The sequence below is a fragment of the Streptomyces javensis genome (assembly GCF_039525925.1).
GTDB lineage: Bacteria > Actinomycetota > Actinomycetes > Streptomycetales > Streptomycetaceae > Streptomyces > Streptomyces asiaticus.
In genome coordinates, this window is sequence record NZ_BAAAIF010000081.1 from 1 (window position 1) to 43,620 (window position 43,620).

The window sequence follows — 43,620 nt, forward strand, 5'->3', positions numbered from 1 at the left end:
GCGGCCGGACGAACTCCCACTCGGCATCCGACAGTTCATGGCGACGTATCACCCGACCATGATCCCCGACCGAAGATCATTTGACGACAGACCCTAGCCCTGCGACCCTCTGCAGCACCACCGCGGGGTAGGGCTCAGTGGGAGCGGGGTTTGGCCTTGGTGGCGTGGCGGGCGGCCTTGTAGGTCTCGGACAGAAAGCGGTGCTCGATGGCGGTGCGCTTGGTGGCGGCGTCGCCGCCGACAATCTCGGCGCGTCCGTTCATCAGGGCGAGGAAGCCCTGGTGGGCGACGTCCTTGCGGCTGTTCTTCTTCATGCCGGGGCCGAAGGCGGTGTTGTTCATGCCGGCGCGGGCGTGGAAGTTGCTGTCGGTGGCGCCGGGCATGAGGCAGGTGACGGTGACGCCGTGTTCCTTGAGTTCCTCGCGCAGCCCGAGGGCGAACATGCGGGTAAAGGCGCGGGAAGGCCCGTAGACGGTCTCGTAGGGGGTGGGCAGGGTCGCCGACAGCGATGAGGTGATCAGGATGCGGCCGCGGCCGTTGCCGGCCATGTGCCGGGCGACGTGCTTGGCCAGGTGGACGACGGACGCCACGTTCAGCTGGATGAGGGAGAGTTCCTCGTCGAGATCGGTGTCGAGGAAGGCACCGCCGATGCTGCGGCCGGCGTTGAGGACCGCGGCGTCAAGCGGCCGCCCGGTCTCCTCCACCGCCCGCCACACCGTCTCGACGCCCTCGCGCTGGGAGAGATCCGCGCGCACGGGCGTGACGTCGACACCGTGCCGCGCGAGGTCGGCCGCGGCCTGGTCGGTGTGCTCGCTGCGGCCGGTGGCGATCAGGTCGAAGCCGTTGATGACGAACAGCTTCGCGAGTTCGTAGCCGATGCCTGCGGAGGCCCCGGTCACCAGGGCGAGCGGACGGGGGGAGGCGGTGCTGCTCATAAGAGGTGCTCCGTTTCCGTGTTTGGGTGGAGGTTCGGTGCTGCCGGTGGCCGACCGCCGTGGTACTCCGCGCGGCGTTGCTCCAGGGGCTGAGGGTGGGACTACCAGTTCTGGCGGGTGGGGTGGATGACGATGTCGTTGACGGTGACGTCGGCGGGCTGGTTCAGGGCGTAGACGACGGCGTCGGCCACCCGGTCGGGGTGGATGGCACCCTCGTTGAGCTGCTGGGCGATCTGTTTGCCCTCGGTGTTGGAGACTTTGTCGGCCCAGCCGGTGTCGATGACGCCGGGGCTGATCATGGAGACCTGGATCCCGTGGGCGATGCCGACTTCCTGGCGGAGGCTGTCGGTGATGCCGCGGATGAAGAACTTGCTGGCGCTGTAGACGCCGCTGGCGTCCCCGACGCGGATGCCGGCCAGAGCTGAGGTTGAGGATGTGGCCGGACTGACGGTCGATCATGCCGGGCAGGACGGCGCTGATGGCGTGCAGGTAGCCGCGGAGGTTGGTGTCGATCATCTTGTCCCAGTCGTCGACGGCGCGGTCGGACCACTTGGAGAAGAGCATCAGGCCGGCGTTGTTGACCAGGTGCTCGACGGGGCCGTACTCGCTGGCGGCGAAGTCCATCAGGCCCTCGACGTCGTCCCTGCGGGTGACGTCGGTGATGCGGGCAGTCACGGTGCCGCCGGCATCGCGGATCTCGGTGACCAGGGTGTTGAGCTTGTCGGCGTTGCGTGCGGCGAGGACGACGCGGGCGCCGCGCGCGGCCAGGGCCCGGGCGGTGGCCGCGCCGATTCCGGAGGACGCGCCGGTGATGACGCTGACGCGGCCCTGGAGGTGGGTGTCGCGATTGTCGGACATGGTGGCTCTCTCCTTCTGCGAAGCGGCGTTCAGTCGGTGCGTGCGCGGTTGTCGAAATCGAGGAACATGCGCAGGAAGCCCTCGGGGTTCTCCTCGGGCACCCAGTGGCCGGCGCCCTCGACGAGGTGGCCGGTGACGTGGTCGGCGATCTCCTCGCACATGGCCTTGTAGTTGGCGGCCAGTGCTTGGGTGGCGCCGCCGGAGGCGAGCACGGGAACGGTGAGCCTGCCGCTGGAGGCGATGGCGTCGCGGTGGATCTGGGCGTCGTGGTCCAGTTCCCGGTAGATCTCGCACAGGGCGCGCATGGCGCCGGGAGCCTGGAAGGCGCGGGTGTAGACGTCCACATCGGCGTCTGTGATGGCGTCGGGCTGGTAGGTCAGGTCGTCGAAGAACCGGGTGATGTACCAGGGTTCCCGGCCGTGGGTGAGGTAGACGGCGATGTCCGGGTGAGCGTGGAAGTCGAAGTGCCAGGCGCTCTTGGCGACCTTGCGCTGCTCGTAGTAGTCCGTGCCGGGCAGCGGGGCTTCCATGGCGGTGAGGCTGACGACGTCGTCGCGATAGCGCAGGGCGTATCCGAACGCCAGCATGGAGCCGAGGTCGTGTCCGACCAGGGAGATTGGCCCCGGGATGTTGAGGTGGTCGTGGACGAGGGCGTGCAGGTCTGCGGCCATCGTCCACTTGTCGTAGCCGTCGAGGGGCTTGGTCGAGGCGCCGGCGCCGCGGTAGTCGGGGGCGACGACGCGGTAGCCGGCCTGTGCGAGTGGGGTGACGACCTTGCGCCAGGCATGCCGGGTCTGCGGGGCGCCGTGGATGAGCACCACGGTCTTCGGCGCCTCGCCCTCGGGCAGCGGGGACGGTTCGGCGAGGGTGTAGCCGATGCGGACTCCGGCGTCCTGGTCGATACAGGCGCGTCCGTGGCTGATCTGGACATTGCCGTGGTCGGTGCCGGTGGCCGCTGTGCGGTGCGCGTTCATCCTGGAGCCTTTCGTCGTACGGGTGCGGGTGGTGCAAGGTCCGGCCGCGGGGTCGCCGGCGGCTGGGGGCCGACCGCTACGGGTGGGCAGCTCGGGGCGGGCGATTCGAGAGTCCGGCGCCGGTCGCGGTGCGTCGGCGTGGGGGCCGTGAGTTTCGCTTCCATCTCCTTCACGGCCGTGTGCAAGGGCCGGGAGTGCTGGAGAAGGTGCTGCGGGTCTGTCGCTTCGGCCAGGGTGGTGATCACCGTGCGGGCGGCGGCCTGCAGGCTCTCCCGGTTGGGGGTGGTGTGCGTGCTCATCGGTTCGGCTTCCGTGCGGCGTACGGGCAGGCAGCGCAGCTGTCCGGGTGCCGCCGGCCGGTGACAGGCCGGAGTACGGCGTCGTCACCGGCCGACGGAGCCTGGCATCAGGTCAGGCGGCCGGGGATTCGAAGTCGGCGGACAGGGTCAGCGCCTCGTTCGCGCGGATCTCGGCGAGCATCGACTCCAGCTGATCGATCGCCATGCTGTAGGCCGGGGCGCCCAGCAGCAGGCGCTGGGGGTGGGTGTCGGCCGCGAGGGCGGTGATGATCGCCCGGGCGGCGGAGTGGGGGTCGCCGGGCTCCTTGCCGGTGTCCGCCCGGAATGCGGCACGCTGCGCGCCGACCGTCTCGGCGTAGTCGGCGATCTCCCGCTCGGGCAGCGTTTCATTGGCGGACCGGCCGGCCCAGTCGGTGCGGAACGGGCCGGGCTCGACGAGCAGCGTGGTGATCCCCAGCGGGGCGACCTCCTGGCGCAGGGCGTCGGTCAGGCCCTCGACGGCGAACTTGGTGGCGGCGTAGTAGCCGACGGCCGGGAAGGCACGCAGTCCTCCGATGGAGGAGAAGTTCACGATCGTTCCCGAGCGGCGCGCGCGCATGCCCGGCAGGACGGCGCGGATGAGGTCGGACAGGCCGAAAACGTTGATGTCGAAGATCCGGCGGATCTCCTCGTCAGTGCTCTCCTCCACGGCGGCGAAGTAGCCGATGCCGGCGTTGTTGACCAGCACATCAATGCCGCCGAAGTGCGTTTCAGCAGCCTCGACGGCCTCCCTGACCTGTGCGGCGTCGGTGACGTCGAGGGGCAGGGCGATCGCCTGGTCGTTTCCCTCGACAAGATCCTTGACCTGAGCGACGTTGCGGGCGGTGACGACCGCCTTGTGACCGGCGGCGAGTACCTCCTGGGCCAGGGCGCGGCCGAAGCCGGTCGAGCAGCCGGTGATGAACCAGACCTTCTGCTGGGCAATCACGATGCGGATCTTCCTCAGAACGAGCGCACCTCTCCCGCCACGATCACAACGGGTGACGGTGAGGGGATGCTGTGTACAGGGTGAAGCGGCGCCCGTCCGGCCTGTGCCACACGCACGGCGGGCGGGTTGCGGACCCTTGGGGGTCGTCGCTGCGATGGCCGCCCCACCATTCATGCACGCCGTAAAGCAGCAGGCCAAGCCATGAACGGGGGCCATTGCTGCCGGGGAAAAACCCTCCCCCCACGCAGGTGGATCCCCGCCGCGGGCCGGGGAACACTGGCAGACATGGCGAACAATGCCGAGGAGATCAAGAAGTTCCTGCGTACCCGGCGTGACGCGGTCCGCCCCTCCCAGGTCGGCCTCGCGAACTACCCGGGCCGGCGGGTACCCGGCCTGCGCCGCGAGGAGGTCGCGCAGCTCGCCGGGGTCAGCGTGGACTACTACACCCGCCTGGAACAAGGACGCCTCACCAGCGCCTCCGAAGGCGTCATCCTCTCCATCGCCGAGGCCCTGCACCTCACCCAGGCCGAGACCCAGTACCTGCGCGACCTGTTGCGCCCTCAGCCCCGTCGCGGCACGCAGCAGGCGCCGCCCCAACGTGTACGCCCCGACCTGCTGCGCATGTTGAACGGGCTGCACGACCAGCCCGCCTTCGTCCTCGGCCGCCGCAACGAGGTCCTGGCCTCCAACGACCTCCTCGACGCTCTGCTCACCCCCTTCAACCACCGCCCGCCCGGCGAGCGCAACCTGCTGCGCTGGATGCTCCTCGATCCCGCCGCCCGCTCCCTCTACCTCGACTGGGCGCAGATCACCTCGGAGGTCGTCGGCGTGCTGCGCGCCGAGGCAGGCCGCAACCCCGACGACCCCCAGATCGCCGCATTTGTCGCCGAACTACGCGCGGTGTCCGCCGAGTTCCGCACCTGGTGGGCCGAGCGGACCGTCGTCGAACGCACCTGGGGCACCAAACGGTTCAACCACCCCGTCGTCGGCCGCCTCGACATCACCTACGAGGCCCTCTCCCTGCCCGGCGACCCCGACCAGATCCTCTTCGTCTACGCCGGCAAAACCGACGACGACCTCGAAAAACTGCGCATCCTGGCCAGCTGGTACGCCCAGTCCACCCCCCATCCCGCCGTCGCGGGCAAGGACACTGCCCGGCCGCAACGGCGCGGGACGGGCGAACAAGATCCCCGCCACGCGTAGGCCCGCCGCGGCATCCCGTCCGGCCCGGCGGCCCCGCCGCCTGCCCTTCCAGCTCAGAGACAAGGAATGATCATGTCAGCCACGCCTGCGAACCGGCCCCTCGCCATCGTCACCGGCGCCTCCAACGGCATCGGCACCGAGATCGCCCGCCAACTCGCCTCCCGCGGCTACGACATCATCGGCACCGGCCGCAGCGACTCCATCGACACCGTCGCCGAGCGCCTGCGCGCCCAGGGCGCCACCGTCTACCCGCTCCATGCCGACCTTGCCACCTACGACAGCGTCGAAGACCTGTGGAAGCAGGTGCAGGAGATCGGCCGCCCCCTCGACGTCGCCGTCCTCAATGCCGGCCGGAGCATCGGCGGTGCCTTCGCCACCGACACCGACCTCGGAGACGAACTCAAGCTGATCGCCCTCAACGTCAACGCGGTCGTCCACCTCGCCAAGCGAGTCGTGCCCGGCATGCTGGCCCGCGGCAGGGGACGCATCCAAAAGTCGCACCTGCGGGCCAACAGCACCACACAGAAGGGCCAACTACACCGCTCACGGGTAGTTGGGTGACACTTGGTCGACCGCGGCCATCCAGTTCGGCAACTGCGCCTGGGAGGGGCCGACGGGCGCCGGCGCCCCTGCCGGGCGCCGAACATGACCAGGAGCAGGCCGAAGGCGAGTTTCAAGGCTCCTACCCAGGTGGCCGACTGCTTGTGGGCGTAGGCGCCGCCTGAGCCTCCCGCCCTTGCCCACCAGGCGGTAGACCATGGTGCAGGCTTGTCACGGTGTCGGCTGGGCAGTGGACCGACGGCGAGCCGGTCACGGTGTCGCTACACGCCCTTGAGCACTCCGTCCGCGAGAGTGCCGACCGTCTCGGCATCGCGCCGACGGGTGCCTGGGGGCATGCCGGGTCGCAGAGGGCGAGTGCCGGCGCAGCCGGTGCCCGTCAGCCTTGGCCGACGTCCTTGGATGCCGCCCGGGCGATGGTGTCCGCCACCGTTGTGCATGCGAGTCGGGCCACGGAGCGCAGTTCGGCGTCCGAGGTGCCGGCACGGCTCAGTACGGCCAGCGACTGGTTGACGGCGACGACGAACGTGGCGAGCTCGTCGAGCGTCCGGCTGTCGGCCGAGGAGTCCGCCAGTGCCGCACGTACCCGTTGGCGCTGTACGTCGAGCAGGCCACGCACCTGCATGCCGTTCTCCTCCTTCAGCGTCAGTGACTGCGCTGCGGACTGGGCGATGAGGCACCCCACGGGGACCGACGGGTCGGCGATACGGCTGAGGACGACGTCGAAGAATGCCTCGACGGCCCGCACCGGGTCACCGGGGTGTGCCGCGAGCGCCTGCTCATACTGCGCGCCGTAGATCGACGCGTAGCGGTCCAGGCACTTGCCGAACAGGGTCTCCTTGTTGCCGAAGGTGCCGTAGAGGGAGCCGCGGCCGAGGCCGGTGGCCGAAGCGAGGGCATCGAGTGAGGCGTCTGGGTACCCGCGTTGCCAGAAGACCCGCATGGCCTGATCCAGGGCCGCGCTGATGTCGAACTGCTTCCGGCCGGACACAGCGGCCACCTCCTTCTGTGCATCCCTGCTGTGATCCTACTCGAATCTTGGATCGATCGGTCCAGCTATCTTTGACCGATCGATCCAAGATGGTTAGCGTGAGGGTCCCGGTTGTCGCACTCGAAAGGCCGCACCATGACCGACCACATCGCGTCAGACGTCCGCGTACGGACTGTTCCGCCTGGCGGCGGGCGCCGATCGCGCGCCGGGTTCTGGCTCGTGGCCGCTGTGTACACCGTGGTCATGCTGGGCGGGACGCTGCCGATTCCGCTGTATGTGTTCTGGGCGCCGCAGATGGGCTTCGGGCCCTTCACCACCACGCTGGTCTTCGCCGTCTACGCCCTGGGGACCGTGCTGGCGCTGATGGTGTTCGCGTCGCTGTCCGACCGTGTGGGCCGCCGTCCCCTCCTGGCCGCCGCCGTACTCGCCGCGGCCACGAGCACAGCGCTGTTCCTCCTGGCCCACGATGTCGGAACCCTGCTGGCAGCACGGTTCCTGTGCGGCCTGAGCACCGGTGTCTTCACCGCCACAGGGACCGCGGCACTGGGTGAGCTCGCCGGAGCCGAGCGCACCCGGCTGGCGTCGACCGTCTCCACGGCGGCGAACATGGGCGGACTGGGGCTGGGCACCATTGTCGCCGGCCTGTTCGCGCAATACGAGGCGAACCCCACGCACCTGGTGTTCTGGGTCTACCTCGCCAGCCTGGTCCCCGCGTTCCTGGCCGTCGTCGTCACCCCGGAGACCGTCACGTCCCGGCAGCGCCCTGCGATGTCCGTGCGCCGCCCGGCCTTTCCCGACCGGCGGCCAGCCCGGACCGAGTTCCTGAGGGTGGCCACGGCTGTCCTCGCCGCGTTCGCGGTCAGCGGACTGTTCTCGTCGCTGGTGCCCTCCTTTCTCCGTGAACAGTTGCACGTCCACAACGTCGCAGCCGTCGGCGCAGAGGTCGGTCTGCTGTTCATCGTCGCCCTGATCGCGCAGGTGGCCGCCCCGGAGCGGTGGACCTCCGGGCGCTGGCCGACGCCGGCGTTCCTCGTGGCGGGTGTCGCGGTGTTCGAGGCCGGGCTGTTGGCGCGGTCACTGCCCGTGTTCGCCGCCGGAACGCTCCTGGCGGGCACGGGCATCGGCCTGGCCTTCCGTCGCGGCGTCGCGACCACCCAGCGGCTCGCCGACCCGCGGCGCAGGGCGGACCTGCTTTCCACGTACTTCCTGTTCGCCTACACCGGCACGATCGTTCCCACGCTGGCTCTGGGACTCCTCGACCAGACCATCAACCAGGACGTCGCCACCCTGATCCTCGCCGTCGCCGTCATTGCGACGACCCTCGCGAGCGCACTCAGCCGCCCAGCCACCACCGTGGCCTGAGCGGCCGCCGCACCGAGTGGCTCCGTGTCCCGCGCTCTCAATGACGGGCTCCGAATGGATACCCAGAGCAAGCCAATAATGGCGCTAAATGCCATAAATATGCGATTTGCCCGGAACTCGTGCACACGGGCGCCGCTCTCGTCGTGTCCACCGCGCTCGCGGGCCCCGCCACGGCCGGCATACCGAACCAGCACACCGACATCGATGGAGGAAAACCATGACCGATCCGGCAACCACCACCCACGTCCCCGACAACCCGGTCCGCGACCTGCCCTTGCACGACCTGGCCGGCTTCACCCACCGCTGGGTCGACGCGGACGGTGTCCGGCTTCATGCGGTCGAGGGCGGTCAGCCGACCGGCCCAGCCGTCGTGCTGCTCGCTGGATTCCCGCAGACCTGGTGGGCATGGCTCAAGGTGATGCCCGGCCTGGCCGACCGGTGCCACGTCATCGCGATCGACCTGCCGGGCCAGGGCCACTCCGAACGCCCGGACGGCAGCTACGACACGCACACGGTCGCCGCGTACGTCCACGCCGCGGTGCAAGCGCTCGGAGTGTCGACATACTGGCTGGCCGCCCACGACATCGGTGCCTGGGTCGCCTTCTCCCTCGCCCTGAAGTACGAGAGCCGGTTGCATGGCCTCGCACTGCTCGACGCCGGTATCCCGGGCATCACCCTCCCCGACACCATCCCGACCGACCCCGAGGGGGCGTGGAAGACCTGGCACTTCGCATTCCATCTCGTGCCCGACCTGCCCGAAACACTGCTCACAGGCCGTGAACGCGAGTACGTCGGCTGGTTCCTGAAGGCCAAGACCCTCGCCTCCGACACCTTCGACGACGCCGAGATCGAGCAGTACGCCGCGGCCATCACCGCTGACGGCGGACTCCGCGCTTCCCTGGCCTACTACCGGGACGCCACTGAATCGGCGCGGAAGAACCACGAGGCCCTTGAACAGCACCACCTGACGCTGCCGGTCCTCGGGATTTCCAGCAGCCACGGTTCCATCCCCGACATGGCAGCTTCCCTCAGGCCGTGGGCCGACAACACCACCGGGACCGTCGTGCCGGACGCAGGCCACTTCATCCCGGACGAACAACCCGACGCCGTCGCTGCCGCTCTGGCCGGCTTCATCGCTGAAAGCGAATGACCCCGGCCACACCCGCCCGCCAGGCGACCGGCTTGTGCCGGCTCACAGCGTTGTTCCGGGCTCACCGCGAACTCGCCGAACGCACCTCGCTCCCGAGGGCGACGACGCATCCGGCGCCGGCAAAGGCTGCGGCTGAAAAACGCTCGGCGCCGACGGCCCCTGCCTGCGGCCCGTTCGGGACCTGGACCGCACCGAGCTGGTCGCCGTGGTGGCAGGGCGGCAGGCGCCGCGCGGCTTGGCGCCTGCCACGGTATGCACGGTCTGGCGTGCCCGTCTGTCCGATCCTCTACGGGATCATCGGGCGGCGACGTTCTCGGTGACCTCTGCTTCGTCCGCGGCCACAGGGGCAGCTTTCTTCGGTCCGCGCAGGGCGATGTAGACAAACAGGGCGCCCATGACGACGGTGCCCACCCACATGGCCTGCTGCCATCCGTCGACAAAGGACTGCTGGGCGGCGTGGACCAAGGTCCTGCGCGCGCGGGCCTGCGGTGGGTGCGGCTTCCAGGGCGTTGGCGATGCCGTCGCGCGCGGTGTCCGCGGTGCCCTGGGGGATGCCCTGAAGCTTGCCGTCGATGGAGCTGCGGTAGCCGGACGACAGCAGCGCGCCCAGCAGCGCGACGCCCAGTGCGGTGCCGAACTCGCGGGTGACGTCGTTGAGGGCGGAGGCCACGCCCTGCTTCTCGCGCGGCAGTGAGCTGGTGATGGCCTCCGTGGACGGCGTCATCGCCAGCCCCGAGCCGAAACCCAGGGCGAGCAAGCCGGCCAGGACGGAGAGATAGCCGCCGTCGACGGAGACGAACAGCGCCATCAGAGCCAGGCCGACACCGGCCAACGCGATGCCGATGACCAGGGTCCGGCGGACGCCGATCTGTGCAGCCAATCTGGGGGCCACGCCGGAAGCCACAATCAGCGCCACGGCCATGGGCAGCATCGCCACCGAGGACAGCAGCGCCGACCAGCCCAGCACGGCCTGGAAGAAGGGCAGGAGGACCACGGTGATACCCGCCTGGACACCGGAGGTCACCAGCAGGGTGACCGAACCGCCGGCCAGGCCGCGCTCACGGAAGAGCCGCACGTCCAGCAGCGAGGCGTCCCGGCGGCGCAGCTCCCAGACCACGAAACCGACGGTGGCAACGAGACCGACAGCGAGGCTGATCAGGGTCACCGGGGCGGTCCAGCCACGCTCTGGCCCCTCCTGCAGGACGAAGATGAGGCCGACCACCGCGACGGTGGACACCAGCGCGCCGATGGTGTCGAACGAATGGCGGGACCGCTCGAAGGAGTTGGGAACCGGCTTCAGCGTCATGGCCAGGGCCACGACGACCAGGACCACCGGCAGGGCGAACAGCCATCGCCAGTCGGCGGCGTCGACCAGGAACGCCGACAGGAACAAGCCCACGACGCCGCCGCCTCCGCCCACCCCGGTCCACACCCCGATAGCCTTCCCACGCTGCTCCTCGGGGAAGGTGGAAGTGATGACGGCAAGGGTGATGGGCATGATCATCGCCGCTCCGACACCGGCGCCCATCCGCGCGGCGATCATCACCTCCGCGTTCGGGGCCACGGCGCCCGCGACACTCGCGACGCCGAAGACAGCCAGCCCCGCAACCAGCATGGACTTGCGCCCCAGACGGTCACCGATGGCGCCGAGCGGCAGCAGCAGGGCGGCCAGGGCGAGGGTGTAGATGTTGATGATCCACAGGACGGTGCTCTGCGAGGCCTCGAAATCGACGGCCAGGTCGGTCTGGGCCACGTTCAGCCCCGACACCGACGCGATGACGGCCATCAACGCGACCGAGACGGCGATCAGGACCGTCCGCAGCTGACGCGCATCCGGCGCACTCCCGCCGCTCGCGGCAGCGGCTGCCGCCTGGGGAGGCTGGTTCGGGGTCATGGGCACCTCTCAGAAAAGGGCACGGGAAGTCAGCGCCGGCGCGCGGCCGGTCGCCGAGTCGAGGGTTGGGGCCCGGCCACGGCGGCACCCTCGGGGGCGCTCGCGCGAGTCCGGGATTCGAGCGGTGGCGGTCGCGTGCCGCGGCGACTGTCGCGCCAGCGGTGACCTCCAGGGCGTGAGCGAAAGAGATCTTCCTGCTCACTTATCCACCGTAGCGCCGTAAACGGGCGACACCTTCCACTTACATTAAAGTGGGAGACATGCCTGCTCAGAGCTCTCGGAAACCAGGCCGACCATTACCGGCTTGCACCGACAGACCCCCGCCGCCCGCCGCGGCCACCGGGCTGCGCGCCGACGCCCGGCGCAACCGCGACCGCATCCTTGAAGCCGCCCGCGAGGCATTCACGATCCAGGGAATCGACGTACCCATAACGACGATCGCCCGCCGCGCAGGGGTCGGAGCAGCCACCCTCTATCGGCACTTCCCCACCCGAGCTTCGCTCGTCACCGAAGCTTTCGCCGCACAGATGGCCAGCTGCGCCGCCGTCCTCGACGACGCGCTGGCCGACCCCGATCCCTGGCGCGGGTTCTGCTGTGTGATCGAGAAGGTGTGCGCCATGCAGCCACCGACCGAGGCTTCACGGCCGCCTTCCTCTCCCAGTTCCCCGACGCCGTCGACTACGAGCGCGACCGCACCCGCGCGGAGAGGGGCCTCGCCCAACTGGTGCAGCGGGCCAAAGACGCGGGGCAACTGCGGGCCGACTTCCACCCCGCCGACGTCACTCTCCTGCTCCTGGCCAACAGCGGCGTCGTCGGAGAGTCCCAGCAGGTCTCGCTGGCCGCGTCCCGACGCCTGGCCGGCTATCTTCTCCAGTCCTTCCGGTCCGGCCGTACCGAGCCCCTGCCTCCGCCTGCACCGCTGGGACTCCAGCGCATCCACCAGCCTCCGTCCACCCGCTAGCGGGTGGGCGATGGGCCCAGGAAGTCGCCCCAACGGCTGACCGGGGCCAGGTATCGGAGCAGCCGAGCACGATCCGGACCAGGATGCCGCCGCCGAACCGCACTGCCGAACCATCAAAATCATCCCGTGGCGGCTTTTGGGCTCATTGGGATGTCGCGCGAGATCGGTGAGCAGTTCGGTGACCTCACCGGCTGTTCGTAAAGGTAACGCTCCGAATGATTGACATGGTCGTCGACCCGGCCGAAGGCAACAGCGGGGATCTCATGCCGCTCCTCGGAAGTCCGTCTGGGTGTGTGCGCTGATGCAGAGTTACTGTTAGCCCTCATGCCGCGCTCCACACCCACGACCACCGTTGATCTGTTCAGTGACGACGTTCTTGACGATCCCTATCCCGTGTACGCGGATCTGCGTGCGCAGGGTTCGGCTGTGTGCTTGGAGCGGCATGGTGTTTGGGCGCTGCCCCGGTATGCCGATATCCGCCGCGCGCTGCTCAACTGGGAGGTTTTCTCTTCAGCGAGCGGGGTCGCGCTCGACGACCCGATGAACGCTGCTCTGCAGGGCACGGTACTTGCGGCTGACCCGCCGGAACACCGCAGGCTGCGTGGCGTGTTGTCGGAACGACTCGCTCCTCGCCAGCTGCGCGCCACCTGCGTGAAGGTATCCAGCTCCAGGCCCGCGAACTGGTCGACATACTGGTCGAGAAGGGCAGTTTCGACGCGGTGCGGGACCTGGCCAGGGCCTTCCCGGTGTCCGTCGTCGCGGATCTGATCGGGATCCCCGGCTCAGTGCGGGACGAGGTGGCGGTCTGGGCGGACGCGTCGTGCGCACCCCTGCTCTCGGCGTACACCACCGCCGGTATCGACACCACGGTCAACGCACTGTCCAACGCCGTGCTGTGCTTCGCCCGTGAGCCCGAGCAGTGGGACGCGGTCCGTCGAGGTGGGCCCGAGGGTATCAACGACGCCTTCAACGAGGTGCTGCGCTACGACTCCCCAGTGCAGGCCTTCACCCGCGTTGTAACCGCCGAGGTCGAGGTCGGCCACGTCCGCATCCGGGAGGGGGAACGCATCGTTGTCCTGTATGGCTCCGGCAACCGGGACGACCGGCACTACAGCGACCCCGACCGGTTCGACGTCTCCCGCCGACCGGGCGACCACCTGTCCTTCGGTTACGGTGTCCACGCCTGCGCCGGACAGGGGCTGGCCCGTATGGAAGGCGAGGCGCTCCTGTCGGCCCTGGCCGCCAGGGTGAAGCGGTTCCGTATCGGCACGCCGGTCCGCCACCTGAACAACGTCGTACGGGGGCTGGAGAGCCTTCCGGTCGAGGGTGTGGAGGTCGGCTGACGACAGTCGCTGTGGACACCGTGTGACAAGTGAACAGCCCGGACTCAGTATGCGCGACGAGCTCCCCATCGCCGACGAGCGTGCCGCCTTGACGGATGTGCAGGGACCAGCCCGGCGCGGGCACATGCTCGACGCCCGTCTCGCTGTCGGCTGCACCGTCTCGTCGTCCGGCTTTGGTGACGGGTGGCCACCTGGGCGTTCGGAGTGGCCCTGGCCCGGCAGGTCGATCGCGATGACGTGGCACCGGTCGGCCAAGCCGGGCATCACCTTGCGCCATGCCCGGCGCTTCGCCCGAGGGTTGGGCCCACGGGCGCGGTGCAGACGACGCGGTCAGCGTGGTGCTCGAAATCCGGGCCCTACTGCGATCGATGAGGTGGGCGGGCCATGGCGGCTGGGTTGGCGATGCGGTCGAAGTCCTCGGCGCTGATGGAGCCGGAGTCCAGTGCGGCCTCACGCAGGGTGGTGCCCTCCTCGTCGGCCTTGTGCGCGATGGCCGAGGCCTTGTCGTAGCCGATGACTGGGGAGAGGGCGGTGACCAGCATGAGGGACCGGTCGACATAGGAGTCGATTTGGTCGCGGTGGAGCTGGGCGCCCTCGATGCAGTACTGGCGCAGGTTGGCGCAGGCGTCGGTGAGGATGGTGGCCGCGTGCAGGAAGTTGTTGATGATGACCGGGCGCATCGCGTTGAGCTCGAAGTTGCCCTGCGAGGCGGCGGAGGCGACGGCAGCGTCCTCGGAGAGGACCTGGAGGCAGACCATGACCATCGCCTCGCACTGGGTCGGATTGACCTTGCCCGGCATGATCGAGGATCCCGGCTCGTTGGCGGGGAGGATCAGTTCGCCCAGGCCGCAGCGGGGTCCTGAGGCCAGCCACCGGATGTCGTTGGCGATCTTCATCAGCGGCACGGCGAGGGCACGCAGGCCGGAGGAGGCGCCGGCCATGGCGTCCAGGCCGCCCTGGGCGGCGAACTTGTTCTCCGCGGTGCGGAAGGGGTAGCCGGTTGCGGCGGCGATCTCGCCGGCGATCTGCTCGCCGAAGCCGGGTGGGGCGTTCAGCCCGGTGCCGACTGCGGTGCCGCCCGCGGCGAGCTCGTACAGGCTCTCGGCGGAGGCGGTGGTTCGGTCGACGGCTTGTGTCAGTTGGTGGGCGTAGCCGGACCACTCCTGTCCGACGGTGAGCGGGACCGCATCCTCCAGATGGGTGCGGCCGATCTTCACCACGTCGCGCCACTGCTCCGCCTTGGCCTCGATCGCCCGCTGAAGCGCCTGCACGCTGGGCAGCAGGTGCTCGTGGACCGCCGTGACCGCGGCGACGTGCATGGCGGTGGGGAAGGTGTCGTTGGAGGACTGCCCCATGTTGACGTGGTCGTTGGGGTGGATCGGGGACTTGCTGCCCAGCTCGCCGCCGACCAGCTGGATCGCTCGGTTGCTGATCACCTCGTTGGTGTTCATGTTGGACTGCGTCCCGGACCCGGTCTGCCACACATACAGCGGGAAGTGGTCGTCGAGCTTGCCCGCGATGACCTCGTCGGCGACCTTTTCGATCAGGTCGGCCTTCCAGGCAGGCAGCCGCCCGGCCCGCCCGTTGAGGATCGCGGCCGCCTTCTTGACGTGGCCGTAGGCGTGGTAGACCGCCTTGGGCATCCGGTCGTCCCCGATGGCGAAGTGGATCAGGGACCGCTGTGTCTGGGCACCCCAGTACCGGTCCGCCGGTACGTCGATCGCGCCCATCGAGTCCGTCTCCCGCCGGGTTCCGGTCGCGTCGAGACCGATGGGCACGTCGAGAATCTCCGGGGTGTCCTCGTCCTTGCCCGGACCCGGCTGCCGCGCGGTCATGCCGTCCCTCCGTTGCCGTAGACGGGCTCCCACATGGCTTGGCGGACGGCTTGGCCGGGATCGGCCGGCGCGCTGGTGGCGACGCTGTCGCTGACCGCTGCTTCGACCACCGCCGTTGCGGTGATCGCGGAGGACTTGTGCAGGTTCTCCACGGGTGGCAGCAGGGAGGCGCCCGGTGCGCTGACGTCGACCTGGTCGGCCACCGCCCGGGCAGCTGCGAGCAGCATCCCATCGGTCACCTTCGATGCGCCGGAAACGACCGTGCCCAGGCCCAGACCGGGATACAGCAGCGCGTTGTTGGCCTGCGCGATCTCGTGGGTCACCCCGTCGTGCTCGACGGGTGGGACGGGGATTCCGGTGGCGACCAGGGCCTTGCCCTTCGACCAGGCGATGACGTCGGCCGGCATGGCCTCGATGCGCGAGGTCGGGTTGGAAAGCGGGAGGATGATCGGACGCTCGGTACCCTCGGCCATGGCCTCGACGACCTCGCGGGTGAACGCCCCGTGCACGGTGGAGGTGCCCAGCAGGATCGTCGGCTTGACCTGCTTGACGGTTTCCAGCAGGGAGATCCCGCCGTCGTCCTTCGGCCAGTCGGCGACCTCCGACGGATCGCGCGCGTAGGGCTGCTGGAAGTCACGCAGGTCACTTGTGTCGCGGGTGAGCAGGCCCGGCTTGTCGATCAGCCAGACCTGGGTCGTGGCCTGCTGGCGGCTCGCACCGTCACGAACCATGGCATCGCGCAGCTGGTCGGCGATGCCCACCCCGGCGGTGCCCGCGCCGAAGACCACCACCTTCTGCTCTCGCATCGGCACATCGCTGACCTTGATGGCCGACAGGACTGCGGCCAGGGTGATCGCACCGGTGCCCTGCATGTCGTCGTTGAAGATTCGGTAGCCGCCGTAGGTCTCCAGGATCCGCCGGGCGTTGCTGGGGCCGAAGTCCTCGAAGTGCAGCAGCGCACGCGGGAACATCGCCGAGACCGTCCGCAGGTACGTCTCGATGAACGCGTCGTAGTCGGCGCCGCGGACCCTGGGGTGCCGGTTGCCCAGGTACAGCGGGTCCTTCAGCAGCGCCTCGCGGTCCGTTCCCACATCCAGTGACACGGGGATGACGCGGGCCGGGTCGATGCCGGCTGCCGCGGAGTAGACCGCCAGCTTGCCGACCGCGATCTGAATGCCGCCCACGCCCCAGTCGCCGATGCCCAGGATCTGCTCCGCGTCGCTGCACACGATCAGGTCCACGACCTCGGGCCCGAGTTGGAGCGTGGCGAAGGCCTTCTCGATGTCGTCGGGCCGGTCGATGGACAAGAAGACGCCGCGCGGGCGGCGGTACTCATGGGAGTAGTTCTCTATCGCCTCGCCCACCGTGGGGTCGTACACGACCGGCAACAACTCCACCAGGTGATCGGTGAGCACCTTGTAGTACAGAGTCTCGTTCCGGTCGTGCAGCTGCTCCAGATACACGTTCTTGGCCAGGTCACCGTCCTGAGCCTGCAGCTGCTGGTATGCGCGCTGCGCCTGCTGCTCCAGCGTCAGTACCGCGGACGGCAGGCGCCCGGTCAGGCCCAGCTCGTCCCGCTCCGCTTGCGTGAACCCCACGCCGTGGTTGCGGAGTGGATCAGTCAGGACGCCTGGAGTAGCCGGAGTCCGCGCGGTGTGCTTGGTCATCATTGCCCTTCCTAGGGGCGCGTGCAGATACCGCCCCGCGGGCCTGGACCGGGGAACGTCACCCAGGTCCGTCACTACCGTACGCGAGGCACCTGTCCCTGCCGCTCATTGATATTGCGCCGGTTCGCCGGGTCACCCGGGATTGCCGTCGCGGCCGGGACAATTGCGCGGGTAACCCCGCCGAGCCTGCTTACACATCCTTGGCCTCAGGACTATCGGGCATCGTTCAGCGCCCACGACAAGGATCGCGTGGAGAATTACCTGCACCGTGCCGTCTGTGCAGGGGCGATGTCTTCGGGCAGCTCAGGTCGCCATCGCGACGAACTGGGTGAAGGCGTACTGCGAAAGCGAAGCTCGGGGAATGTCCGGCTCGCATTCAGTCGCAGCAGCACGTGCGAGGGTTGTGCTCAGCAGAAGGCCTCGCCCAGCCACTCAGTGACGACTGCCGGACGAGGAGGACGAGCAGCACGACTGCAGGCCGGGAGGTGATCCGCGATGAGCACCAGCACAGCGGACGGGCCAGCCGAGTTCCTCCTGCCCGGCGCACCGCCAGTGCGGGAGACGGTCGCCGGCTGGGAGCGCTGGCGCATTACCCGGCACGCTTTCGAGCCCGCTCCGCAGCTGAGCCTGGCCGAGTGGCGGCAGTTGAGCCCGCGGCAGAAGATGCTGCACGATCTGCACCGGACTGCCACGCACGCCAACCTGCCCCTGTTGCAGACCCCGATGACGAAGGCCGTCACGAAGCTGCTGCACGGACGAGTTATGACCAACGCGCTGAAGCACCGGCCGACCACCCGGGCTGGCGTCATGGTCACCGGTGGGGGCTATCAGGGCAAGACCGAGATGGTTTGTGAGATCCTCGCGCCCTTCCACACCACCTGGCTGGATCTGCACCAGCAACTCAATCCCGGCGCCGTCCCCGGCACCCGTGACCTGCATGCTCCCGTCGCCTACGTCCAGACCCCGGTGACGGCAAAACCGAAAAGCTTGTGCAAGGCCATTCTCAGTTTCTACGGCGCTCCCGTGCACCCGCGCATCGACTTGCCCGGCCTCGTCCGACAGGTCGCCGCCTCTCTACACGATCACGGAACCAAAGCGCTCATCCTGGACGACATCACCCGCATTCGCATGCACCGGGCCGATGATCAGGACACCCTCGATCTGATCCGAGCCTTCATGAGCATGCACGTCACTCTCATCCTCGTCGGCGTCGACATTCCCGCCTCCGGACTGCTCCAGGAAGGGCGGGCGGATCCCGCGACCGGGCAACTGATCTTTCCTGCCGGACAGCGCCCACGCGTCTACGGCCTGGAAGCGACCCAGACTCAGCGACGCTTCGACCTCGTCACCCTCGACCGCTTCCGCTACGACACCGCCGAGCAGATCGCCGCCTGGGTCGACCACCTGGCCGGAATCGAAGGGCAGTTGCGGCTACTCAAGGCCCCTGTCGGCATGCTCACCGAGGGGCCCATGCCCGAGTACCTCTTCGACCGCACCAACGGCGTGGTCGGACTGCTGGAGCGCCTGATCGAGGATGGCTGCCAGGAGGCCATCGCCTCTGGCGAGGAACAGCTCACCGAAACGCTTCTGGACGACAGGTGCTGGTGGGCGTCGCCCACGCCCCGTTACGCCAAAGTCCGCTACGACACCGCGGACCGTCTGCCCCCAGACGCACCGGCCAGCGCGGCCTTCCTGGACGCAGCCGACAGGCTCCTGAGAGCCGACGATCTACAAGACCGCCTCGCCGACCTCCTGCATGCGGCCTTCGGAAGCGAGACTGGCTCGACAAACTGGACCCGCGCCTACCACAAACGCCGCACGACCCTCTCGTCCCGGTTGCGCTCCGCCGCCGACCCCCTTATCCAGTCGGCACGACGCTCAAACCGGTCTCCACAACAGCGTGCTGTCCGGCGAACCACGACGTTGACCAGCACTGGCGCCACGTCCTACGGCCCGCACCACATTCCGGCCTCCCTCCGTGTACCAGTGGATCACCGACGAGTTCCGGCAGCTGACCGCACCGCAGATCAGCCTCCGGCTTCTTCGGCGCACCGCCGCGGCCAGACTGGTACAGCTGTCCGCCAGCTGCAGCCTATGGGAAGCCGCCCGCTGGCTGGGCATTCGACCACGGGCCATCCAGATCACGACAGCAGACGACACCCCCCACTGGCAGCGCAGTCATCCGCAGTACGCCCACGCTTTCACCGCTGCCGTCGACCACCTGGTGCACCACCTCAACACGTCCAGCGAACGGATCGACTACCGGCACCGCCGCGAAACACTCCGCGACTGGTGGATCCCAGCCTCGACCTGGGAAGAGCTCACCGCGCAGATGCCCCGTCGAGGCGCCCCCGACCTGGGACGACTCAAATGCCAGACGGCCTCCGTCTTCGTCTGGACCACAATCACCCAGGGTGACGTCCTACTCGCCCCTCGTCCCCTGGACGCGGACGTCAGCCGCCCGAGGCCTGTTGGCTGGTCGAACCAGCGAAACCAGCTCTGGCACCGCCTCGCGCACTCCAAGCGCCTGAAGCACTACGTCGATCTCCGCCAGGCCCTCACCAATTACGCAGCGCACCTCGCCCAGGAGATCGACTCCAGATCCACGGCCTAGCAGAACAGCAGCAGGCCAACAGCACCGCTCAGACGGGCCAACCACAGCGCTCACGGGCCAGGTGAAGCGCTCAGTCTCACCAGTTCACCGCTGCGCTTCTCCCACATCCGCACGAACAGCGAGGCCCGACCGGTGTGCACGGGGCCGCCGACGGCCTCCCGCTCGGCGATCATGCGGGTGAGGTTGCCGTAGAGGCGCTGCAGCGGGCCAGCCTCGGTGGGCAGCGGCACTGCCGCACGGATGCTTCTGGGCGGGTTTGCGTGTCGGCGGCGTGCAGGCCGCCGTAGCGGTCCTTCCACACCCACACCGTGATCGTGTTGGTCTGCTCTGCTGTTCCGGTGCCCGCGTTCGCGCGCGGCTTCGACGACACCGGGTCCTTCCCCACGGTCCGTGCAGGAGCCGTCGGGGCGGGCGCGCCAGCCTGTGCGCGTTCTGCACGCTTTACCCAGCGGTCGATCTCCTGGTACTGGGAGGCGGTGACGTACTTGCCCGCCTTGGCCGCCTCTTCGACGAGCAACTGCACCTGGCTGTACAGCGTCGCTTTCGACATGTGGCGCCGCGGACGGTGTCGCAGATCTCTTCAGAAGAGCACCGTCGTGATGCCGGTCAGGCAGCCGAGGAGGAGAGTGGAGAACGAGGTCAGCACTGGTCCGACGCTAGAGACCACCAGGCGTGGCGGGCAATCGACGGACTGCCATATTCCTACGCGCAGCGGACAGGGGCGATCGGTCCCGCGTAGCCTCGCGGTATGCGCAACATCCGGGTCGCGGAGGTGGACAACCTCGATCGTGCGGTGCTGGCCATCGGCACCGACTACCCCCAGGGCCATCTGCTCGTCTGGCATGAGCACCGCCGCGCCCAGGTGCTGTACGCGGCCACCGGGGTGGTGCGGGTCGAGACGGCGGATGGAAGCTGGACGATACCCGCCGCCCGCGCCGTGCTGATCCCGCCCACGACCGGGCATCAGGTCACGATGATGGGTGTCAGCACCCGCAGCCTCTCCATCGAGCCCGCCGCCGTGCCGTGGTTGCCCGCGCGCTGCCAGGCCGTCGACGTCTCCATGCTGCTGCGGGCGCTGATCCCGGAGGCCGTGGAGATGGAGCCGCGCTACCCGGAGCACAGCCGCGACGCGGCGGTGGCGGCCCTCATCCTCCACGAGCTCAAGATCCTCACCCCGCTGCCGCTCGATGTGCCGCTGCCCTCCGATCCACGGCTGCGCGGCCTGTGCGAGGCGTTCCTGCGGAAGCCGGATATCCATGATCCGCCCGCCCGTTGGTGCGCTGCCCTCAGCATCGGCGAACGCACCCTCGCCCGCCTGTTCCAGCGCGGCACCGGCCTGAGCTTCTCGCAATGGCGGCAACGCGCCTGCGTCCTGCACTCCCTTCAGCACCTCACCGCGGGCATGCCCATCACCCGCACGCGGCCCAGCTCGGCTACGACAACCCCGCCGCCTTCACGGCCGCGTTCAAGAAGCTCCTGGGCCAACCGCCGACGGCGTACCGGAGCCCCGACGCCACGAGCAGCCGCGACCGGGGCTGACGCCAGGCGCGGCCGCAGGCGCATCAGCGACCGCCGCGAAACCTCCCGGTGTCCTCGGTGGCGAGTGGGCGGAGCAGGTCGGTGGCCTCGACGGCACGCTGTGCGCCCCGGGTGTGGTCGGGCTTGCCCCACAGCGCCTGGGCCAGATTGACCAGCGTCCCCGCCGTTGGTGCACCTCTCCGATCTCGCTGCCGAACCGGACACGGCGGGGACGATCATGTAGTGCCCCCTGAGCGCGGAGCCGCTGTGGCGCCGGTCGGGCTACACCTGGGCGAGGATGCCTCCGTCGACACGGAACTGCGATCCGGTGAGCCAGCGCGCCCGCTCCGACACCAGGAACGCGACCAACTCGGCGGCGTCCTCAGGGGTTCCGGGGCGGTTCATCGGCACGTTCAGCCGCGCCGCGAGGCCGCGCTGCGCCTCCTCCAGCGAAACCCCCTGACTGTCGGCGATCTTCCGATGGTGCGCGATCGCCCCCGGGGTGGCGATGAAGCCCGGCAGCACGCACACCACCCGCACCCCGGCCGGGCCGACCTCGGCCGCGAGCGAGCGGCTGTAGCTGTTCAGCGCGGCCTTGGCCGCGGCGTAGGCGGCCTGCCCCGGCTGCGGCAGATGGCTCGCGATGGACGAGACATGCACCACAACCCCCGAGCCGCGCTCCACCATGCCCGGGACCAGTTCCTGGTCCAGCCGGACCGCGGACAGCAGATTGCTCTCGAGGTCCGACTGCCAGGTTGCCGGCGGCCGGGTCAGCGTGTCCTCCGGGGCGCTGCCGGCACCGGCGTTGTCGACGAGGATGTCCACCCCGCCTGCGGCCTCGCGCACCCGCTCCGCCAACTGCCCTGCTCCGTCGGGGTCCGCGAGGTCCGCGGTGAAGAACCGCGCCGGCAGCGAACCCTCGGGCGGCACCGATCTGGCCGCCGCGAACACCGTCGCGCCCGCCGCGGCGAGTCGCCGCACGATCGCCGCGCCAAGCCCGCGGCTCCCGCCCGTGACCAGCGCGCGCCGCCCCGCAAGCCCTTCGTCGAGGATCGGCGAGGAGGCGTCGATTCCGCTCCCACCAGCAGGTATGTTGCTCTCTGTGCCATTCATGCGTTCAGAATACCTGACTTACAAGTAAGGCAGTTTAAGATGCCGGAGCAAGCCGATCGAAGGCGTACCGACACCCGTCGGCGCGTGCGGGCCATCGCGCTGAAGATGTTCACCGAGCAGGGCTATGAGCTGACCTCGTTGACTCAGGTCGCCAAGCAGGCGGGGGTCACCAGGCAGGCCGTCCTGCACCACTTCGCGAACAAGGAGGAGCTGCTCACCAGTTCCTACGAGGAACTGCTCCCGGCACTCGACGCCGTCATCGAATCCGCACGTGCCCATCCGCCGTCCGCCGCGACCCGCATCCGAACCGTTGAGGAGTTCGACGCCCTGGTCCGCGGCGAGCACGGCGCCTCGCTGGTGTGCGCCCAGGTCAACGAGCACGCCCTGCGGGGCCTGGCCGCCGCACGCACGCTCCAGCAGCGGCTGGGCGACCTGATCCGCGCACTGGCCACCGGCGAAGGGCCCGAGGGCGTGATGCGCGGACGGCTGGCCCTGTCCGCCGTGGTCATGGCCTCGGCACGCGGCCGCGAACTGGGCGGCCGGCAAGCGGAACGCCACGCGGCGGCGCTCGCGGTGGCCCGCTCACTGATCGCACCCGAGACCGCGTCCTAGGGTCTGTGTGAGGTTGTGATCATTCTCGGTTTTGGTCCGTGCGGGGGTGGGACCTGGCAGGACGCTGGGTTGCAACTGCGGGCGAGCCTCGGTGAGTTCGTTGCCGAGGTGTTCGGGTCGTTGAAGCGCAAAGACCAGCGCGGGTGGGGTGACCGCTACCCGCGCGGGCTGACGTTGGACGGGCGACGCAAGTCGATCCAGCCGATGGCCGAGCGACCGCCGGACGGCGACATGCAGGCGTTGCAGCAGTTCGTCAGCCAGTCTTGGTGGGATCACACTCCGGTGCTGCGGGCGGTCGCGTCGAAGGCGTGTGCGGCGATCGCCCCGGAGGCGTGGGTGATCGACGACACCTCCTTTCCCAAGGCGGGTAATCAGTCGGTTGGGGCGGCCCGGAAGCGGTGCGGGGCGCTGGGCAAGAAGTCGCTGTGCCAGGTGGCGTGAGTCTGCATGCGGTCACCGATGCCGCTTCCATCCCTGTGACCTGGAGGTTGTTTCTGCCCGCCGAGTGGGCGGATCCGTTCGACGGGCGCCGGTCGAAGGCCGGGGCGCCCCAGGATGTGGGGCACCGGGAGAAGTGGCGCCTGGCCCTGGACGCGATCGACGAGGCCCGGGGACGGGGGCTGGACGGCCGCGTTGTCGTGGCCGACGCCGGATACGGCCAGATACACTCCTTCCCCTCCGGACTGGCGGAGCGCGGCCTGGACTACGTGACCGCCGTGCGCGGTGACACCAGCGCCCACCCCGGCGACGCCGTCCCGACCGCCCCGGAGCGGGAGGGGCGGATGGGCACCCCGCGGCTGCCCCGCTATCGGGAGCCGGCCCGGTCACTGAAGGACCTGGTGATGACAGCCGGACGGCGCCGACTGCGGCGGATCACCTGGCGGCAAGGCGGGACCGCCTGGGACGGAGCTCTGCCGGTCGAGACCCTGATCGCCGAGAGGCCACCCGGCCAAAGCGAGCCCACAGACAACTGGCTGACCAGTCCGCCCGCAGACACCGCACTGCGTCACTTGGCACGGATGACGAAGATCCGCCGCCGCATCAAGCACGACCACCGCGAACTCAAGCACAGCCCGGGGGCCGGACCACTTCGAGAGCCGTACCTGACGCGGATGACATCACCACATCACCCCCCTCACCGCCACCCACACCTTCCTCACCCCCCGGACACTGAGCCCAAAAGCCCAAACGCCGACCTGACCATCTACCAAGTCCACCACCCCATGCAGCAACTACTGCTGTGCTGGGCCGGCGCCTGCCCTACCCGCCACCGCAACCCACCGATTCCACCCGGAACAAATCCTCCGCCCAGCACAACCCAACGAAGTACTACTAGGGGGCTTGCGGAGGCCGTGGGCACCAGCGTCCAAGCGACCAGTGCCGTCAAGGCACCGGAGTGGTAGGCCGTGGCGGACGAAGTCGATGAGCACCTACGTGTGGGTCACCCGCCGCAGTGCCGTCCGCAGCCGGTCACCGGCGCCCAGCAGGTGGCTGCTGAGGAGGCTGGTGGCCTCCGCGACGTCGCGGGAGCGGATGGCGCGCAGCAGGTCGGCGTGGGCTTCCGCGGCGGGGTGGAGGTCGCGGTCCTGGGTGTTGGTGACGTCCAGGATGACCCCGAACACCGGGCGGTACTGCTCCCAGACGGCAGCCAGGCGCCGGTGTCCGGCCAGGGAGTAGAACGCGGAGTGAAACGCCAGGTCGGCCTGGGCGAAGGCGGCCGGGTCCCCCCTGTCGGCCGCCTCCCTCATGGCAGTGACCAGCGAGTCCAGTGCGTCGGTGTCACGTTTCCCGGCGCGCTCGACGGCGCGGGTGAGGGCCAGCGTCTCCAGGGACTCGCGCAGCGTGAACAGCTCGTCGACATCGTCCTCGCTGAGCCCGGTGACATAGACACCGCGACGCCGGGATTCCACCAACCCTTCGGCCTCCAGCAGCCGCAGGGCGTCGCGGATCGGGCCACGGCTGACGTCGAACCGGCCCGCCAGGGCCCCCTCCACCAGATGCGTTCCCGGCTCCAGCTGCCCGGTGACGATCAACACCCGCAGCTGGTGTGCCACGCGCTCCCCCAGCGGCAGCTGCCGCACCTGCCTCACGGCCAGCTGGTCCATGCCGACCCCTCCCCGGTTCTTCGCACATGCCGTCAACGGTTGACGGGTGACTACTATCCCATCGTGCCCGACGGCCCACGGTCCAGGCGCAGCGGCTCGACCTTCGGCAGGAGGAAGGCGTACGTCGCCGCGCCGAGCAGCGCCACACAGCCGGCAGTGACGAGCGGGACGACGAAGGATCCGGAGCTGCCCATCAGCACGCCGAGGAGCAGCGGGGAGACGATCCCGGCGATATTGCCGGCGGTGTTCTGGATGCCGGCGATCGAGCCGACGTGTCCGGGCGTGGGCGCGATATCGCCGGGCAGCGCCCAGACGCTGGCGGCCGCGAAGGTGGAGCAGAAGTACGACGCGGACAGGGCCGTCAGCGCCATGCCGACGCTGGGCGACACGACGGCGAGCGCGATGACGGACGTCCCCAGCAGTCCTCCGACGAGGCAGAGCTTGCGGGCCTTGGTGATCGGGGTGCCACGCCGGACGAGCCAGTCGGAGACCAGGCCGCCGCACCAGCCGCCCACCATGGACGCGAGCCCCGGCACCATGCCCAGGAAGCCGAACTTCATCGTCGACAGGTGGTACGTCTCTACCAGGTACGACGGGAACCACGTAATGAAGAAGTAGGCAACAAAGTTGACGCAGAAGAAGCCGAGCATCATCGCCCACATCAGCCGGAACCGGAACAGGTCGCGCCAGCGGACCGCGGTCTGCTCGGGTGCGTCCGCGCGGTTCTGGCCGGCCTTGATGTACTCCATCTCCGGCTTCTTCAGTTGCCCGTGGTGCTCCGGGTCGCGGTAGTACAGCCACCAGCCGAACGCCCACAACACGCCCAGCCCGCCGGCCGCGGCGAAGGCGCCCCGCCAGCCGACCGCGGCGACGACCAGCGCGACGAGGGGGACGGACAGCGCGCCGCCGACGGCGTTGCCGTTGTTGAAGGTCGCCGAAGCGAAGCTGCGCTCGGTCTTCGGGAACCACCGTGCGACGACCTTGGCGCTGGCCGGGAAGGACGGGGCCTCGCCCAGGCCGAGCACCATCCGCAGCACGACCAGCATCCCCGTGCTCCGCGCGAGCCCCATCAGCGCGGTGGCCACGCCCCACCACAGGCTCGCGAAGAACAGGATGACACGCGGGCCGAACCGGTCGGCCAGCCAGCCGCCCGGCATCTGCCCGAAGGCATACGTCCAGAAGAACGCCGACATGATCAGGCCGGCGACGGCGGGCGGTATGTGGAAGTCCTGGCTGATGTGTGGCAGTGAGACGCTGATGGCGGCGCGGTCGATGTAGTTGATCGTGATGCCGACGAACAGCAGGCCGAGTACGGCGAAGCGGACGCGGCCGACGCGGGGCGATCGGCCGGTGGCCGGGGTGTCCGGATCGGCGGGCCGGGTTCCGGGGTGCGTACCGGTCATACGGCGACTCCGTTGACGACGTTGCGGGGCGGCTTGCCGGACAGCACCTGGTCGAGGCTGTCGATCACGCTTGCGCGCAGGTTGTGGTATGCCTCGTGCGTCACGCCGGCGGCATGCGGATTCAGCAGTACGTCGGTACGGCCGCGTAGCGGCGAGGAGGCCGGCAGCGGCTCCTCGGTGAAGACATCGAGCGCGGCGCCGGCCAACTGCCCGGAGTCGAGGGCCCGTACGAGCGCCGCCTCGTCCAGCACGCCACCGCGTCCGGCGTTCAGGACCCACGAGCCGCGCGGCATCCGCCGCAGCACATCTTCGCCGATCACTCCGCGAGTGGCGTCGTTGAGGGGCATGTGCAGGGTCAGCACATCGCTGCGCGCGGCGAGTTCGTCCAGGTCGACGTACTCACGGGCGGGCTCGCTGGGCACCGGGTCGTGGACGAGGACGCGCGCGCCGAAGGCGTCGAGGCGGCGGGCGACGGCGCGTCCGATGTTGCCGAATCCGGCGATCCCGACGGTCAGCGACGACACGTCGCGTCCCCTGACCCCTTCCGGTCCCCATGTGCCGCGCTCGACCTTGGCATGGCCGAAGGCGTACGGGCGCAGCAGGTACAGCAGCGCGCCCACGGTCCAGTCCGCCACCGCATCGGTGTTGAAGCCGGGCAGGTTGGCGACGGGGATGCCGCGTTCGGCGGCAGCGCGGTGGTCGACGCCGTCGAAGCCGACGGCGACGGACTGGATCAGGCGGCAGTGCGGCATGGCGTCCAGCAGCTCCGCGGTGATGCGGCGCTCCTTCTCCAGCGGTGCCAGGACGATCGTGGCGGTCTCCAGGGTGCCGAGGTGGTCGCGCGGGTCCTCGTCCGGGCCGATCTCGGTGATCCGCAGGTCTGGGTGGCTCGGGAGAAGGCGGCGCAGCTCCGCTGGGCCGAGGTCGTTCAAGTGGTAAAGCGTGACCAGATGTTCGGACGGGTCGGGCATGTGTGTACTCCGGTGTTCGGGGGGCGTGGTGGCCACCCCGGCGGCTCGTGACACCGCAGATCATCGAGCGTACGCTGAGATTCGTCAACGGTTAACCGTAGACCGATTCTGAAATGTTTCCGTGCCACCGGAGGAACCGCTCGCCCATGTCTGCGCAGACCACCGTCATCACCCCGCTGACCACCCCGTTCACCCCGGACGGCGAGCTCGACCTGGTCGCTGCCCGCGAACTTTTCCGCTTCACCGCCGACACCACAGGCCAGCTGATGATTGCTGGGACGACCGGGGAGTTTCCCGCCCTGGACCGTAAGGAGCGGCGCCAACTGACCGAACTCGCTCTGGAGGTTGGAGGGCCGGACGCCGCAATGGCACACGTCGGCGCCCCCGATGCGCACACGGCCGTGGCCCTCACCCACGACGCGGTCTCCGCGGGCGCCACCCGGCTCGCGGCGCTCACCCCCTACTACCTGCCCGCCGAGGCGGACGAGCTTCGGGACTACTTCCGGCGTGTACGGCAGGCCGCCGGGGACGCCGAGCTGTACGCGTACCTCTTCCCCGAGCGCAGTGGCATCACCGTCACCCCTGAGCTGTTCGCGCAGCTGGCGGGAGAGTGCGACCTGGCCGGCGTCAAGCTGAGCGGTTCTCCGTCCACCGAGGTCGCCGCGTATCGTGCTGTACTTCCGGCGGAGTTCACCGTCTACTCGGGCAACGACGCCCTGCTCACCACGGTGCTCGACGAGGGCGGTGCGGGCGTGATCTCCGGCTGCTCCGGTGCGCTCCCCGAGCCCTTCCTGGAGCTGGCCGCCGCCAAGCTGGCCGGTGCCGGAGCCGACGAACTCGCGACGCTGCAGGAGCGAGTGGACCGCGTCGTCGCCTTGCTGGGTCCGAGCGCCGGACGGATCAAGCACGCCCTGCGCGTTCGCGGCCTGCCGGCTGGATCCTCCCGCATGACCGTCGGCGCCCCGGAGGCGACGACGGCGGCTGAGATCGAGAAACTGGTCGCGGATCTGGTCGGCTGAGTTCCGGCGAGGAGCCACGGCGAGCGGCGGGTGCACGAGCGATCGTGCAGCCGCCGCGTCGTGCGTGGCCGGACGATGTCAGCCCTCGCGCTGTGTCGGGCCAGGGCGTGGGCCGTTGTCCGTGTCGCCGGATACAGGTCCCGGTACAGGCCGTACAGCCGGTCGTAAGCAACCCCCACGGCCGGGTACGGCCGGCGCTGCTCGCGCGCGGGATTCCGGACTGCGATGTCCGCCTCCACTGTCCGATGCGCGGACAGCCAGGCGGCACCGCAACTGGCGCCGACCGTGGCGGCGGGGATGACCTGCGGCAGCCCGGTGACATCGGAGACGATCTGCGTCCACAGCCCGCCCCGCGTGCCGCCGCCGACCGCGACGACGCGCTTGATCTCGGCGCCCGCCTCCCCCATCACCTCTATGTTGTGCCGTACGCGGTACGCCGGGCCTCCAGCGCGGCGCGGTACAGGTCGCCGCGGGTGTGCTCGGCGGTGAGGCCAGCAATCACACCGCGTGCCTGGGGTCGGCGATCGGCGTGCGCTCACCGGCGAAGTACGGCAGCATCGTGAGACCGCGCACGCCGACGCCGCTCTCAGCGGCCTCCGCGAGCAGGACGGCATGATCGGGCGAGCCGAACAGGCCGCGTAGCCACTCGGTGACCGCTCCCGAGGTGGCCATGCCACCGGCGAGGGAGCGCGTGCCGGGGAAGGCGCCTACGGTGCTCCACAGCTCCGGCACCCGCGACTGCCCCGTGACGGTGGCGACGAGGAACATCGTCGTGCCGTACATGAGCATCAGATCGCCCGGTCCTGTCGCACCGACGCTGACGGCCTCGGTCCAAGCATCAATGGTGCCGGTGCCCACAGCGGCCGGCCGAACCAGGCCCGCATCTGCTCCAGGTGCCCGACGTCCCCCCGGATGGTGCCGTCCGCCAGCCCCGCCGAAGTCCGCGCGAGAACGAACCCGGCGAGCACGTCGGTCTCGAACTGCTCCAGTTCCTCCGCCGAGACCGGATCGCGGAACTCGCGCGGATCGCCTACGGCTGCCAGCGCCAACCCAAGCCTTCTCACCTTCACCCCGATCGCAGACCGATCGAACGAAGTGAGAACACTTCACGAACCTGAAGTTACGTCACCGGCTCGAAGAACACTCCAAGGAGACAGAACACCGTGGCCACGGGGACAAGGATTCAGCCAGGCTCAGGGGAACTCATGGGATGTCGCACAGAGGCCGGAGAAGGTAATGAGCTGGCGAGGCTTGAGGCAGTCTGCACGACTACGGTCTGACCCCACCACCGTCGCACTGGTGCCTGTCGTAACCGTCCGTGCGCAGGAAGCCGGACCCCGGTCCGGAGCTTCAAGATCGTCCCGTGACGGATTCCGGGCTCCCTTGGCAAGGATGGAATGAGGGCGTCTGCCAGCAACGTCACGGACATGTGGCTACGTTGAAGCGCAGGTCAGCGTCGACGCGGGCACTCTGGCAGCCGGAAAATTGCAGGAGTCGGTGACCTGCGGCCTCGGCGGGCACGAATCAGCGGAATTGACCGGTGACCGGTCTTGCCGAAGAGGTCCTTGCGGATCCGGTCGGCCTGGTCGTGCGGCTGGTCGGAAAACGTCGAAAAGCACCTGCCCGCCGAGCACGTCCGCGACATTGTCCTCACGGTCGTACGTGCACGAGCCCGTCGCCGCAGCCTCGCCCAGGCCCTGCACGATGACCCGTCGCTGCTGCGGACCGGACGGCCACCGGCGCCCTACTGCGTCGCCAAACTGCTGATGGCCCTGAACGATGCTGGCGCCCAAAACATCGCACTGCCCAGCTGCGGCGAGTGCGGACGCGCATACCGCTACGTCGGCAGCAGCACCGGAGGACGGTGGGGATGCTCACCCTGCTTCGACAAGTCGGCCGTCTGCGCGGGCTGTCACGAAGAACGACGCGCTCCTACGCTCGACCAGCGAAAAGACCGTTCTCAAGCCCGGAAAGACAACAATTTCTAAAGAGCCGCCATTCAAGACCTGCCACACGAGCCGCAACGACCCGGTGTCGTCGATCTCTGCGATGTGTCGGCTTCGTGTCAGTGAGAGCGTGTCAGCCACGGTCGGGCGGGAGGACCGTGTTCTTGCTGATCGTCGGCCCGTGGACGACGGTGGTACTTCGCGGCCTCGCAGCTGTCATGGGGCGGTACATCCCCAGATGGCGCACTGCCACGAAGACGGCACATCGCAGTCGGACTGCTGTTCTTCGCACCTCATGATCGGCACACTGGGCCAGAGGGTTGGTCTGCCAGGTAGAGCGACCGTTCGCTTCGAGTGAAGGACCGATGGATCGCTCGGCAAATCTTCCTGATGGAGAAGGTCGGATCAGGTAGAGACACGTCCCATAGGCGAGTCTTTCCGTCCTCGCCGCTGGTGGCGAGGGTGCGGCCGTTAGGGCTGAACGCCACCGACCACACAATGCCAGCGCGCCCAGTCAAGGTAGTGCGCGGCTTACCAGTCGCCACATCCCACAGGCGCACCGTTTTGTCGCTACCGCCGCTGGCGAGGGTGCGGCCATCCGGACTGAACGCCACCGACCACACAATGCCAGCGCGCCCAGTCAAGGTAGTGCGCGGCTTACCAGTCGCCACATCCCACAACCGGATCTTCCCATCCCCATCACCGCTGGCGAAGGTGCGGCCATCCGGACTGAACGCCACCGATCGCACTCCTGTGTATCCGGTCAAGGTAGTGCGTGGCTTACCAGTGGCCACATCCCACAACCGGATCTTCCCATCCTCACCACCGCTGGCGAGGATGCGGCCATCCGGACTGAACGCCACCGACCACACAATGCCAGCGCGCCCAGTCAAGGTAGTGCGCGGCTTACCAGTCGCCACATCCCACAACCGGATCTTCCCATCCTCACCACCGCTGGCGAGGATGCGGCCATCCGGACTGAACGCCACCGACCACACAATGCCAGCGCGCCCAGTCAAGGTAGTGCGCGGCTTACCAGTGGCCACATCCCACAACCGGATCTTCCCATCCTCACCGCCGCTGGCGAGGATGCGGCCATCCGGACTGAACGCCACCGACCACACAATGCCAGCGCGCCCAGTCAAGGTAATGCGCGGCTTACCAGTCGCCACATCCCACAACCGGATCTTCCCATCCTCACCGCCGCTGGCGAGGATGCGGCCATCCGGACTGAATCCCACCGACCATCCGTAGCCGGTGTGCCCAGTCAAGGTAGTGCGCGGCTTACCAGTCGCCACATCCCACAACCGGATCTTCCCATCCTCACCGCCGCTGGCGAGGATGCGGCCATCCGGACTGAACGCCACCGATCGCACGGTACCTCTGCCTCCGGTCAAGGTAGTGCGCGGCTTACCAGTCGCCACATCCCACAACCGGATCTCTCCGTAATCGCCGCCGCTGGCGAGGATGCGGCCGTCAGGGCTGAACGCCACCGATCGCACTCCTGTGTATCCGGTCAGGGTAGAGCGTGGCTTGCCGGTGGCCACATCCCACAACCGAATCTTCCCGTAATCGTCGGCGCTGGCGAGGGTGCGGCCGTTGGGGCTGAACGCCACCGATCGCACAATGCCAGCGTGCCCAGTCAGGCGGCGTTGGAGAGGGAGCGCTGCAGCGGAGAAAAGGCTGGCGGTGGCCTCCTTCGTCGGACTGGTCTGGTAGGCCTGCACTGCCAGGAGCGAGGACAAGTCAGGGTTCGATCGCAGGAGGCCGGCTGACTGTCCGGCCAGCTGACGAGAAAACGTGGCGCGCTGGGCACTAACCGCCTGGTGGCGTTGCTGCTCACTGGTGCGGTACTGCTGCCAGGCAATCAGCCCAGCGGTCAGGGCGAGCACAAGCAGGATCGACAAGGTGACGGTGAACTGGCGTAGGCGCTGGGTGGTGCGAGCTGCAGTTTGTTCTTCTCGGTGGCGAGCGGTTGTGCTGTCGGTGAGGAAGTCCTTTTCCAGCACGGTGAGGTCACTGTTGCCGTCGGTGGTGACGAAGGCTTCTTCGGCGGAGGCAAGTCGGGTGCCACGGTACAGCGCCCCGGCATCGCGGCCGAGGTCGTTCCAGGTATGGGCGGCTTCGGTGAGTTGGCGATGGAGGCGTAGGCGTTCGCGGGCGTCGTCGATCCATTCCCGGAGCCGGGGCCAGGCGGCGATGAGGGCTTCGTGGGCGAGGTTCACCGTGCTGCCGTCGAGGGTGACCAATCGTGCTTTCACCAACCGCTCCAGCACCGCAGCCCTAACGGAGGACGTGCTGGTCTCCAGCTCCGCCCGGGGTGCAGGCCGCCGGGTGTCCTCTGCGCCTTCTCCTGGGCTGATCAGGCGCAGCAGAATCCTGCGGGCGCCAGCGGCCTGGTCGTGGGATAGCTGGGTGTAGAGGTCTTCGGCGGTTTGGGCGAGAGCGCCTGCCAAGCCGCCAGCGGCGTTGTAGGCGGTGAGGGTGAGCGTGCGGCCGGTGCGGCGGCGCCAGGTCTCCAGGAGGGCGTGGGACATCAACGGCAGCCCGCCGGGGCTATCGGTGACGTCTTCGATGATCTTTGCGGTCAGTGCGCGTTCGACGATCAGGCCTGCTGCGGCCGCTGGTTTGACGATGGCCTGGCGCAGTTCGGCCGGGCTCATGGGGCCGACCAGCAAGGTGGCCTCGCGCAGTGCGGCGGCCAGCAGGTGGTGCTCGGCGCAGCGGCTGAGGAAGTCCGCGCGCACCGCGATGATGACGCGCAGCCGACTTGCCGGGTCGGTGGCGGCCAGGAGGTGGTCGATGAACTGGTTGCGTTCGTGTGGCGGTGTGCCCAGGGTGTAGAGCTCTTCGAACTGGTCGACGATCAGCACGGTGTCGCCGTCCTCCTCCGCCGCTGCCAGACGCTGGGCGTGGGTGCGCAGAGGGTACTCGCCAGGGGTGATCACGCGGATCGCCGCCGGCTGCGGTCCGCGATCGGCAGGTGCGCGCAGGAGGGGGATGAAGCCGGCGCGCAGGAGAGAAGACTTGCCGCTGCCCGAAGCACCCACCAACGCCACCAGACGGTGGGTATGGATCCGGTCGGCGAGCTGCGCTACGAGGTCCTCCCGACCGAAGAACAAATCTCTGTCATCAGGCTCGAACCGTGCCAAACCCCGGTAAGGCGCATAGGCGACGTCATCGGTTCCCGGCTCGGCGATCGCTTCGCCAGCCGCGGCACGCCAGCGTCGTTCCCACTCGTTCGAATCCGCGCCGCGGACCCGCACGTAGGCCAGCACCACCCCAAGGGACGGCAGCTGCTCGCCCGCCGCGGCCCTGGACAGCGTGGCAACCGAATACTCAGTGCGCTGCGCCATGGCTCGGTAGGTCAGGCCTCCCGCCTCCTGGCGCAGCTTGCGTAACTCGTAAGCGAAGCGCTGTACCGGTCCGGCCGCGGGGTCCAACGGACCTTCACGACGCCCCATCCCCATCCCCCCAAGCAGCACGATCAGTGAAGGGACCACCTTGGCACCGCGTTGCGCCTGCTGCAACGCCTCTGAACAGCGTCTTTGCGTCGTCTGTCCTCGGCGCGGAGCGATCCGGCGCTTTGTTTCATGTGGCGGCCGGGGCCTGCGCAACAAACAGCCGCCCCAGAAGGCTTATCCCGCGGCCAACCGCATCAGGCGCCGCACCACGAACCGGAAAGAGAGAAAACGCATGCGACCGAATGTTGTGACGAGGACACTCGTCAGTCTCACCGCTGTCGCCGGAATCGCCGCGGGGAGCCTGGCGGGCGCCAGCGTCAGCCTCGCAGCACCCACGCCGGCTGCGAAGACGGCCGCGAGCTCCCAGGCCGCCGTTCCGTTCGCGGTGAACAACCTCGGACTGAGCACCGCGCAGGCGAAGAAGCATCAGGTTGGGTTGAGGGACAACTGGGGCTACACCGGCGACATCGACGGGCTGCTTGGCACCGACAGCTGGAAGGCGATGCAGCACTTCCTCAAGAAGTACTGGGACTATAACGATGAGATCGACGGAATCGTCGGAAGCAACACGGTGAAGGCGTTGCAGCGCTGGCTGAAGAAGTACTACCGCTACACCGGTGACATCGACGGGATCGCGGGGTCGGGGACCAAGGACGCGTTCAAGCGGTACGCCAACAGCCTCTAGGACTGCGGTCACCGACTGGCGGGGCACCGTGAATCGAGCCTGGCCCAACTGGGCCCGAAGACGTGCTTCCGATGCGTCGGTGCCTGGCTCAGACCGCTGCCGTTCACGCTGTATACCCGGGTGCCGTCCACCGGGCCCGTACGTCTCCCACACGGGGGTTCGGAGACGCTCCTGGCTCCGCCAACGGCTGGCCCGGCCGGCCCCCGGGACCGATCGCACAGCACAGCGGAGTGTCGGCGGCGGAGGCTGATCACTGCCGTCGTGTTGGGGGAACCGTGCACTCAAGCATGGACGAGCCACGATAGGACCATCCGGCAACCGCGCATCCCGCGATCAGGGGAGCCGCCCGAGGGGGGCGAGTCGCGCTGTCCCGGCCAAGACCGGGACAGCGCGACAGACCGGGTAGTTCAGAGCGGAGGAGGCGCATCGGTGCTCCTTTTCGCCGCCGACAGCGAAAGGCAGAGCCAGGGACTCCTGACCATCACCTTCCTGTGGGGCAGAGCGGCCGGGCTTCATGCCCCACCAGGACAAACAACTTTCTCTCAAGCCGCATGTCACACATCGCGATCCTCTGTGCACTTCTATACGTCGATGGCGGTACGAGGAGTTACCGCCGCAGAGCGATGTGAGGAGCCGCATGGAGATCGCGGTCGCGACAGCTGTGGGAACGGCGTGTGTCGCGCGCCTGCTGTACGTGTGGATCGGCAACTGTGACCGGGCGCGCCTGGCCCGGCTGCGGGAGCAGGCCATCAGCGAGCGTGTGCGGACGCTGCCGCCGGGCAGCACGCTGACCGAGCAGCACGACGGGGTCGGGGTCTGCGTTCGGGTCCGGGTCGGGGTGTCGGCGGGGGGCTCGTGGATAAGCCTCATCTCAGGGCCTCTACTTCTACGCTCCCGGTGCATTTCCCAAGTCAACGCAAGTCGTCCGTCCCGGCCGCTCGTAACGAAGTGATCCGCGCCGGCTTCGCTGCCCACTACGAGGAGAACATGGCGGGCCTGATCCGGTTCGTCATGCGGTACGGAGCCACCCCGTACGAGGCTGCCGACGCGGCCCAAGGCGCCTACATAGAGGCGTTCCGGGTCTGTCATCTGCTCACGTGCCCGGCGGCTTGGCTGCGCAAGGTGGCCTTTCGCCAGTACCTGCGTCAGGCTCCTCGCCCGCAGGAGGAGCTGACAGACGAGGTGCCGGACCGGCCGGCATTTTCCTGCCCCTTAGAGAAGGTGGTACTCAAAGATGAAGAGACGCAGGTGTACGAGGCTCTGGCCAGCTGCCGATGAGGCAGCGGCAGGTGATCGCCTGGCATTTGGACGGTTTCTCGAGCAACGAGAACGCGGAAGCGCTGGAGATGCGGCCTCCAGCGGTCCGGCAGAACCTCGCCCGCGCCCTGCTCAAGGAAGCGCTGGGTCTGGCTCCAGGAGCTCCCGGAGGAGCGCAGTGACCCACTTCGACTCGTCCGACGCGGCGCTAGACGCACTTCTCGCCCAGGCCGACGCCGGTGTACTGCAATCCGTGACCGAAAGCCTCGACGCCACGCGCGGCGCGGGCTTGGTGCACTGGCACGCGGTCCCGGACGATGATGTCCCGCTGGCCAGCCCGCCCGATATGTACGCCCCTTTTCGTGGCCTGCACATCCACGGTGATATCGAGGCCATCGCCGAGCCAGGCGACACCGAGACCTCAGGCACACCGGACAGCCAGCACTCCACCCTCGCTGAACTGATGGCCACCGCCCACCGTGACCACGAAGTGCTGACCGAGCTCCTCGGCCAGTTCACCCTCTCCGGCATGACCTACCTGCTGCACACCCAGCTCAAGGCACGGATCGGCTACCTGCACAAACGCCTGGCCACAGCCGCCTCCTCCAACGATCGCGGTCTGAACGGCACCCGGGCCGCGCATCTCACGCTCGCGGTGTGGGACAGCACACGCCACATCCGCCGACGACTGGAACAAGGCAAGGACGACGCCCTGCCACCCGGGGCTGTGCTGCAGGCCATCGCCCTGTGCACGTCGATCATCGACGCCATGGAGGTCATCCGGGACACGCTCTTCGATCTGTTCGGTATCGAAGCCACACCCACACCCGCTCACCGGGGATACGCCGAGCGGTTCTCAGCATAATTCCGCCGGCCCGGGCGGACAGTCGCCGTTCGAGTCGTCCGCGCTCGGCTTGCTCGCCCTCGGCTGATTCAGTCCGGGGCGGTGGTCCGGCCCCCCGGCCGGACGGAGAAGGCCGAGCGCAGCGGCATGCATCCTGACGTACGCCTTGCTCCACCTTCCTCCTCACTCACTTGGGCCGGGGTCGGGACGTACGGAACGATGTCGTCCTCCTTCGGGTCCACTGACCATGGGGGTGAGCTGCGACCTTTGGCGCAGCGCCCGGCGGAGGCGCGGGCAGTTGTGGGCGGGGTTGTCGGCCTGTCCATCGGGGCGGTTGCCGGAGACGTTCTCGCATCGTGATCTCGCCGAGGGCTCGTGGTCGGCAAAGCGGTCAACCCGGCTTGCTGCGCTGTCCGTACCCCGCGACGCCACAGTCGTCGGGCTTCTTCCTCTGGTGCGGTAGGAGAATGCCAGCGATGAAGTTCTCCACCCGGTGGTGGACCGACTCGAAGAACGCCCGCTCGTAGCCGATCCAGACCTCCGGCGCGTCATCCAACATCCGGTAGCCTCACGTCTTGTCCCAGGTCACCGGCGGAAGTCCCTTCGCGGCGGCGACCTGGCGCAGGTGCGCGAGCCCGGTGTGGACCTGCGCGCGGGTGCGCTCGGTGGCCGCCATCAGCTGGACGATCGTTAGGCCGGCGGGACGGGCCTCCAGCAGGGCGGACAGGATGGCTTCGGCGTGGACGTGAGCGGGAACGCCCCGCCCCATCGCTACTCGCCCGAGCCCTTCAGCAGCTTCTGAAGCTGCTCGTCCAGGTCGGCCTCGCCGCGGGTGACCGCGTTCTCGATCCAGTCCGCCGACGCCCGCACCCGTGCAAGGCCCCGCAGGATCGTCTCGCGTTCTGCGTCGTCGTAGGGCTCACCGCGCAGGTTCGGCACGATCCTTCCGGCGGTGACGGTGAACTGCGTGCAGACCGCGACCAAATCCATGAACTGGGTGTTGTGCTCCATGCGCCGCAGCTGGTCCAGTTGCGGGGCGGCTTCCTCCTGCCCGTACTGGACCTGCTGGCGGAACTGGTCGGACTGCGCCTCGTTCACGGCATGTCTGGCCATGTCGTCGGCCATCGCCTTCGAGGCGACCGCCGGGCGGCGCAGGAAGTCGGTGGCCACCCGCGCGGCCACCTGGTCGTCGGCGGCCAGATCATGGATCGCGTCCACCTTCTCCTGCACGCTCTCGGGGGTTTCGACCTTCCAGCCGATGATCCGCTTCGCGCTGTCGTGCGTCCAGCGCGCGGGCCCGCCGCGCGGGTTGGACGGGGGGTTGTCGACCGCCTCGAAGCGTTCCTGCTCATCGGGGATGGAGGCGAGGATCTTGTGGATGGTGTGGGAGACTCCCGTCCGCCAGCGTTCCTTCGGCCAGCGCGAGGCCACCCACCGGTAGTCCCGGACCGTCGAATAGGCCAGGGCCGACGTCCTCGGCGAACATCCGGATCGCCTCGCTGACCGTGAACAACTCCTCGCTCCCCGACGGGTTCGCGCCTCCGTAGGAGCGCATCGGCTCGATCTCCAGGCCGGCGTCCCCGAGCTGCCACTGGACGCCGCTCATCGTCTCGACCCAGTCCCGCCCCAGCTTGACCAACTCGTCGTAGCGCTGCCGGGTCACACTGCCGACCATCCCGGTCATCCGGACACCACCCCCACGAGCCCCGGGGACAACACCCTCGCGTGCCGTCAATTCGCCCTGGAAACCCGCCACTTCGCACCATCCGACCGCCTCGCCCGGCAGAGAAAGGCGTACGGCCCCGGCGCCCGAAGCAGCCCCCACCGGCACCAAGGCTCACACCCCGCCGAACTGCGCACGCCGTGTGTGCCAGGCCCGTTTGCGGCAGGCGGAAGAGCAGTAGACCGCGGAGACCAGGCGGTCGACACCGACCGTCCACACCGCCCCGCACTGCGGACACGAAGCCGTCACGCCGGCCTTCACCGCCTCCGTCCGAGCCTTTGCCCGCCGCATCCGCCGCCAGTGCCGCGAACGGCACGCGTCCTCGCAGAACACCGCCGTCGACTTCGCCGACGGCATCAGCGGACCACCGCATCCCCGGCACAACCGCGGCCCGGAAGCGTCATCCGTGATCACGGTCAGCTTCAGCCGAGGCGCTCCGTCCCTGCCCATGCAGCCACCGTAGAGCGAGACCCGATGTCCACCCAGGTGTTGCCCGTGACGGTCAGCAGTACGGTGGTTGGTTGGTCAGGGACGCTGCCACCCTCATCCACACGAGCAATTGTCAAGACCTGTGGATGGGAGCCGCACCGACCCAGTGGTGATAGGTGTCTACGTCGACGTTGCTGCCGCACACGATGGTGACTACGTGTCGGCCGGCGAAGCGGTCGCGGTCTTCGAGGATCGCTGCGATGCCGAGCGCGGCCGACGGTTCGACGACGAGGCCGGCGTGGTCGAGGAGCATCCGCATACCGGCGGTGATCGACGCCTCCTGGACCAGGACGGCGTCGTCAGCGACCAGGAGGAGGTCGTCCAGGACAGCCGGGATGGGACGCCGGCCGGCGACGCCGTCAGCGATGGTGTTGGTCGAGTCGGTGGTGACGACGCGCCGCCCGCGCCACGAGTGGGTCATCGCCGGTGCGCCCAGCGGCTGGACGCAGATCACCTCGACTTCGGGCGCCAATGCCTTCACCACATGCCCCACACCGGTGGCCAGCGCCCCGCCGCCGAGAGCAATCAGGACGGCGTCGAACGACGGCACCGTGTTCACCAGTTCCAGGCCGATGGTCGCCGCGCCCTCCCAGGTCTCGATGTCCAGGCTGTCCTCGACCAGCCGGATGCCGTCGTACCGCGCGATGGCCGCCGCCCGCTCGCGCGCCAACTCGTGGTCGCCGTCCACCAGCTCCAGCCTGGCGCCCAACGCGCGGATGCGGTCAAGCTTGGCCACAGTCGCAAAGCGGGACGCCACGACAGTCACCTCAAGCCCCCGGCCGCGACCGGACCAAGCGAGGGCCTGGCCAAGATTGCCCGCGCTGGCGCACACCACGTCTCGCGAGCCATTCTCGGCGAGCAGGCTCGCGACTAGCTCGGTGCCGCGAGCCTTGAAGCTGCGCACCGGGTTCGCCGTTTCGAGCTTGATGCTCACCGTGCACCCGAGGCCGGGCTCAAGCGCCTCGCAGCAGTACAGCGGAGTGTCGAGGAAAACCGGGTCGATTACCCGGCGGGCCGCCCGGATCCGAGCAGTGTCGAGGCGCGTCTTTTGCACGACACAGCAGCGTAGCGCGAGTAATAGTTCAAATCCTATGGACCAACGGGGGCAGTTCAGGCTGCCTGAGCTTCGGGGCGTTCGACGAGGTGTCCGCGTTCGAATCGGGCTCCGGCGCGGACGAGAGCGACGAGGTGGGGTGCGTTCACGGCCCGCCACCGCTGTTGGGCGGACTCCACGAGCTTGAAGACCATGGCGAGCGCAGCAGCCGCACTGCCGGCGCCCCGGGTGACCTTCGTGCGGAGCCGGACGGTGGCGAAGGTGGACTCGATGGGATTCGTGGTGCGCAGGTGGATCCAGTGCTCGGCGGGAAAGTCGTAGAACGCGAGCAGTTCGTCCGTGTCGTCGGTGATCTTCTTGACGGCCTTGGGGAACTTCGCCCCGTAGGTCTTGGCGAACGCGGCGACGGCCTGGAGGGCGTGGTCGCGGTCTTCTGCGTTGTAGATGTCCTCCAGGGCCTTCTTCGCTCCGGGCTGGGCGGACTTCGGCAGAGCGTTCGCGACGTTGGCGATCTTGTGAACCCAGCACCTCTGGTGGCGGGCCTCGGGAAACACCTGGGCCAGGGCCTTCCAGAAGCCGAGCGCCCCATCGCCGACCGCGAGGACGGGAGCACGCATCCCGCGCCGAGCGCAGTCGCGCAGCAGATCCGCCCAGGAGTCGGCTGATTCGCGGTAGCCGCCACTCATGGCGATCAGCTCCTTGGTGCCGTCCGCACGCACGCCCATCAGCACGAGCACGCACGACTTCGCATCGTGCAGGCGTATGCGCAGGTGGATGCCGTCGGCCCAAACATAGACGTAGTCGCTGCCGGACAGGTCACGCTCGCTGAACGCGGTGTGATCAGCCTGCCACTGCGTGGTGAGCCGGGTGATGGTGGCCGGGGACAGGCCGGCCGCCGAGCCGAGGAACTGCTCCAGCGCGGGCACAAAGTCGCCGGAGGACAGGCCATGCAGGTAGAGCAGGGGCAGCACCTCGCTGATCTTCGGGGACTTGCGGCACCACGGCGGCAGGATCTTCGAGGAGAACCGCATCCGCTCGCCGGTCGCCTCGTCGACGCGCTTGTCGTTCACCCGCGGGGCCTTCACCTCGACCACCCCGGCCGCGGTCGTGACCTCCCTCGGCTGGTGGTAGCCGTTGCGGACCACCAGGCGGCGCCCGCGCTCATCGCGCTGGTCAGTCAACTCGGATAGATAGGCGTTGGCTTCAGCTTCCAGGGCGGCGGCCAGCATCCGTCTCGCGCCCTCGCGGACGATGTCGTCGATCAAGGAGCCGGTCTCGGTCGTTCCATCGGCATTCACTACGCTCAGCACGGGCGTGCCTTCCCGACCGACGGTGCAACGTCGGCCTACTCGATGACCAGAAGTCGATCACTCGGGAAGGTACGCCCTTCGCGTACGCCCGAAGTCGATCCACAGGTCATGAGCATTGCTCCATCCACACCCCGAACAGCCGATAAAAGCTAGGCAGAGTTCCCTGTGCTTGAACGGTCCGCGTGTCTGTCGAGATGACACCCGGAATCCCCAGGAGCGTCGAGGCCACTGAAGCCGACTGCCAGCGGACCGTAAGAGTAGATGGGGCCGCAGCAGCGGCCACTGAAGCCTTCGGCGGTGCGGAGAGACTGACCGCGACCGCCTTCTCGATGGCCGCACGTGCTTCTTCCGCCGACCGCAGATCAGCTGCGAACCGGTCCCGCGCGTATTCACGGCCACCGTCCTCGCCGAGGCGTCCCATTCGGTCATCTCTGTGCAGGCACAGTCGTCACCGTGAGGACCGTCAAGGCAACGCCCATGGCGGCCGCGCTGACGTAGCTGCGCGAGGACGTCGAAGCGGTACGACGGCACGGCCGACGGGAATGTGACGCGACGCGCGGACGACGACCTGGAGCCGCTGCTCCGTGCGGTACCTTCGCCGCGACGGTGGCAACCCGGGCGGGCAGCTGCTCGTAGGATTGCGGCCTGTCCTCCACCACGGGCAAAGGACAGGCCGCCTTGCTTTTCACGGATTTTCTATGGGCGGCTCACCACCACACCCCCGTCCGCAGCGCGTGCCAGGTCTCCGGGCCGACGATGCCGTCGGACGCGAGCCCTGCGTGATTCTGCACGGTTATGAGCGCTCTGACAGTGGCACGGTCGGCGATGCCGTTCACGGGAAGCGGCGGGTTGTAGCTAGTCCAGCTGGTGTTCTCATTGATCAGGCACTGGACCTCGACCACTCGTTTATCCGGGTACGTGCCGCCCGCCCGCACTGGCCCGTCCCCGTTGTAGTACCCGCACGAGTAAGCCGGGTGGACTGTGGCCGGACTGGTGGTGGCGATCGCCGGGACGACGGCGAGACAACCGGCGAGCGCCACGGCCGCGCTGAGGAGCAAGACGCGCTTGCGTGTGCCCATCGTCGTCCCCCGGGAGCTGTCAGCACCCGGGGTGCGTCAGCGCGTGCCAGGTGTCTGGGCCTACGATGCCGTCGACCGCGTAGCCGCAATGGAACTCACTGTTCGTGCCCTTCTGGAACGCCACCACCGCGTTGTAGGTGTGGGTGCCGAAGTCGCCGTCGACCGGGGGGTTGCCGAGGTAACCACTGTAGCCCCAGTGCACCAGCAGGCACTGAGCCTCCCTCACAGCCGGGCCGGCGGAGCCCCGCGAGATGGTGGGATGGGAGGTGACGGGGGTACAACCGTAGGCGGCCGGCGAAGCGCTGGTGGCCGCCGGAGCCGCGGCTGGGGCGGCGGTGGCTGCCGGGGCGGCGGCGATCAGGCCGCCACTGAGCAGGGCCGCGCCGGTGAACGTTGCGGCGCGGGAGATCAACGACATGCTTACCTCCAGTGAAAGACGGCCGGATGCCTGAGCGAGACAGGCGTCGGGGCCGGATGCGGGACATGATCCGATGGCCGGCGCCGACCCCCGTGAAGCTGTCCGGCGCTGGCCAGTACCAGGTTTTCGGGCCGACGCGTTGTTGCGCACCCTCGTTCCACGGCATGCAACAAAAAACTCCAAGGCACTGCGGTACTCGGGGACTGACCGAAAACCGCAGGTCAGCAGAGTTGTATGGGAACCAGGGCGGTTCAATTTCCGCTCTTCCTGCAAAGCGCGGGGTGGCAGCAGGCGAGTTGCCCGGGCCGGGTGTCCGGCGCCGTGCAGCGAATTGAGTCTGTGCTCCCCATCGGACTGGGTAACGGCTTGTGCTGGCTCCACTGTTGTCGTGATGCTTCGGCAGGGCTACCGATTCGATCTGCTTCGAATAGCTGGACAGGAGGGCTGGTATGACTGTGCGCATCCATTTCACCAGCGACGACCTGCGACGGGTGACGATGGCGCAACGCCCGGCCCCGCTGTGGGAGATTGAGCGAAGTCTGCGTGCCCTGCAATCCATGGACGACTTGAAGCCTCCCCTTGTGAGTGGACACCTGGAGACTGGAACCTGAGGTTCCAGAGGAAGTAGTGCCAGGTGGGTAGTCAGTACTCGAAGCGGTATTCGGAGGAGTTCAAGCGGGACGCGATAGCGTTGGCCCGCTCCTCCAGCAAGACGATCACGGAGGTCGCGCGGGATCTGGGCGTGAGTCCGGAGAGCCTGCGCGGCTGGGTCAAGCGTGACCGGATCGACCGCGGTGAGGGCGGGGCGGGTGAGCTGACCAGCGTGGAGCGCGAGAAGCTCAAGCAACTGCGCCGGCAGAACGTCGCACACCAGCCGAGAGTGTTGCCTTGACCGGTTGAATCTAACAGGCCATCTCATTTGGCGTGTTCGATAACCTGCCGGGGTGGGGATTGTCGAGCGGCTGGTGCCGGATGAGTTGTGGGAGTTGTTCCAGCGGG

The 43,620-nt window shown here is 68.6% G+C and carries 39 protein-coding genes and 6 pseudogenes; 16 read left to right on the top strand and 29 right to left on the bottom strand.

The annotated features are described in order from the left end of the window. Window positions 1-134: 134 nt before the first annotated feature. The 4 genes and pseudogenes from ABD329_RS41085 to ABD329_RS41105 form a co-directional block, all read right to left on the bottom strand. The gene (locus ABD329_RS41085; protein ID WP_198275780.1) at window positions 135-935 is read right to left on the bottom strand and encodes an SDR family NAD(P)-dependent oxidoreductase; all 801 of its coding nucleotides are present in this window, start codon (window positions 933-935) and stop codon (window positions 135-137) included. Window positions 936-1,036: 101 nt separating this feature from the next. Beyond that, window positions 1,037-1,793, bottom strand: a pseudogene (locus ABD329_RS48385) (SDR family oxidoreductase). Between the two features lie 29 nt (window positions 1,794-1,822). Next, window positions 1,823-2,767: an alpha/beta fold hydrolase gene (locus ABD329_RS41100; protein ID WP_198275781.1), complete on the bottom strand. Its 945-nt coding sequence runs from the start codon at window positions 2,765-2,767 to the stop codon at window positions 1,823-1,825. A gap of 411 nt (window positions 2,768-3,178) precedes the next feature. Next, on the bottom strand, window positions 3,179-4,033 hold the full coding sequence (locus ABD329_RS41105; RefSeq protein ID WP_198277042.1) for an oxidoreductase: 855 nt from the start codon (window positions 4,031-4,033) through the stop codon (window positions 3,179-3,181). A gap of 285 nt (window positions 4,034-4,318) precedes the next feature. Here ABD329_RS41105 and ABD329_RS41110 point away from each other — a divergent pair, with 285 nt between their 5' ends. Together ABD329_RS41110 and ABD329_RS41115 are read left to right on the top strand one after the other, a co-directional pair. Further along, a complete protein-coding gene (locus ABD329_RS41110) occupies window positions 4,319-5,236 on the top strand; it encodes a helix-turn-helix transcriptional regulator (RefSeq protein WP_198277041.1) in 918 nt (305 codons plus the stop codon). A gap of 72 nt (window positions 5,237-5,308) precedes the next feature. After that, entirely contained in the window at window positions 5,309-5,797 is a 489-nt protein-coding gene (locus ABD329_RS41115) for an SDR family NAD(P)-dependent oxidoreductase (protein WP_198277040.1), read from the top strand. Between the two features lie 376 nt (window positions 5,798-6,173). Here the strand turns inward: ABD329_RS41115 and ABD329_RS41120 are convergent, their stop codons facing one another. Then, window positions 6,174-6,785 (bottom strand): TetR/AcrR family transcriptional regulator, encoded by a 612-nt coding sequence (locus ABD329_RS41120; RefSeq protein ID WP_198277039.1) that lies wholly within the window; start codon window positions 6,783-6,785, stop codon window positions 6,174-6,176. A gap of 219 nt (window positions 6,786-7,004) precedes the next feature. Here ABD329_RS41120 and ABD329_RS41125 point away from each other — a divergent pair, with 219 nt between their 5' ends. Then, window positions 7,005-8,147 (top strand): MFS transporter, encoded by a 1,143-nt coding sequence (locus tag ABD329_RS41125; protein WP_309142710.1) that lies wholly within the window; start codon window positions 7,005-7,007, stop codon window positions 8,145-8,147. 217 nt (window positions 8,148-8,364) lie between these two features. After that, entirely contained in the window at window positions 8,365-9,297 is a 933-nt protein-coding gene (locus ABD329_RS41130) for an alpha/beta fold hydrolase (protein WP_198277037.1), read from the top strand. A gap of 294 nt (window positions 9,298-9,591) precedes the next feature. Here ABD329_RS41130 and ABD329_RS41135 read toward each other — a convergent pair. Beyond that, window positions 9,592-11,191 (bottom strand): annotated as a pseudogene (locus ABD329_RS41135) (MFS transporter). 260 nt (window positions 11,192-11,451) lie between these two features. On the opposite strand from ABD329_RS41135, the pseudogene ABD329_RS41140 reads away from it, so the two are divergent. After that, window positions 11,452-12,152 (top strand): annotated as a pseudogene (locus tag ABD329_RS41140) (TetR/AcrR family transcriptional regulator). Window positions 12,153-12,871: 719 nt separating this feature from the next. Beyond that, window positions 12,872-13,495: a cytochrome P450 gene (locus ABD329_RS41145; RefSeq protein ID WP_309142709.1), complete on the top strand. Its 624-nt coding sequence runs from the start codon at window positions 12,872-12,874 to the stop codon at window positions 13,493-13,495. A gap of 192 nt (window positions 13,496-13,687) precedes the next feature. On the opposite strand, the pseudogene ABD329_RS41150 reads toward ABD329_RS41145, so the two are convergent. The 3 genes and pseudogenes from ABD329_RS41150 to ABD329_RS41160 all read right to left on the bottom strand — a co-directional run. After that, window positions 13,688-13,774 (bottom strand): annotated as a pseudogene (locus tag ABD329_RS41150) (alpha/beta fold hydrolase); the annotation flags it as partial. Between the two features lie 77 nt (window positions 13,775-13,851). Further along, complete coding sequence (gene fumC / locus ABD329_RS41155) at window positions 13,852-15,330, bottom strand: class II fumarate hydratase (protein WP_198277036.1); 1,479 nt, start codon at window positions 15,328-15,330, stop codon at window positions 13,852-13,854. After that, window positions 15,327-17,000 carry an NAD-dependent malic enzyme gene (locus ABD329_RS41160; RefSeq protein WP_344317757.1) on the bottom strand — a complete coding sequence of 558 codons (1,674 nt, stop codon included), beginning with the start codon at window positions 16,998-17,000 and terminating at the stop codon, window positions 15,327-15,329. Before ABD329_RS41160 ends, fumC begins: the two co-directional genes overlap by 4 nt. Before the next feature lie 492 nt (window positions 17,001-17,492). Between ABD329_RS41160 and ABD329_RS41165 the strand changes: the two genes are divergently transcribed. Continuing rightward, window positions 17,493-19,415: a TniB family NTP-binding protein gene (locus ABD329_RS41165; RefSeq protein WP_198277035.1), complete on the top strand. Its 1,923-nt coding sequence runs from the start codon at window positions 17,493-17,495 to the stop codon at window positions 19,413-19,415. A gap of 246 nt (window positions 19,416-19,661) precedes the next feature. Here the strand turns inward: ABD329_RS41165 and ABD329_RS41170 are convergent, their stop codons facing one another. Continuing rightward, window positions 19,662-19,784, bottom strand: coding sequence for a hypothetical protein (locus ABD329_RS41170; RefSeq protein WP_281404641.1), 123 nt, complete (start codon window positions 19,782-19,784; stop codon window positions 19,662-19,664). Then, entirely contained in the window at window positions 19,781-20,161 is a 381-nt protein-coding gene (locus ABD329_RS41175; protein ID WP_198277034.1) for a hypothetical protein, read from the bottom strand. Before ABD329_RS41175 ends, ABD329_RS41170 begins: the two co-directional genes overlap by 4 nt. 198 nt (window positions 20,162-20,359) lie before the next feature. Between ABD329_RS41175 and ABD329_RS41180 the strand changes: the two genes are divergently transcribed. Then, a complete protein-coding gene (locus tag ABD329_RS41180; protein WP_425574438.1) occupies window positions 20,360-21,301 on the top strand; it encodes an AraC family transcriptional regulator in 942 nt (313 codons plus the stop codon). Between the two features lie 110 nt (window positions 21,302-21,411). On the opposite strand, the gene ABD329_RS41185 is transcribed toward ABD329_RS41180, so the two are convergent. After that, window positions 21,412-22,242, bottom strand: a complete 831-nt coding sequence (locus ABD329_RS41185; protein ID WP_198277033.1) for an oxidoreductase — start codon at window positions 22,240-22,242, stop codon at window positions 21,412-21,414. Between the two features lie 39 nt (window positions 22,243-22,281). Between ABD329_RS41185 and ABD329_RS41190 the strand changes: the two genes are divergently transcribed. Together ABD329_RS41190 and ABD329_RS41195 are read left to right on the top strand one after the other, a co-directional pair. Continuing rightward, window positions 22,282-22,854, top strand: coding sequence for a TetR/AcrR family transcriptional regulator (locus tag ABD329_RS41190; RefSeq protein ID WP_198277032.1), 573 nt, complete (start codon window positions 22,282-22,284; stop codon window positions 22,852-22,854). A 69-nt stretch (window positions 22,855-22,923) separates the two neighbouring features. After that, a pseudogene (locus ABD329_RS41195) lies at window positions 22,924-24,054 on the top strand (IS701 family transposase). Between the two features lie 230 nt (window positions 24,055-24,284). Here the strand turns inward: ABD329_RS41195 and ABD329_RS41200 are convergent. Genes ABD329_RS41200 through ABD329_RS41210 form a run of 3 tightly spaced genes read right to left on the bottom strand, consistent with a single transcriptional unit; the run spans window position 24,285 to window position 27,333 of the window. Next, on the bottom strand, window positions 24,285-24,959 hold the full coding sequence (locus ABD329_RS41200) for a GntR family transcriptional regulator (RefSeq protein WP_246618738.1): 675 nt from the start codon (window positions 24,957-24,959) through the stop codon (window positions 24,285-24,287). Window positions 24,960-25,012: 53 nt separating this feature from the next. Then, the gene (locus tag ABD329_RS41205) at window positions 25,013-26,362 is read right to left on the bottom strand and encodes an MFS transporter (RefSeq protein WP_198279203.1); all 1,350 of its coding nucleotides are present in this window, start codon (window positions 26,360-26,362) and stop codon (window positions 25,013-25,015) included. Continuing rightward, window positions 26,359-27,333 carry a 2-hydroxyacid dehydrogenase gene (locus ABD329_RS41210; RefSeq protein WP_198279202.1) on the bottom strand — a complete coding sequence of 325 codons (975 nt, stop codon included), beginning with the start codon at window positions 27,331-27,333 and terminating at the stop codon, window positions 26,359-26,361. The genes ABD329_RS41205 and ABD329_RS41210 overlap by 4 nt, the downstream gene beginning before the upstream one ends. Before the next feature lie 146 nt (window positions 27,334-27,479). Here ABD329_RS41210 and ABD329_RS41215 point away from each other — a divergent pair, with 146 nt between their 5' ends. Continuing rightward, window positions 27,480-28,352, top strand: a complete 873-nt coding sequence (locus tag ABD329_RS41215; RefSeq protein WP_198279201.1) for a dihydrodipicolinate synthase family protein — start codon at window positions 27,480-27,482, stop codon at window positions 28,350-28,352. 305 nt (window positions 28,353-28,657) lie between these two features. Here ABD329_RS41215 and ABD329_RS41220 read toward each other — a convergent pair. From ABD329_RS41220 to ABD329_RS41235, 4 genes and pseudogenes are all read right to left on the bottom strand, one after another. After that, a pseudogene (locus ABD329_RS41220) lies at window positions 28,658-28,759 on the bottom strand (hypothetical protein); the annotation flags it as partial. A gap of 91 nt (window positions 28,760-28,850) precedes the next feature. Beyond that, entirely contained in the window at window positions 28,851-29,141 is a 291-nt protein-coding gene (locus tag ABD329_RS41225) for an FGGY-family carbohydrate kinase (protein WP_306420158.1), read from the bottom strand. Continuing rightward, window positions 29,141-29,401 carry a hypothetical protein gene (locus tag ABD329_RS41230; protein WP_246618737.1) on the bottom strand — a complete coding sequence of 87 codons (261 nt, stop codon included), beginning with the start codon at window positions 29,399-29,401 and terminating at the stop codon, window positions 29,141-29,143. Before ABD329_RS41230 ends, ABD329_RS41225 begins: the two co-directional genes overlap by 1 nt. A 1,190-nt stretch (window positions 29,402-30,591) precedes the next feature. Further along, window positions 30,592-33,828 carry an nSTAND1 domain-containing NTPase gene (locus ABD329_RS41235; RefSeq protein ID WP_344317758.1) on the bottom strand — a complete coding sequence of 1,079 codons (3,237 nt, stop codon included), beginning with the start codon at window positions 33,826-33,828 and terminating at the stop codon, window positions 30,592-30,594. A gap of 166 nt (window positions 33,829-33,994) precedes the next feature. On the opposite strand from ABD329_RS41235, the gene ABD329_RS41240 reads away from it, so the two are divergent. From ABD329_RS41240 to ABD329_RS41255, 4 genes are all read left to right on the top strand, one after another. After that, window positions 33,995-34,447: a peptidoglycan-binding domain-containing protein gene (locus ABD329_RS41240; RefSeq protein WP_198279200.1), complete on the top strand. Its 453-nt coding sequence runs from the start codon at window positions 33,995-33,997 to the stop codon at window positions 34,445-34,447. Between the two features lie 897 nt (window positions 34,448-35,344). Beyond that, a complete protein-coding gene (locus tag ABD329_RS41245) occupies window positions 35,345-35,725 on the top strand; it encodes a sigma-70 RNA polymerase sigma factor region 4 domain-containing protein (RefSeq protein WP_344317759.1) in 381 nt (126 codons plus the stop codon). Continuing rightward, the gene (locus tag ABD329_RS41250; RefSeq protein WP_246618898.1) at window positions 35,722-35,886 is read left to right on the top strand and encodes a sigma-70 RNA polymerase sigma factor region 4 domain-containing protein; all 165 of its coding nucleotides are present in this window, start codon (window positions 35,722-35,724) and stop codon (window positions 35,884-35,886) included. Before ABD329_RS41245 ends, ABD329_RS41250 begins: the two co-directional genes overlap by 4 nt. Beyond that, window positions 35,883-36,569 (top strand): hypothetical protein, encoded by a 687-nt coding sequence (locus ABD329_RS41255; protein ID WP_198280197.1) that lies wholly within the window; start codon window positions 35,883-35,885, stop codon window positions 36,567-36,569. The genes ABD329_RS41250 and ABD329_RS41255 overlap by 4 nt, the downstream gene beginning before the upstream one ends. 370 nt (window positions 36,570-36,939) lie before the next feature. On the opposite strand, the gene ABD329_RS41260 is transcribed toward ABD329_RS41255, so the two are convergent. From ABD329_RS41260 to ABD329_RS41305, 10 genes are all read right to left on the bottom strand, one after another. Continuing rightward, window positions 36,940-37,107 carry a hypothetical protein gene (locus tag ABD329_RS41260; protein ID WP_198280198.1) on the bottom strand — a complete coding sequence of 56 codons (168 nt, stop codon included), beginning with the start codon at window positions 37,105-37,107 and terminating at the stop codon, window positions 36,940-36,942. Between the two features lie 9 nt (window positions 37,108-37,116). Further along, on the bottom strand, window positions 37,117-37,317 hold the full coding sequence (locus ABD329_RS41265) for a hypothetical protein (protein ID WP_198280199.1): 201 nt from the start codon (window positions 37,315-37,317) through the stop codon (window positions 37,117-37,119). A 2-nt stretch (window positions 37,318-37,319) separates the two neighbouring features. Beyond that, window positions 37,320-37,979 carry a DUF6192 family protein gene (locus ABD329_RS41270; RefSeq protein WP_309142872.1) on the bottom strand — a complete coding sequence of 220 codons (660 nt, stop codon included), beginning with the start codon at window positions 37,977-37,979 and terminating at the stop codon, window positions 37,320-37,322. Continuing rightward, window positions 37,897-38,232 carry a hypothetical protein gene (locus ABD329_RS41275; protein WP_246618899.1) on the bottom strand — a complete coding sequence of 112 codons (336 nt, stop codon included), beginning with the start codon at window positions 38,230-38,232 and terminating at the stop codon, window positions 37,897-37,899. Before ABD329_RS41275 ends, ABD329_RS41270 begins: the two co-directional genes overlap by 83 nt. 153 nt (window positions 38,233-38,385) lie before the next feature. Continuing rightward, a complete protein-coding gene (locus ABD329_RS41280) occupies window positions 38,386-38,721 on the bottom strand; it encodes a zinc finger MYND domain-containing protein (protein ID WP_198280200.1) in 336 nt (111 codons plus the stop codon). A gap of 112 nt (window positions 38,722-38,833) precedes the next feature. Continuing rightward, complete coding sequence (locus tag ABD329_RS41285; protein WP_198280201.1) at window positions 38,834-39,814, bottom strand: threonine ammonia-lyase; 981 nt, start codon at window positions 39,812-39,814, stop codon at window positions 38,834-38,836. A 56-nt stretch (window positions 39,815-39,870) separates the two neighbouring features. Continuing rightward, window positions 39,871-41,124 (bottom strand): IS256 family transposase, encoded by a 1,254-nt coding sequence (locus tag ABD329_RS41290; protein ID WP_198280202.1) that lies wholly within the window; start codon window positions 41,122-41,124, stop codon window positions 39,871-39,873. A 106-nt stretch (window positions 41,125-41,230) separates the two neighbouring features. Further along, entirely contained in the window at window positions 41,231-41,545 is a 315-nt protein-coding gene (locus ABD329_RS41295) for a M55 family metallopeptidase (protein WP_306420182.1), read from the bottom strand. A gap of 286 nt (window positions 41,546-41,831) precedes the next feature. Then, the gene (locus tag ABD329_RS41300; protein ID WP_198280203.1) at window positions 41,832-42,203 is read right to left on the bottom strand and encodes a peptidoglycan-binding domain-containing protein; all 372 of its coding nucleotides are present in this window, start codon (window positions 42,201-42,203) and stop codon (window positions 41,832-41,834) included. Window positions 42,204-42,222: 19 nt separating this feature from the next. After that, window positions 42,223-42,621, bottom strand: coding sequence for a peptidoglycan-binding domain-containing protein (locus tag ABD329_RS41305; protein ID WP_198280204.1), 399 nt, complete (start codon window positions 42,619-42,621; stop codon window positions 42,223-42,225). 634 nt (window positions 42,622-43,255) lie between these two features. On the opposite strand from ABD329_RS41305, the gene ABD329_RS41310 reads away from it, so the two are divergent. Further along, entirely contained in the window at window positions 43,256-43,513 is a 258-nt protein-coding gene (locus ABD329_RS41310; RefSeq protein ID WP_198280205.1) for a transposase, read from the top strand. The last annotated feature ends 107 nt before the right edge of the window (window positions 43,514-43,620 follow it).

What these genes read in the sequence shown, in the direction of transcription:
- ABD329_RS41300 (WP_198280203.1), bottom strand. Translation starts at nt 42,203, where the DNA reads ATGGGCACACGCAAGCGCGTCTTGCTCCTCAGCGCGGCCGTGGCGCTC.
- ABD329_RS41205 (WP_198279203.1), bottom strand. Translation starts at nt 26,362, where the DNA reads ATGACCGGTACGCACCCCGGAACCCGGCCCGCCGATCCGGACACCCCG.
- ABD329_RS41260 (WP_198280198.1), bottom strand. Translation starts at nt 37,107, where the DNA reads ATGTTGGATGACGCGCCGGAGGTCTGGATCGGCTACGAGCGGGCGTTC.
- ABD329_RS41170 (WP_281404641.1), bottom strand. Translation starts at nt 19,784, where the DNA reads ATGATCGCCGAGCGGGAGGCCGTCGGCGGCCCCGTGCACACCGGTCGG.
- ABD329_RS41305 (WP_198280204.1), bottom strand. Translation starts at nt 42,621, where the DNA reads ATGTCGTTGATCTCCCGCGCCGCAACGTTCACCGGCGCGGCCCTGCTC.
- ABD329_RS41210 (WP_198279202.1), bottom strand. Translation starts at nt 27,333, where the DNA reads ATGCCCGACCCGTCCGAACATCTGGTCACGCTTTACCACTTGAACGAC.
- ABD329_RS41280 (WP_198280200.1), bottom strand. Translation starts at nt 38,721, where the DNA reads ATGGGCAGGGACGGAGCGCCTCGGCTGAAGCTGACCGTGATCACGGAT.
- ABD329_RS41265 (WP_198280199.1), bottom strand. Translation starts at nt 37,317, where the DNA reads ATGGGGCGGGGCGTTCCCGCTCACGTCCACGCCGAAGCCATCCTGTCC.
- ABD329_RS41200 (WP_246618738.1), bottom strand. Translation starts at nt 24,959, where the DNA reads ATGGACCAGCTGGCCGTGAGGCAGGTGCGGCAGCTGCCGCTGGGGGAG.
- ABD329_RS41250 (WP_246618898.1), top strand. Translation starts at nt 35,722, where the DNA reads ATGAGGCAGCGGCAGGTGATCGCCTGGCATTTGGACGGTTTCTCGAGC.
- ABD329_RS41225 (WP_306420158.1), bottom strand. Translation starts at nt 29,141, where the DNA reads ATGCTCATGTACGGCACGACGATGTTCCTCGTCGCCACCGTCACGGGG.
- ABD329_RS41130 (WP_198277037.1), top strand. Translation starts at nt 8,365, where the DNA reads ATGACCGATCCGGCAACCACCACCCACGTCCCCGACAACCCGGTCCGC.
- ABD329_RS41275 (WP_246618899.1), bottom strand. Translation starts at nt 38,232, where the DNA reads ATGACCGGGATGGTCGGCAGTGTGACCCGGCAGCGCTACGACGAGTTG.
- ABD329_RS41115 (WP_198277040.1), top strand. Translation starts at nt 5,309, where the DNA reads ATGTCAGCCACGCCTGCGAACCGGCCCCTCGCCATCGTCACCGGCGCC.
- ABD329_RS41295 (WP_306420182.1), bottom strand. Translation starts at nt 41,545, where the DNA reads ATGGGACGCCTCGGCGAGGACGGTGGCCGTGAATACGCGCGGGACCGG.
- ABD329_RS41165 (WP_198277035.1), top strand. Translation starts at nt 17,493, where the DNA reads ATGAGCACCAGCACAGCGGACGGGCCAGCCGAGTTCCTCCTGCCCGGC.
- ABD329_RS41110 (WP_198277041.1), top strand. Translation starts at nt 4,319, where the DNA reads ATGGCGAACAATGCCGAGGAGATCAAGAAGTTCCTGCGTACCCGGCGT.
- ABD329_RS41190 (WP_198277032.1), top strand. Translation starts at nt 22,282, where the DNA reads ATGCCGGAGCAAGCCGATCGAAGGCGTACCGACACCCGTCGGCGCGTG.
- fumC (WP_198277036.1), bottom strand. Translation starts at nt 15,330, where the DNA reads ATGACCGCGCGGCAGCCGGGTCCGGGCAAGGACGAGGACACCCCGGAG.
- ABD329_RS41215 (WP_198279201.1), top strand. Translation starts at nt 27,480, where the DNA reads ATGTCTGCGCAGACCACCGTCATCACCCCGCTGACCACCCCGTTCACC.
- ABD329_RS41175 (WP_198277034.1), bottom strand. Translation starts at nt 20,161, where the DNA reads ATGTCGAAAGCGACGCTGTACAGCCAGGTGCAGTTGCTCGTCGAAGAG.
- ABD329_RS41085 (WP_198275780.1), bottom strand. Translation starts at nt 935, where the DNA reads ATGAGCAGCACCGCCTCCCCCCGTCCGCTCGCCCTGGTGACCGGGGCC.
- ABD329_RS41160 (WP_344317757.1), bottom strand. Translation starts at nt 17,000, where the DNA reads ATGATGACCAAGCACACCGCGCGGACTCCGGCTACTCCAGGCGTCCTG.
- ABD329_RS41100 (WP_198275781.1), bottom strand. Translation starts at nt 2,767, where the DNA reads ATGAACGCGCACCGCACAGCGGCCACCGGCACCGACCACGGCAATGTC.
- ABD329_RS41240 (WP_198279200.1), top strand. Translation starts at nt 33,995, where the DNA reads ATGCGACCGAATGTTGTGACGAGGACACTCGTCAGTCTCACCGCTGTC.
- ABD329_RS41180 (WP_425574438.1), top strand. Translation starts at nt 20,360, where the DNA reads ATGCGCAACATCCGGGTCGCGGAGGTGGACAACCTCGATCGTGCGGTG.
- ABD329_RS41185 (WP_198277033.1), bottom strand. Translation starts at nt 22,242, where the DNA reads ATGAATGGCACAGAGAGCAACATACCTGCTGGTGGGAGCGGAATCGAC.